At 60.2% G+C, this 57,671-nt stretch carries 44 protein-coding genes and 2 pseudogenes (1 of these 46 running past the window's edge); 30 read left to right on the top strand and 16 right to left on the bottom strand.

What is annotated here, in order from left to right; all coding sequences use genetic code 11:
* Window positions 1–571: the 3' portion of an alpha/beta hydrolase gene (locus HMPREF2779_RS01555; RefSeq protein ID WP_049326927.1), read on the top strand. The gene continues 248 nt to the left of window position 1, outside the view; only the last 571 of its 819 coding nucleotides appear in the window; its start codon lies off the left edge, out of view; the stop codon is at window positions 569–571.
* Window positions 572–759: 188 nt separating this feature from the next.
* Here the strand turns inward: HMPREF2779_RS01555 and HMPREF2779_RS01550 are convergent, their stop codons facing one another.
* A complete protein-coding gene (locus HMPREF2779_RS01550) occupies window positions 760–2,046 on the bottom strand; it encodes an AI-2E family transporter (protein ID WP_105360649.1) in 1,287 nt (428 codons plus the stop codon).
* A gap of 294 nt (window positions 2,047–2,340) precedes the next feature.
* On the opposite strand from HMPREF2779_RS01550, the gene HMPREF2779_RS01545 reads away from it, so the two are divergent.
* The 5 genes from HMPREF2779_RS01545 to HMPREF2779_RS01525 all read left to right on the top strand — a co-directional run bounded on the left by HMPREF2779_RS01545 (window position 2,341) and on the right by HMPREF2779_RS01525 (window position 8,970).
* Window positions 2,341–3,339 (top strand): co-chaperone YbbN, encoded by a 999-nt coding sequence (locus HMPREF2779_RS01545; RefSeq protein WP_105360648.1) that lies wholly within the window; start codon window positions 2,341–2,343, stop codon window positions 3,337–3,339.
* A gap of 317 nt (window positions 3,340–3,656) precedes the next feature.
* A complete protein-coding gene (locus HMPREF2779_RS01540; RefSeq protein WP_105360647.1) occupies window positions 3,657–4,610 on the top strand; it encodes an ABC transporter ATP-binding protein in 954 nt (317 codons plus the stop codon).
* On the top strand, window positions 4,586–6,262 hold the full coding sequence (locus HMPREF2779_RS01535) for a transporter (RefSeq protein ID WP_105360646.1): 1,677 nt from the start codon (window positions 4,586–4,588) through the stop codon (window positions 6,260–6,262). Before HMPREF2779_RS01540 ends, HMPREF2779_RS01535 begins: the two co-directional genes overlap by 25 nt.
* 311 nt (window positions 6,263–6,573) lie before the next feature.
* On the top strand, window positions 6,574–6,873 hold the full coding sequence (locus HMPREF2779_RS01530) for a DUF3039 domain-containing protein (protein ID WP_005506434.1): 300 nt from the start codon (window positions 6,574–6,576) through the stop codon (window positions 6,871–6,873).
* Window positions 6,874–7,182: 309 nt separating this feature from the next.
* Entirely contained in the window at window positions 7,183–8,970 is a 1,788-nt protein-coding gene (locus tag HMPREF2779_RS01525; protein ID WP_105360645.1) for a DEAD/DEAH box helicase, read from the top strand.
* Between the two features lie 154 nt (window positions 8,971–9,124).
* On the opposite strand, the gene HMPREF2779_RS01520 is transcribed toward HMPREF2779_RS01525, so the two are convergent.
* Entirely contained in the window at window positions 9,125–9,751 is a 627-nt protein-coding gene (locus HMPREF2779_RS01520; protein ID WP_070687072.1) for an isochorismatase family protein, read from the bottom strand.
* 74 nt (window positions 9,752–9,825) lie between these two features.
* The gene (locus HMPREF2779_RS01515) at window positions 9,826–11,124 is read right to left on the bottom strand and encodes a nicotinate phosphoribosyltransferase (RefSeq protein ID WP_105360644.1); all 1,299 of its coding nucleotides are present in this window, start codon (window positions 11,122–11,124) and stop codon (window positions 9,826–9,828) included.
* Window positions 11,125–11,385: 261 nt separating this feature from the next.
* Between HMPREF2779_RS01515 and clpS the strand changes: the two genes are divergently transcribed.
* The 14 genes from clpS to HMPREF2779_RS01445 all read left to right on the top strand — a co-directional run bounded on the left by clpS (window position 11,386) and on the right by HMPREF2779_RS01445 (window position 31,827).
* Window positions 11,386–11,706, top strand: coding sequence for an ATP-dependent Clp protease adapter ClpS (gene clpS, locus HMPREF2779_RS01510; protein WP_070687068.1), 321 nt, complete (start codon window positions 11,386–11,388; stop codon window positions 11,704–11,706).
* Window positions 11,706–12,332 carry a DUF2017 domain-containing protein gene (locus tag HMPREF2779_RS01505; protein WP_105360643.1) on the top strand — a complete coding sequence of 209 codons (627 nt, stop codon included), beginning with the start codon at window positions 11,706–11,708 and terminating at the stop codon, window positions 12,330–12,332. Before clpS ends, HMPREF2779_RS01505 begins: the two co-directional genes overlap by 1 nt.
* A 154-nt stretch (window positions 12,333–12,486) precedes the next feature.
* Window positions 12,487–13,539 (top strand): glutamate racemase, encoded by a 1,053-nt coding sequence (gene murI, locus HMPREF2779_RS01500; RefSeq protein WP_102034075.1) that lies wholly within the window; start codon window positions 12,487–12,489, stop codon window positions 13,537–13,539.
* On the top strand, window positions 13,530–14,423 hold the full coding sequence (locus HMPREF2779_RS01495; protein ID WP_005507828.1) for an MBL fold metallo-hydrolase: 894 nt from the start codon (window positions 13,530–13,532) through the stop codon (window positions 14,421–14,423). Before murI ends, HMPREF2779_RS01495 begins: the two co-directional genes overlap by 10 nt.
* A 121-nt stretch (window positions 14,424–14,544) precedes the next feature.
* Entirely contained in the window at window positions 14,545–15,276 is a 732-nt protein-coding gene (gene rph, locus HMPREF2779_RS01490) for a ribonuclease PH (protein WP_005506419.1), read from the top strand.
* Between the two features lie 38 nt (window positions 15,277–15,314).
* On the top strand, window positions 15,315–15,971 hold the full coding sequence (locus HMPREF2779_RS01485) for a non-canonical purine NTP pyrophosphatase (protein ID WP_070687059.1): 657 nt from the start codon (window positions 15,315–15,317) through the stop codon (window positions 15,969–15,971).
* A 349-nt stretch (window positions 15,972–16,320) separates the two neighbouring features.
* Entirely contained in the window at window positions 16,321–17,550 is a 1,230-nt protein-coding gene (locus HMPREF2779_RS01480) for an RDD family protein (protein ID WP_070687057.1), read from the top strand.
* A 223-nt stretch (window positions 17,551–17,773) separates the two neighbouring features.
* Window positions 17,774–19,876: a DNA gyrase/topoisomerase IV subunit B gene (locus HMPREF2779_RS01475; RefSeq protein WP_070543255.1), complete on the top strand. Its 2,103-nt coding sequence runs from the start codon at window positions 17,774–17,776 to the stop codon at window positions 19,874–19,876.
* Between the two features lie 525 nt (window positions 19,877–20,401).
* A complete protein-coding gene (locus HMPREF2779_RS01470; RefSeq protein ID WP_070678120.1) occupies window positions 20,402–21,973 on the top strand; it encodes a cytochrome ubiquinol oxidase subunit I in 1,572 nt (523 codons plus the stop codon).
* Window positions 21,974–21,994: 21 nt separating this feature from the next.
* The gene (cydB, locus tag HMPREF2779_RS01465) at window positions 21,995–23,065 is read left to right on the top strand and encodes a cytochrome d ubiquinol oxidase subunit II (protein ID WP_049357651.1); all 1,071 of its coding nucleotides are present in this window, start codon (window positions 21,995–21,997) and stop codon (window positions 23,063–23,065) included.
* Window positions 23,066–23,296: 231 nt separating this feature from the next.
* A complete protein-coding gene (locus HMPREF2779_RS01460; protein WP_083303622.1) occupies window positions 23,297–24,250 on the top strand; it encodes a multidrug transporter in 954 nt (317 codons plus the stop codon).
* Window positions 24,251–24,315: 65 nt separating this feature from the next.
* The gene (locus HMPREF2779_RS01455; RefSeq protein WP_070687055.1) at window positions 24,316–25,443 is read left to right on the top strand and encodes an efflux RND transporter periplasmic adaptor subunit; all 1,128 of its coding nucleotides are present in this window, start codon (window positions 24,316–24,318) and stop codon (window positions 25,441–25,443) included.
* Between the two features lie 113 nt (window positions 25,444–25,556).
* Window positions 25,557–27,674, top strand: a complete 2,118-nt coding sequence (locus HMPREF2779_RS01450) for an ABC transporter ATP-binding protein/permease (protein WP_233992189.1) — start codon at window positions 25,557–25,559, stop codon at window positions 27,672–27,674.
* A gap of 178 nt (window positions 27,675–27,852) precedes the next feature.
* The gene (locus tag HMPREF2779_RS01445) at window positions 27,853–31,827 is read left to right on the top strand and encodes a thiol reductant ABC exporter subunit CydD/CydC (protein WP_233992187.1); all 3,975 of its coding nucleotides are present in this window, start codon (window positions 27,853–27,855) and stop codon (window positions 31,825–31,827) included.
* 193 nt (window positions 31,828–32,020) lie between these two features.
* Here the strand turns inward: HMPREF2779_RS01445 and HMPREF2779_RS01440 are convergent, their stop codons facing one another.
* Window positions 32,021–34,546, bottom strand: a complete 2,526-nt coding sequence (locus HMPREF2779_RS01440; RefSeq protein WP_105360641.1) for a DNA gyrase/topoisomerase IV subunit A — start codon at window positions 34,544–34,546, stop codon at window positions 32,021–32,023.
* Between the two features lie 286 nt (window positions 34,547–34,832).
* Here HMPREF2779_RS01440 and HMPREF2779_RS01435 point away from each other — a divergent pair, with 286 nt between their 5' ends.
* A complete protein-coding gene (locus HMPREF2779_RS01435; RefSeq protein ID WP_005506389.1) occupies window positions 34,833–35,426 on the top strand; it encodes a DUF5998 family protein in 594 nt (197 codons plus the stop codon).
* Between the two features lie 115 nt (window positions 35,427–35,541).
* Window positions 35,542–36,807, top strand: a complete 1,266-nt coding sequence (locus tag HMPREF2779_RS01430; protein WP_070687047.1) for an alkaline phosphatase family protein — start codon at window positions 35,542–35,544, stop codon at window positions 36,805–36,807.
* A 377-nt stretch (window positions 36,808–37,184) separates the two neighbouring features.
* Here the strand turns inward: HMPREF2779_RS01430 and merA are convergent, their stop codons facing one another.
* From merA to sepH, 3 genes and pseudogenes are all read right to left on the bottom strand, one after another.
* On the bottom strand, window positions 37,185–38,825 hold the full coding sequence (merA, locus tag HMPREF2779_RS01420) for a mercury(II) reductase (protein WP_105360640.1): 1,641 nt from the start codon (window positions 38,823–38,825) through the stop codon (window positions 37,185–37,187).
* A 28-nt stretch (window positions 38,826–38,853) separates the two neighbouring features.
* A pseudogene (locus tag HMPREF2779_RS01415) lies at window positions 38,854–38,946 on the bottom strand (Hg(II)-responsive transcriptional regulator); the annotation flags it as partial.
* Window positions 38,945–40,123 (bottom strand): septation protein SepH, encoded by a 1,179-nt coding sequence (gene sepH, locus HMPREF2779_RS09280; RefSeq protein WP_199774544.1) that lies wholly within the window; start codon window positions 40,121–40,123, stop codon window positions 38,945–38,947. The pseudogene HMPREF2779_RS01415 and the gene sepH, both read right to left, overlap by 2 nt.
* Window positions 40,124–40,449: 326 nt before the next feature.
* On the opposite strand from sepH, the gene HMPREF2779_RS01405 reads away from it, so the two are divergent.
* The 5 genes from HMPREF2779_RS01405 (at window position 40,450) to HMPREF2779_RS01385 (ending at window position 43,648) form a co-directional block, all read left to right on the top strand.
* Window positions 40,450–40,749: a DUF4193 domain-containing protein gene (locus tag HMPREF2779_RS01405; protein ID WP_005506382.1), complete on the top strand. Its 300-nt coding sequence runs from the start codon at window positions 40,450–40,452 to the stop codon at window positions 40,747–40,749.
* A gap of 260 nt (window positions 40,750–41,009) precedes the next feature.
* Window positions 41,010–41,456 carry a dUTP diphosphatase gene (dut, locus tag HMPREF2779_RS01400; RefSeq protein ID WP_199774543.1) on the top strand — a complete coding sequence of 149 codons (447 nt, stop codon included), beginning with the start codon at window positions 41,010–41,012 and terminating at the stop codon, window positions 41,454–41,456.
* A 77-nt stretch (window positions 41,457–41,533) separates the two neighbouring features.
* Window positions 41,534–42,331, top strand: coding sequence for a DUF3710 domain-containing protein (locus HMPREF2779_RS01395; RefSeq protein ID WP_105360637.1), 798 nt, complete (start codon window positions 41,534–41,536; stop codon window positions 42,329–42,331).
* Entirely contained in the window at window positions 42,331–42,870 is a 540-nt protein-coding gene (locus HMPREF2779_RS01390; RefSeq protein ID WP_049362060.1) for a hypothetical protein, read from the top strand. The genes HMPREF2779_RS01395 and HMPREF2779_RS01390 overlap by 1 nt, the downstream gene beginning before the upstream one ends.
* Window positions 42,860–43,648 carry a DUF3159 domain-containing protein gene (locus tag HMPREF2779_RS01385; RefSeq protein WP_105360636.1) on the top strand — a complete coding sequence of 263 codons (789 nt, stop codon included), beginning with the start codon at window positions 42,860–42,862 and terminating at the stop codon, window positions 43,646–43,648. Before HMPREF2779_RS01390 ends, HMPREF2779_RS01385 begins: the two co-directional genes overlap by 11 nt.
* A 118-nt stretch (window positions 43,649–43,766) precedes the next feature.
* Here the strand turns inward: HMPREF2779_RS01385 and HMPREF2779_RS01380 are convergent, their stop codons facing one another.
* Together HMPREF2779_RS01380 and HMPREF2779_RS01375 are read right to left on the bottom strand one after the other, a co-directional pair.
* Complete coding sequence (locus tag HMPREF2779_RS01380; RefSeq protein WP_005506372.1) at window positions 43,767–44,420, bottom strand: potassium channel family protein; 654 nt, start codon at window positions 44,418–44,420, stop codon at window positions 43,767–43,769.
* On the bottom strand, window positions 44,421–45,287 hold the full coding sequence (locus HMPREF2779_RS01375; RefSeq protein ID WP_070484239.1) for a potassium channel family protein: 867 nt from the start codon (window positions 45,285–45,287) through the stop codon (window positions 44,421–44,423).
* Window positions 45,288–45,480: 193 nt separating this feature from the next.
* On the opposite strand from HMPREF2779_RS01375, the gene HMPREF2779_RS01370 reads away from it, so the two are divergent.
* From HMPREF2779_RS01370 to dxs, 3 genes are all read left to right on the top strand, one after another.
* Window positions 45,481–47,616, top strand: coding sequence for an APC family permease (locus HMPREF2779_RS01370; protein WP_105360635.1), 2,136 nt, complete (start codon window positions 45,481–45,483; stop codon window positions 47,614–47,616).
* Window positions 47,617–47,817: 201 nt separating this feature from the next.
* Window positions 47,818–49,482 carry a class I SAM-dependent RNA methyltransferase gene (locus HMPREF2779_RS01365; RefSeq protein WP_105360634.1) on the top strand — a complete coding sequence of 555 codons (1,665 nt, stop codon included), beginning with the start codon at window positions 47,818–47,820 and terminating at the stop codon, window positions 49,480–49,482.
* A gap of 225 nt (window positions 49,483–49,707) precedes the next feature.
* Window positions 49,708–51,780: a 1-deoxy-D-xylulose-5-phosphate synthase gene (gene dxs / locus HMPREF2779_RS01360; RefSeq protein ID WP_105360633.1), complete on the top strand. Its 2,073-nt coding sequence runs from the start codon at window positions 49,708–49,710 to the stop codon at window positions 51,778–51,780.
* A 152-nt stretch (window positions 51,781–51,932) separates the two neighbouring features.
* On the opposite strand, the gene HMPREF2779_RS01355 is transcribed toward dxs, so the two are convergent.
* The 7 genes and pseudogenes from HMPREF2779_RS01355 to HMPREF2779_RS01325 all read right to left on the bottom strand — a co-directional run bounded on the left by HMPREF2779_RS01355 (window position 51,933) and on the right by HMPREF2779_RS01325 (window position 57,468).
* Window positions 51,933–52,463, bottom strand: coding sequence for a Rieske (2Fe-2S) protein (locus HMPREF2779_RS01355; protein ID WP_105360632.1), 531 nt, complete (start codon window positions 52,461–52,463; stop codon window positions 51,933–51,935).
* A 212-nt stretch (window positions 52,464–52,675) separates the two neighbouring features.
* Entirely contained in the window at window positions 52,676–53,941 is a 1,266-nt protein-coding gene (locus tag HMPREF2779_RS01350; protein ID WP_105360631.1) for an HRDC domain-containing protein, read from the bottom strand.
* Between the two features lie 225 nt (window positions 53,942–54,166).
* Window positions 54,167–54,646, bottom strand: coding sequence for a peptide-methionine (R)-S-oxide reductase MsrB (gene msrB, locus HMPREF2779_RS01345; RefSeq protein WP_105360630.1), 480 nt, complete (start codon window positions 54,644–54,646; stop codon window positions 54,167–54,169).
* An 87-nt stretch (window positions 54,647–54,733) separates the two neighbouring features.
* Window positions 54,734–55,234, bottom strand: coding sequence for a Cys-tRNA(Pro) deacylase (gene ybaK, locus HMPREF2779_RS01340; RefSeq protein ID WP_105360629.1), 501 nt, complete (start codon window positions 55,232–55,234; stop codon window positions 54,734–54,736).
* Window positions 55,235–55,356: 122 nt separating this feature from the next.
* A complete protein-coding gene (locus HMPREF2779_RS01335; protein WP_158676572.1) occupies window positions 55,357–55,569 on the bottom strand; it encodes a hypothetical protein in 213 nt (70 codons plus the stop codon).
* Window positions 55,570–55,873: 304 nt separating this feature from the next.
* Window positions 55,874–56,883, bottom strand: a pseudogene (locus tag HMPREF2779_RS01330) (YeiH family protein).
* Between the two features lie 99 nt (window positions 56,884–56,982).
* The gene (locus tag HMPREF2779_RS01325) at window positions 56,983–57,468 is read right to left on the bottom strand and encodes a DUF6318 family protein (RefSeq protein WP_233992184.1); all 486 of its coding nucleotides are present in this window, start codon (window positions 57,466–57,468) and stop codon (window positions 56,983–56,985) included.
* Between the last annotated feature and the right edge of the window lie 203 nt (window positions 57,469–57,671).

The following is a 57,671-nucleotide window of genomic DNA, read 5'->3' as shown; positions in this document are numbered from 1 at the left end:
CGTGTACAAGAAGGCGTCCTTCCGCCTGCCGGCACTGTCGAACATTGCGGTGCTGCGTTTCAACACCCGCGGCACCTCCTCGATTCGCGGCACCAGCGAAGGCGTCTTTGACGGCGGCTTTGCCGAGAAGAAGGACTTCGACGCAATCCTGAAGTTCGTACGCGAGCGCGCCCTGCCGAACCCCTGGCTGGTCGGCTGGTCCTTCGGTACTGAGCTGGTGCTCAAGTACGCGCCCGAATACGCGAACGAGTTCACCGGCGCTATTCTGCTCTCCCCGCCGCTGCACCGCGTGCACCCGGCTGAGCTGGACGAGTGGAACAAGATCTCGAACCCGTTGTACGCGCTGGTGCCCGAGCATGACGACTACCTGCAGCCTCCGGCGGCGCGTGAGCGTTTCGCGGCTGTACCGCGCACTCGGGTGATTCCCTTTGAGGGGTGCAAGCACCTGTGGGTGGGCGAGAAGTCCGTGCAGCAGGTCCTCAACACCGTGGTCAGCATCGTAACCGGTGCACCCACCGAACTGCCTACCGAATACAGCGGCCCGGTGGCAGAAGAAATCACTGAGTTTTAAGGTTCGGCATAAAAACACGGCATAAAAATAACAAGGCGGCGGCTTTGGACAGAACATCCAAAGCCGCCGCCTTCGTATCTATACGCGATGCGTACCCCGGGGGAAGAGTAGCGAGCGCGTAGAGAAACCTAGAGCTGTTTACAGCTGGAGGTGACTACAGTTGGGCGGTGACTACAGTTGGGCGGTGACTACAGTTGGTCCTGGCGAGGAATGAACACCTCACGCACCAGAATCAGCATGGAAGCCGCCACCGGAATAGCAATCAGCGCACCCAGCACGCCCCAGAGCGCGCCACCGGCAGCCACAGAAATAATCGCAACACCGGCAGGAACCGACACAGCGCGAGCCATAATACGCGGAGAAATCAGGTACGCCTCCACCTGCAAGTACAGGAAGTACGCCACCGCAAACCACAGCGCCAGACTCCAACCCTGAGTCAGCAGAATCAGCGAGGTCAAAATCAGCGAAATCACGCCACCAACCAGCGGAATGAACGCCAGAATCATGACGACCAAAGCCATCAACTGCGGGAAGCTAAAGCCCAAAAAAGCCATAATCAAGAACGCCACAAACGCGTTCAGCACAGCAACCAGAGCCTGACCCATCACGTAGTTACCCACCGACTCGGTAATCTTGTCGGTAATGTACTTGACGCGCACACGCTTGGACGCCGGCGCCAGGCGCACACCCCACGCCTTGATGGTGTCCATCGAGGTGAGGAAGTATAGAGACAGGAACAGCACAATAATCACGCCGGTCACGCTCTGCGCCAAAGTAGACCCAGCAGAAACCAAGCTCGACATGAAGCTATTGACCTGTGAAGAGGAGAACGTTGACTCCAAGAACTTAGGGACGTTCTCATTCACCCAGGTGCTGATGTTAAAACGCTGATCAAGCTCGTGGTACCAATCAGAATCAATTGTGTTCTGATAGATACCCGGCGCGTACTGCACAAACTTAGATGCCTGCTCGCTAATAATTGGGCCAATGGTCATGACCAGACCGGTCACAGCGCCAGCAAAACCAGCAAGCACAGCAATCACGCCGATACCGCGCTTAATGCCCCAAGACTCCAGGCGGCGCACAATCGGGTCTAGACCCAGAGCAATGAAAATAGCACCGGTCACCCAACCCACCAGGGCACCCACATTGTTGAAAATGTAGTAGGCGAAGAGCGCCAGACCCACGCCCACGGTCATGAGGAAACCAAAAGCGACCGGGTTGTGCATCATGGATGCCTTGCCGTTGCCGACCACCTTCGGTGCGGGAGGCGCATCCTCAGAAGCGGCGGGAACCACCGGAATGGTATCCGTAGGAGGCATAGAAGCGCGGCGGCGGTTGGAACGCACCTGGCTAATGCTTTCGGTCAGCTCGCTGAAGGTCTCCGTTAGCTGATCGGTGAGGGATTCCTTCTTGCGCGTCTCGGGGGACGATGTCGTCTCTGCGGGAGCTTCTGAGGCTTTCTTCTCGCTCATGCTCTTCCTTTCCGAATCATTCCGGGTATTTTTTCTCTACTGTGCCATTCTACCGGCTGGTTTACTTTGTTACGGCGTCCACGGTGAATCCCAAGGACAGGGGAGTGCATGTGGGAGAGATATTTGCGGGACGGATCGGGCAATAGCCCAAACGCTATCCCCGGCATGAGCTCAGAGCGTAGGCGACAGAGAACGGGCGCTCGTAACGGTGCGTTGTGGGGATAATAGAGGAAGGAACGCGTGAAGGATTTAGCCCGCACGCAACAATAGGTACAGAACGTAAAGGAGCCCAGGATGAGCATTATTTTTGATCCGGCAGACCGCGGCGCATCCCAGAACGCGGCACAGGGTAACGTCGCGCAGGGTGGTGCAGCGCAGAACGGGGTAGCGCCGGAGATTCCCGCCTCCGTACGCAACGCCATGGAACTGAACCCCAACGCGGCACAGTCTGCTGGCGAACAGGGCGGCGAGCAGACCCCCTCCGCCCCCACCTGGCGTTACGAGGTCAACACCCCCGAAGAGTTCCAGAAGTTCGTGCAGCTCTCCAGCCAGGGTGCCGTGATTTTTGCGCTCTACGCGCCGCACTCGCCCTCCTCCCTGCAGATGCTCGAAGGCGTGCAGAAGCTCGTTGACTCCGCCGCAGGTAGCATGATTTGCGCCGCCGTGGACGTCACCAAGCTCCCCGAAGCTGCCCAGGCATTCGGCGTGAGCGGCGTGCCCGCGGGTGTTGCTGTTCTGGCGGGCCGCCCGGCACCGATTTACACCGGACCGGTCAGCGCAGAAGACCTCGGCGATGTGCTCTCCCAGGTTCTGCAACTCGCGGCACAGTACCAGCTACCCGGTGGCTTCGACCCGGTCGTTCCCGAAGACGAAAAGCCCCTGCCGCCCCTGCACGCAGAAGCCGTCGCCGCCCTAGACCGCGGCGACCTGGAGGGTGCCCGCGCCGCATACTGCAAGGCAATCGCCGAGAACCCCGGCGATAAGGAAGCGAAGCTCGGCCTGGAACAGGTTGAACTGCTCTCGCGCGTGAAGGACCTGGACATGGCAACCGAGCGTGTGGCGGCCGCGGCAGACCCCATGAACATTGACGCCGCGTTCAACGTAGCCGACCTGGACCTGGTCGGTGGTCACGTGGAGGACTCCTACAACCGTCTGCTGCGCCTGTTCAGTGCGGTAGGCCCCGACGATAAGGTGCGTGTGCGCGAGCGCCTCGTGCAGCTCTTCGACGTGGTGGGTGCATCTGACCCGCGCACTGTGAAGGCGCGTGCGGCACTGACCATGGCGCTGTTCTAAAAATAGCTGTCATCCGGGAAACCTCTTGAGCCGGTCTAGCTAGCTCTGGCTAATCTAGGCGGCTGAAACTTTGAATACGGACGGGCTATCGTCTACCCCTGCACTCGGGCTGCGGGGTAGGCGGTAGCCCGTTCTGTTTTTGCAGTTTTTGGCGGTTTTGAGGGTGGGGAGAACGGCCAGCCCAATCTGACAGATAGCGCGCTAGGACGCTATATGTAGAGCCCCGGAATGTCCATATACTGCATGACGGATGCGTAATATGCGGGTTTTATAGCCAAAGCCGGTGGACCTTCCTACGAGAGTGATAGGGTGAAAATATGAACACTAGTCACTTCTCCCAGGACCCGAATCCGCAAGAACCAGGTTCACCGCAGAACCCGGTACACGAGACCGCAGTAGAGACAGCACCCGCCGCAGCGGTACCCCAGGCTATAGCCCCGGAAGCTGTCGTACCCGCATCGGTAGCACCGCAGCTACCCGTCACCCCGCAGACCGCATCGGCGGCTGGCGCTCGCCCCGCCATTGAAATCCGCGGTCTCACCAAGGCATTCGGTCAGAAGGTCGCCGTCGACCGCATCAACCTCGACATCCCCTCCGGATCCTTCTACGGACTGGTGGGCCGCAACGGCGCCGGTAAAACCACCACCATCTCCATGGTCACCGGCATGCTCATGCCCAGCGAAGGCACCGCATACGTGCGCGGCATCGACATGTGGACCGACCCGCTCAAGGCGAAAGCACACCTGGGTGTGCTGCCCGACGGCGTGCACCTCTTCGACAAGCTCACCGGTGAGCAGCTCATCACCTACTCCGGCTACCTGCACGGAATCGATAAGGAAACCGTCGCCTCCCGCGTTAAGGATCTGCTCGCGGCCATGGACCTGACCGATGCTGCGGGTCGTGCCGTTGCTGACTACTCCGCCGGTATGACCAAGAAGATTGCGCTCGCCGCCGCGCTCGTCCACGCACCCTCCGTGCTGATTCTTGATGAGCCCTTTGAGGCGGTCGACCCGGTTTCCGCCGCTAATATTCAGGACATTCTGCGTGGCTTCGTTGCCTCCGGCGGAACTGTCATTATCTCCTCGCACGTGATGGACCTTGTCCAGCGCCTGTGCGACCACGTAGCCGTCATGGACTCCGGCCGTATTCTCGCCGCCGGAACGGTCGATGAAGTACGCGCCGGCATGAGCCTTGAAGAACGATTCGTGCAGCTGGTCGGCGGCCGCACCTCCTCGGAAGGATTGTCATGGTTAGGCACCTCGTCTCACTAAAGTGGCAGTATGTGCTCGCCGCCTTCCGCCGTAGCATATGGGCGCTCATCGGCCTGATTTTTGCGGCACTCTATGCGGGCGGTATGCTCTTCGGCCTCGGCTCCACATACGTGATTGCTAATTCGAAGGTCCCCGAATACGGTCAGCTCGGAACCCTCCTTGTGGGCACCGTTGTGGCGCTCGCCTGGGCTATCGTCCCCATCTTTTTTAGCGGACTCGACGGCACCCTGGATGAGAGCCGATTCGTGCTCTTCCCCATCAAGCCCTCCACCCTGCAGAAGGGCCAGTTCCTCGGCGGGTTCGTGGGTATCCCCGGCATCGCGAGCATCATTGCGGTGCTACTGGGTGTTATCGCGTTTATATCGCAGCCGCTCGCGCTGGTCGTGTACCTCATCTGCTGCGTGCTCGGCCTTGCGAACCTCATGGTGTGGGCGCGTCTCGCCAACCGCCTGGGCATGGTGCTGAACGATAACCCGCGCATCGCCAATACCCTGATGATCGTTGCCGCAATGCTACTGATGAGTGCCGGCTTCGTCTTCGGTGGAACGATGATTTACCTGACCAATCATTGGGAAGAAGTGCTGCCCTACCTGCCGTGGCTGGGCGTGACCCCCTTCGGTTCCGCGTTTGCTGTGCCCTACTTTATGGCGACCGGCAATATGGGTGCCGCCCTTGGCTGCCTGGCTCTGACCCTCGTCTACCTGGTTGGCGGCTGGTGGCTGTGGGGTAAGAACCTCGCACGCTCCATGGCGAATGTGGGTGGTGGCGCCCACCACGCGAGCGCAGCTGAAGTCGCCGCAGGTGACCTGGGCTTGTTCGCTCGCTTCCCCGCAACTCCTCGCGGTGCCGTAGCGGCACGAACCCTGCACTCATTCCTGAAAGACAACCGTCTGCAGATGCTGACCGCAAGCACCGCCATGATTTACCTGATGCTGACAGTGGCGATGCCGCTGTTCCTGAGCTCGGTAGGCTCCTTCGAAAGTCGGGTCAATTTCAACGGTGTTAACGCGGCTGAAGCCAACCAGATTATCAATAGCGGCGTCATGCAGCTTTTCGGGTTCTGGATGTACTTCTGCACCATTTTCACCGGCTACTACATGTGCTACCTCGTCTCCTACGACAACACCGCATTCAGCCTGCACGTGCTCTCCCCGCTGCGCGGTATTGACGACCGCATCGGCAGGCTTTGGGGCTACAGCATCCTGACGGTTCCGGTCGTGGTGGTGATGGTGTTCGTCGCCTGCGTAGCAAATGGACACCTGGAACTCGTCCCCATCGTGCTGATGCACCAGCTGGGCGTGTTCGCTGCGGCTGCAGGTATTGGATGCGTACTGGATACCTTCATTAGTCCGCCCGTGGCACCTCCCGGGGCTAACCCGTTCAAGAACCCGAAGAACACTGACGGCTTCGCTAAGCAGCTGCTGCTGATGCTCTCTATAGTTTTGGTGATGCTCAGTGCCCTGCCCGGCGGTATCTCTGTTGTCGTGTACATTTTCCGCACGCAGGATGTGCTGACCCTCGTCTACGGCGGCTTGATTCAGCTGCTGATTGGTGCCGCACTGCTCGTGGGTGGCGTGGCGTGGGGCGGCCACCGCTACGATAAGGTCAGCTCCAAGATGCTGGAGCGTGTGGCACGCTTCCAGGCGAACTAACAAGAGTCGAAGCTCCAGCACATCAGGAATAAAAGAGAAGGGTTCCGTGTTAGGTACTAAGCCTGGCACGGAACCCCCTTTTCTGTGCCGCACGAATTTCTAGCCCTGAACTTTCTAGCCCCGAACTTCTAGCGGAAAGAAGCTCACCGCAATACTTAAGAGCCTATGGTTGAGCCGTGGCCAGCCTCCATATTGACCGCACGGGGGCTCAGCACCTCCCAACTGCTACTAAAATAGAGAAGGCGCCAATCACCCAACCGTGCAGCGGCACCCCTCACCCTATGTATCCCACCTCATCATCAAGGAGAAACATGAGCTCGATCGAAGGCATCGAAGACCCCTTTGGCCCAGGAACCGCAGGCGGCACCGCCCTGCTCGAACGCGAAGAAACCCAGCTTTCTGAGCCCGGCGACCACGAGCGCTTCTCCCACTACGTACGCAAGGAAAAGATCCTCGAATCGGCGTTGACCGGTGAACCCGTGCGCGCCCTCTGCGGCAAAATGTGGGTACCCGGCCGCGACCCGCAGAAGTTCCCCGTCTGCCCCCAGTGCAAAGAAATCTACGAAGGCCTGGCACCGGGCAACGACGGTGACAACGGCTCCGGCGAATAACACGCGCCAGGCGACACGCCTCAGATAACACATCTCAGACAATACGCCTGAATAAATACGAATAAATAACACGCCGCCGCAGCAAGACTCAAGGGCCCAACACCGCTCATGAGACTTTGCTGACGAGCACCAAATTCTTGCACCACAGCCCGGCCCAACCCGCGGATGTGGTGCTAGAATTTAACCTCGCTGTGCCCGGACCGCCAGAGCATCAGGAACACTAGAGCGCCACCTCCTAACGGGGGAGAAGCGCCCCCGTGCTGAGTCGGCGTGAGGAATCAGTAGAGGTAGACGAGGAAGAAGGAGAGAATGAGCGCACCCGCAGAGGAACCCACACTATTCGACAGTATGGTGAAGCCGAAGCTCTCCCCGGCATACCCCGACCGCGCCCCCTGGGGTACTTCCGTCAGCCTGCGCGCCTGGCAGGCAGAAGCCATGCAGAAGTACTTCGAAACCAACCCCCGCGACTTCATGGCTGTGGCAACCCCCGGCGCGGGTAAAACCACGTTTGCGCTGACCCTCGCCAAGGAACTATTTAACCGCGGCACGGTCCGTCAGCTCATCGTTGTGGCGCCCACCGACCACCTGAAAAAGCAGTGGGCAGACGCCGCCGCGAAGGTCGGTATTCCTATTGATCCGAACTTCAAGAACGCGGATGTGACCATCAGCCGCCACTACAAGGGTGTGGCGCTGACCTACGCGCAGGTGGCGAATAAGCCGCAGCTGCACGCCCGCAACACCGAGGAAACGAAAACCCTCGTGATTTTTGACGAGATTCACCACACCGGTGATTCGCTGTCCTGGGGTGACGGCCTGCGTGAAGCGTTCGACGACGCGACCCGCCGCGTGGCACTGACCGGTACCCCGTTCCGTTCGGACACCTCCCCGATTCCGTTCGTCACCTACGAGGTCGACAATGACGGTATCCGCCGTTCCAAGGCAGATTACTCCTACGGTTACGGCCCCGCACTGAAGGACCACGTGGTGCGCCCGGTCATCTTCATGGCGTACTCGGGCCAGATGCGTTGGCGTACCTCCGCCGGTGAGGAAATGGCGGCAAACCTCGGCGAAGGCTTCACCAAGGACATCACCTCCCAGGCGTGGCGAACCGCCCTCGACCCCAACGGCGAATGGATCCCGACCGTGCTCGCGGCAGCCGATAAGCGCCTGACCGAGGTGCGCCGCACCGTGCCCGACGCCGGTGCGCTCGTCATCGCCACCGACCACGCGGACGCCAAAGCCTACGCCGAACAGCTGCAGAAAATCACCGGCGAATACCCCGCCGTGATCCTCTCTGACGACCGTGAAGCCTCCGCGAAAATCGACGAATTCCGTGAAGGCATGCAGCGCTGGATGGTCGCCGTGCGCATGGTATCCGAAGGCGTGGACGTGCCCCGCCTCGCCGTGGGCGTGTACGCCACCAGCACCAGCACCCCGCTGTTCTTCGCCCAAGCAATTGGCCGTTTCGTGCGTGCCCGCAAGCGCGGCGAAACCGCCTCCGTGTTCCTGCCGTCGGTGCCGCAGCTGATGATGCTCGCCAACGACATGGAAGTAGAACGTGACCACGCCCTCGACCGCGGCGCACCCCAGGAAATCGACCCCATGGTTGAAGGCCTGGACGACCACCTGCTCGAAGAAGCAAACCGCGAGGAGCGCGCCTCCGAGCAGCTGGCACGCGGCAAGTTCGAGGCGCTCGGCTCCGAGGCGTCCTTCCACGGTGTGCTGTTCGACGGCGCCGAGTTCGCCTCCGGCAACCTTGCTGTGGGTAGTGAGGAGGAGCAGGACTTCCTGGGTATTCCGGGTCTGCTGGATGCCGAACAGGTCGGTACGCTGTTGCGAGCGCATCAGCGTGAGCATGCGGCGCGTCGCCCGGCGATTGCGGCGCCTTCAGTGGTGGATCACCGCCAGTTGAAGGATTTGCGCAATAAGCTGGCGAAGAACGTGGCGGCGTGGTCGATTCGTTCGGGTCAGCCGCACGGCGTGATTCACAATGAGCTGCGTAAGATTTGTGGCGGCCCGGCGGTTGCGCAGGCTTCTGCTGAGCAGATTCAGGCGCGTATCGATAAGCTGTCGGACTGGTTCGTGGGCCGACGCTAGAAGGTGGATAGAACGTAAAGAGAAGCCTCGCGGGTGTGTATGCGCTCGCGGGGCTTTTGTGTGCCCGTAATATTTGTTCGCGTAGACGCGATAGGGTGGGCATCCCGAGTACTCTCGGGGTGCCCGCCCTATCGTTGTGCGAGTTGCGTTGAGGCTAGAGGACCTCTACGACCTCTACGCCGTCGGCTTCCAGTGCCTCAGTGGTTTCGTCAAGCTTGTCCTCGTGTACGGGCGCGGTCAGGTCAACCAGAACGCGAGTCTCGTAGCCTGCATCGACCGCATCGCGAGCGGTTGCCGACACGCAATAATCGGTGGCGATACCGACAACATCGACGAACTCGATGCCGCGCTCATCCAGCCACTCCGACAGGGGAGTCTGCGGGCCGTCCTCGGATGCATCCGCACCGGGCTCGTGCTCGCCGGTTGCGACCTCATCCTCGGGGGCGAGAAGACCCTCAAAACCCGAGTAGGCTGCCTCGAAGCGGCCCTTGCGGAAGTACGCCTCAATGTAGTCGGTGTCCAGGTTCTCGTGAATCTGCGCGCCTTCGCTCTTGGCGACGCAGTGCACCGGCCAGGAGTCAACGTAGTCGGGGGTGTCAGAGAAGTGCGAGCCCGGATCGATATGCCAGTCCTGGGTGGCGACAATCGCGTCGTAGCGGTGGTGGTTGTTCTCCACGTATTCGCTAATCAGTGCGGCAACGTCCGCACCGCGCTCGGTGGCGAGGGCGCCGCCGGCGCAGAAATCGTTCTGCACGTCAACAATAATGAGTGCCTTAGACATATCTGTCCTTTACAAGTAGGAATGAGTTTTCACTCTGATTCGCCAGGTGAAAAACAGTATCTCAGAAGGGTGGTTTAGATGAATTCGGTCGGAATGATCGGCTCACCCTCCGAGAGGCGGTGGGCAGCTTCGGGAAGCTCAGCCAGGGATGCTACGTGGCGGGCGGTTGCGCGGCGCACACCTTCCTCGCTGGTGAAGCCGGGGAGCAGCTCGCCGTTGCGGACGAAGTCCACCATGAGCGGGCGGGTGTCCTCGAGCAGGCTCGGGTCCTCGTGGGTGCCCAGAACCTCGGAGGTCGCTATGCCCATGCCGTTGAGGCGGCGGGCCGCACGCTTGGCGCCACCGATGGACGCCTTGCCAGCCGACGCCTTAGCGACCGGCTGCATTTCACCGGCGGAGTTCTCACGCTCAACAACCTTGTACACCATGGAGGAGGTCGGCGCGCCGGAGCCGGTGACCAGCTTGGTGCCCACGCCGTAGGAGTCCACGGGTGCTGCCGCCAGGGATGCGATAGCGTACTCGTCCAGGTCGCTGGTGACGGTGATCTTGGTGTGGGTGTTGCCGAGTGAGTCGAGCAGTTCACGAACGCGTGCCGCGGTGGCGACCAGGTCGCCGGAGTCCAAGCGCACGCCGCCGAGCTCTTCGCCCGCGAGTTCCACGCCGAGGCGGACCGCCTCGTCCACGTTGTAGGTATCGACGAGCAGTGTGGTGCGGGCACCGAGGGAACGCAGCTGCGCCTCGAACGCTTCACGTTCGCTGTCGTGCAGCAGGGTGAACGCGTGGGCGCTGGTGCCGATGGTGTGCAGGCCGTAGCGCAGGCCAGCCTCCAGATTGGAGGTGCCCGCGAAGCCGGCGATCACGGCGGCGCGTGCAGCGGAGACGGCGGCGCGTTCGTGGGCGCGGCGCGAACCCATTTCGAGGCAGGGGCGGTTGCCTGCGGCTGCGCTCATGCGGGAGGCGGCGCTCGCCACGGCGGAGTCAAAGTTCAGGATGGACAGCAGGTAGGTTTCGAGGACGCACGCTTCGGCGAAGGTGCCTTCGACCTGCATGACGGGGGAGTGGGGGAAGAACGCTTCGCCTTCTGCGTAGCCGCGGATGTTGCCGCTGAAGGTGAAGGATTCGAGGTAGGAGAGGGTTTCTTTGTTGACGATGTTGCGGGAGGAGAGGAAAGAGAGTTCTTCGTCGGTGAAGCGGAAGTTTGCGAGGCCTTCGAGGAATCGGCCGGTGCCTGCGAGGACGCCGTAGCGGCGGCCTGCGGGCAGGCGGCGGGTGAAGACTTCGAAGGTGCACTTACGGTTGGCTGCGCCGGAGGCGAGTGCCGCCTGGAGCATGGTCAGTTCGTAGTGGTCGGTGAGAAGGGAAGTAGTAGCCATGTGTTTATTGTAGTGGGGGATTAGGGTATTTTTCCTCTTGAATCGGCGTGTCAAGCACTACATAAAGTATTCTTGACTCTAAGTGCTGTAGTGTGACAAATTACCAGCACTCTGCGCGGGAGCAACGCAGGACGAGCATCGGGGTAGTGCAGGGTAAACACCGCAGTAGCGCAGGACGAACACAGGAGCAATACAGAGGCAACACAGGGGCAACACATACCCGCCCGTATAATCAAAGGGAACCGGCCGCAAAGGAAACCAATGAACACTACCGCCGTGACCCTCTCCACCGGAACCCTCGAGAATACCGACCTCGACACCACCCTGGAGAACATCCTCGCCACAGACACCCCCTGGAAAGTCATTGTCTGGAACGACCCCGTCAACCTCATGACCTACGTGTCCTACGTCTTCCGCAGCCACTTTGGCTACTCCCGCGCCCGCGCAGAAGAGCTCATGCTGCAGGTACACAACAACGGCAAGGCAATCGTCTTCACCGGCTCGCGCGAAGACGCCGAAAAACACACCCAGGCAATGCACGCCTGGGGTCTGCTTGCAACCTTCGAGAAAGTAGAAAACTAATGGCGCGACCCTTCCGCCGCACCCCCGGAGGCTACACCGCCTCCTTCGAACCCGCCGAACGCAACCTGATTCGCGAACTCGCCGAAGACGTGCGCGTACTACTGCGCCCGGCAGATACCACCGCCGACGGCGGCACCGTCGACCCACTGGAGGCGCTGGTTGGCATCACCGAAAACCCCACCATCCCCGCCGATAGCGCCGTAGCACGCCTGCTCCCCGCCGCAAGCAGCGACGACGAGACCGCCACCGAATACCGCCGCTACACCGAACGCGACCTGCGCGAAACTAAGCGCGCGAACCTCGCCATGCTCGCCTTCGACATTGAGTCCAGCGACCTGCGCCTGAACGAAGAGCACGCCCGCGCCTGGGCTGCTGCGCTCGGCGATATTCGCCTGGTGCTCGCCGACCGCCTCTACATCGTGGACGAAGACACCGCAGAAGATATTGCGGCGTTCACCGACCCTTCCGAGATCGAGACCCAAGAAGAGTACATGGCTGTGGTGTACAACTTTGTCTCCTGGGTTCAGGACTCTCTCATGCTCGCCATGCTCGACGGGCTGGACGACGAAGAAACGACCGGCGGAGTATTTGGCGGGACAAATGGCGGGGCAAACGAGCAAGAATAGAACGAATTTTTCAAATTCCCCCTCAAACTATCGTCATATACAACCACATAATGGTGGTTCTCGACTCATCTAACCGCTCAACGGACTAAAAGGGTAACCTTAGCGAGTTAGCATAGAACGTGGTACCCGACCGATAACGAAGTGTAGGTGACACATGAGTGACAGCATCGACGCAACAAATCCCTACCGTGCCCGCACCCCCTGGGGTAGCCCCGCGCCCGTAGGCCCCACCGCCGCGGCACCCATCGGCGTCTTCGACTCCGGCGTTGGCGGACTCACCGTGGCACGCGCCATCATGGACCAGCTGCCTCACGAACGCATCATCTACGTCGGCGACACCGCCCACGGCCCCTACGGCCCCCTCAAAATCGCAGAAGTACGCGCCAATGCCCTGCGCATCATGGACGAACTCGTCGACTCCGGCGTGAAAATGCTCGTCATCGCCTGCAACACCGCCTCCGCAGCGGTGCTCCGCGACGCCCGCGAACGCTACACCCGCCAGTACGGCATCCCCGTCATCGAGGTGATTCAGCCCGCCGCCCGCCGTGCGCTCGCCGCAACCCGCAACCGCAAGATCGGCGTGATTGCGACGGAGGCGACCGTCACCTCCCGCGCCTACGAGGACACTTTTGCGATCACCCCGAACCTTGAGGTGCACTCGGTGGCGTGCCCGCGCTTCGTGGAGTTCGTGGAGAAGGGCATTACCTCCGGTCCCGAGCTGCTGGAGACCGCCCGCGAGTACCTGCAGCCGCTCAAGGACGCTGGCGTGGACACCCTCGTGCTCGGCTGTACCCACTATCCGCTGCTGGCCGGCGTGATTTCCTACATTATGGGTGAGGACGTTACCCTGGTTTCCTCCGCGGATGAGACCGCGAAGGACGTGTACCGCGAACTGCTCAACCACGCCATTGAAAGCCCGGTCCCCGAGGAAAACCCGCACCACGAATTCCTCGCCACCGGCGAAACTGAGACGTTCTCGCAGCTGGCACGCCGCTTCCTCGGCCCCGAGGTCACCAACGTGCGCCACACCAGCTCCGTGGCGGAACGCTACCCGACCGGCTCGCTGGCGGCACTCACCCCCGAAATGCTTGCGGCACACCGCAGCATCACCCTCGACGAATCGGCAGATCCTGCAGAGGCAGCACACACTGTCGCGGGCACCGAATTTTCCGGCACCACCCCTAAGGACGACACCTCATGCGTCTAACCGTTATCGGTTGCACGGGCTCCTTTCCCGGCCCCGTCTCACCGGCTAGTTGCTACATGCTCACCGCCACGGACTTCGCGGGTCGAACCTGGCGCATCATCATGGACATGGGCAACGGCTCCCTCGGCATGCTCCAGCGCCATATCGATCTGAGCGATATCGACGCGATTCTGATTTCGCACCTGCACCCGGACCACTGCATCGACCTGTCCGGTCTGCACGTGGCGGTCAAGTGGGATCCGCGCGGCTGGCCCAAGGGCCGCATTCCGCTGTACGGTCCCGCCGCGATTAACGAGTACCTTTCGGCGACTCATGGCCTGGACCCGGATCCGGGCATGAGCACCGAGTTTGAGTACCACACCTGGACTGAGGGTGAGCCCGTGCAGATTGGTCCTTTCCGCGTGGAGCCGTTCCGCGTGGTTCACCCCTCGAAGGACCCGTACGCGCTGCGCATCACCTGCAACGACCGCGAGGGCCACACCGTGTTCTCGTACTCGGGCGATACCGACCTGTGCGAGGGCCTGGTCAAGGCTGCGCGCGGCGCTGACCTGTTCCTCTGCGAGGCAGCCTACCAGGAGGGTCGCGACGACGCTCTGCGCGGTATTCACCTGACCGGCAAGCGCGCCGGCGAGGCCGCCACGGAGGCTGGCGTGCGTAACCTGCTACTGACCCACCTGCCCGTGTGGAACGACCCGGACATCGCCCGCGCGGAGGCGCGCAGTGCTTTCTCCGGCCCGGTCGGCATTGCCGAAATGGCGGCAAGTTACCGCATCTACCCGCGCCCGACGGAGGCTCACCCGGTCACGTCCACCCTGAACGTGGTGGAGGTGCTCGATCCGCCGCTGAACACCGCGATTGCGCTGCCTAAGCCAGAGCTGGACTAGGCCAAACCCGAGCTGGGCTAAAACAAGCTGGGCTAGTACAAACTGTGCTCAGCCCCGCTCACTTGTCGACATAGATTCAACAGACAGACATAAATCCTGCAGACAGATTCAAGGAGAACCCATGACTGCAACCCGCGAAGACGGCCGCGCCCTCAACGAACTGCGCCCCATCACCATTACCCGCGGCTGGTCCCGCAACGCTGAGGGTTCCGCCCTCATCGAGTTCGGCAACACCCGCGTGCTGTGCACCGCATCCTTCACCGAGGGCGTGCCGCGCTGGCTCAAGGGCGAAGGTAAGGGCTGGGTGACCGCCGAGTACGCGATGCTGCCGCGCGCCACCAACACCCGTTCTTCTCGCGAGTCGCTGAAGGGTCGCGTGGGCGGCCGCACCCACGAGATTTCTCGCCTGATTGGTCGCTCCCTGCGTGCGGTCATCAACATGGACGAGCTGGGCGAGAACACCATTGTGCTCGACTGTGACGTTCTGCAGGCTGACGGCGGCACCCGCACCGCTTCTATTACCGGTGCGTACGTGGCGCTGGCTGATGCTATTTCTTGGGCGAAGGAGCAGAAGATTCTGCCCGCTAAGGCGAACCCGCTGATTGATTCGGTGTCCGCAATTTCGGTGGGCATTATTGACGGCACCCCCATGCTGGATCTGCCCTACACCGAGGACGTGCGCGCCGAGACCGACATGAACGTGGTCGTCACCGGCAGCGGCAAGTTCGTTGAGGTTCAGGGCACCGCCGAGGGCGCGCCTTTCGACCGGGACGAGCTCAACAGCCTGCTCGACCTGGCGCTGGAAGGCACCGCCGAGCTGGCTCAGATTCAGCGTGAAGCACTGGCACACTAACCCGTCCCAGTAACTAGTTCCGTCGACAAGGAGAAACTATGGCAGACGCAAAGATTGTTCTGGCAAGCCACAATAAGGGCAAGCTCAAGGAACTGCGTGAAATTCTGCGCGGACGCATTGACGGCCTGGACGTTGACACCCAGGTGGTTGACGCCTCCAGCGTGAATGCTCCCGATGTTCCCGAGACCGGCGTGACCTTCGCTGAGAACTCCCTGCTGAAGGCGCGCGCTGTTGCCGAGGCAACCGGCCTGATCGCTATTGCTGACGATTCCGGCCTGTCGGTGGATGTGCTCAACGGCGCTCCCGGTATTTTCTCGGCGCGCTGGGCGGGTAGCCACGGCGATGATACCGCGAACCTGAACCTGCTGCTGGCTCAGCTGAGCGATATTTCTGCCGAGCACCGCGGCGCGAAGTTCTGCTGCGCGGCGTCGGTTGCCTCCCCGAACGGTTTTGAGGCGGTCGAGTACGGCGAGCTGCCCGGCGAGCTGCTGACCGCACCGGCGGGGGAGGGCGGCTTCGGTTACGACCCGATTCTGCGCCCCGTGGAGCTGAACGGTGAGAACGCCCTGTATGAGGGGCAGTACGCTGGCAAGTCTTGCGCTGAGATTCCCGCCGAGATTAAGAACTCGATTAGCCACCGTGCGCGTGCTTTTGAGGCGCTGATTCCTCAGATTGCTGCTGCGCTGACCTCCTAAAATCGCTGTCTAAAACCGTCGCTGAGGCGCCAGAGCGTACTCACTGTACCTGTCTCGTAGCGCCGGTCTCACTGCACCGGTCTCACTGTGCCGCTCTGTTGGGTGGAAACGCGGGGTTGGGTACGATTTTTTCGTGCATCCCCCTAAAATCCCCCACAGGGATACCAATTAAAGGCACAATAGGTAAAGAAGCTTTTACCTCAAGGTTAGTGACACCAAAGAAACTCGTCTGCTGAAGGTACCTTCGGCAGACGAGTTTTGCTATTGAAGAGCCTTTCAGCGGGGCGTCTGCTCGACGCTTGCTGTCACCGACCGCGGTAGAAAAACCTGCAGCGAAAGAGACACACCGATGCTCATCCTTCTTCTGCTGATGGCACTCGCCCTTGCCGCCGGATGCTGGGCGTACTCCTACGTGTGGCGCGGACTGAACCGCCGCGTCATTGCCGCCGTGAAGGTAGTCGATCCGATGATTACGCTTGGCCCGTACGTCATGGCGGCGTGGGTGGCGTTCATGGCTCTGATCGCCACGAATATCTGGGCGACCGGAACCCTGCACACTGTGCTGACGATTATTTTCTGCGTGGTTGCCGCAGGGTGCCTCGGCTGGGCTGGATTCTGGCTGCTCATGCACTGCCTGGGCGGGCAGACCCCGGGCAAACGCCCGATGTGGTGGCGCGAGGCGGTTGCCGCGAAGTTCGCATGGCGTAACCTCTCCCGCATGCCCGCCTACCTGGGTGCTCGCACCAGCATCCTGCCGGTGCAGAACCCGCACCTGACCAAGCCGTATTCGGGGTCGTGGACTCGACCGCTCGGTGCGACCATGCCCGGGTACAGCTCCAACGGCGAGTTTATTGAGGGCTTTGACGAGTTCGGTCGCAAGATGCCGCGCCTCTACCCGGTGGGCCCCGAACCGACCATTTTTGAGATGGCGCGCTGGGGTAAGTCGGTAAGCTCCGATCAGCTGCTGACGACCTTCCTGCCGACCGCTCCGTTCGAGCGTCTGCGTCTGCCCGGCACCATGACGGGCCCCTTTACCTTTGCGGGGGAGGTGCCGCACGGTGCGGTGACGAAGTGGCCTCGTCGCAGCGGCGCGAACCGCGCCTTCGGCTCCTACGCCCGTCTGGGTGAAATCACCGAACGCAAGGTGGAGTTGCTGGTCGACCACCGCATCATTGCGGCGTTGCAGACCACCCGCGAAAGCTACGAACGCCGACACAGCTGGATGCTCGCCTTCACCGATATCGCAGACGGCGACTTCACGATGGACGCCGATACGAACGGCAACCTGCGCATCACCTTCGGCATGGTCACCGAGGGCTACGAGACTCCGTGGGTTTTCACCACCACCCTGAAAGATAGCCCGCGCCTGCGCCGCAAGGTACGCCACGCCATGAGGGAACGCCGCGTACTCAAGCAGAGCAGCGGCGAGCTGATGGACTGGTACTTTGTGCCGAAGCTCAGCGAATTCCCGCACGGCCCGGTTACGAATGAGCTTCCCGAAGAGTTCTATTTCAAGTCCAATATCATGGTCACGAACCGTCACGAGAGTTCCTCGCGCGCCTCGGGTGAGGCACACTAGGGGAAGGAACGTGGGAGCAGAGCAGCGCATTAGCGGTGACTGTCTTAATCACTCTTTTCCCCAAGCCACGCTAGAATAGAGTTCCGAACGTTGAACGCTCTGCGGGGCACGACACGCGTCGTGCCCCGCTGTCGTTCTGCCCCCGTAGCACTTGAGCCGGACTCGCACTCCGCCCGGTGGCACGCGTTCACCACCGCAGACATATTCACCCGAAAGGATTCCCGTGGCGTCTTCGAACTACACTGCCCGTCACCTCTCCGTGCTGGAAGGTCTGGAAGCTGTACGCAAACGCCCGGGCATGTACATTGGCTCCACCGACTCTCGCGGCCTGATGCACTGCCTCTGGGAGATTATCGACAACTCGGTGGATGAGGCGCTCGCCGGTTTCGGCCAGTCCATCCAGGTCATTCTGTACCGTGACGGTTCGGTTGAGGTGCGCGATGATGGCCGCGGTATCCCCACCGACATTGAGCCGCGCACCGGCCTGTCCGGTGTCGAGGTCGTATTCACCAAGCTACACGCCGGCGGTAAGTTTGGCGGCGGCTCCTATAACGCGTCCGGTGGTTTGCACGGTGTGGGCGCTTCCGTGGTGAACGCGCTGTCTTCCCGTCTGGACGTGCAGGTGGACCGTGGCTCGAAGACCTACCAGATGTCCTTCCGCCACGGCATTCCCGGATTCTTCGAGTCCGGCCGCACCCCCAAGCCCGAAGATCCGTTCACTCCCGCAACCGAGGGCACTGACGCCCTGCAGATTGTGGGTCGCGCTAAGCGTGGCGTGACCGGCACCCGTGTGCGCTATTGGGCTGACCCGCAGATTTTCACCCCCGACGCTAAGTTCAGCTACGAGGACTTGGCTGCTCGTGCGCGCCAGACCGCGTTCCTCATTCCGGGTCTGCGTATTTGCATCCGTGATGAGCGCCGACTGCCCGGCACCCCCGGCGAGCTGGAACCCCACGAGGAAGTTTTCCAGTACGACGGCGGCATTAGCGAGTTCGTCGAGTTTCTGGCGCACGATGAGCGTATTACCGACACCTGGCGTTTTAGCGGCAGCGGATCTTTCACCGAGACCGTGCCGGTGCTGGGTGAGGACGGCCGCTCGCAGCTGACCGACGTGGAGCGCGATTGCGAAGTGGACGTTGCGCTGCGCTGGGGCATTGGTTACGAGACGACGGTCCGCAGCTTCGTGAACATTATTGCCACCCCCAAGGGCGGTACTCACACGACCGGTTTTGAGCAGGGCCTGCTGCGCGTGATGCGCAAGCACCTTGCCGATAATGCCCGCAAGTACAAGGTGGGTAACGACAAGATTGAGAAGGACGACGTGCTCGCCGGCTTGACCGCCGTGCTGACCGTGCGTCTTGCCGAGCCGCAGTTTGAGGGTCAGACCAAGGAGATTCTGGGTACCCCGGCGGTTCGCCAGATCGTGTCGAAGGTCGTGGGCGATGCGCTGAAGGCTCGCCTGGAGTCGACCGCCCGTGCGGAGAAGGCTCAGGCGACCGCTCTGTGTGAGAAGGTCGTCTCTGAGATGAAGACCCGCGTCTCGGCGCGCATCCATAAGGAAACTCAGCGCCGTAAGACCGCGCTGGAGTCTTCGTCCATGCCCACCAAGCTGGTGGATTGCCGTTCGACCAATGTTGAGCATTCTGAGCTGTTCATTGTGGAGGGTGACTCGGCGCTGGGCACGGCGCGTCTGGCGCGTTCTTCCTCGTATCAGGCTCTGCTGCCGATTCGCGGTAAGATCCTGAACACTCAGCGTGCTTCGGTGACTGATGTGCTCGCGAATGCTGAGTGCGCGGCGCTGATTCAGGTGATCGGTGCGGGTTCGGGTCGTACCTTTGACCTGGACTCTGCTCGCTACGGCAAGGTCATTATGATGACCGATGCGGACGTGGACGGCGCCCACATCCGTACCCTGCTGCTGACCCTGTTCTACCGTTACATGCGTCCGCTGATTGAGGCGGGTCGCGTGTACGCTGCGGTTCCGCCTCTGCATCGTGTGGAGGTGGTGCGCCGCGGCAAGCCGAACGAGATGGTGTACACCTACTCGGAGAAGCAGCTGCACGAGCTTCTGGATTCTCTGCGGGAGCAGGGGGTGTCCTATAAGGAACCCATTCAGCGTTATAAGGGTCTGGGTGAGATGGACGCTGACCAGCTGGCTGAGACGACGATGGATCCGCGTCATCGCATGTTGCGCCGTATTCGCATTGAGGATGCGGAGGCTGCCGAGCGTGCGTTCTCCTTGTTGATGGGTTCTGAGGTGGCTCCGCGTAAGGAATTCATTATTGCGGGTGCTCATCAGCTGGATGCCGAGAGCATTGATATGTAGAGCATCGATATGTAGCGTGCGGTACCTTGCGGGGCATTGCGGTGCCTTGCGGGGCAGTGGTGGCTGGCGTGTCACAATCCATGAATTTTGTGTGAGAATAGTCACGCAATTCTCGGAGATTCCGCGTAAATTCCGCATGAAACAGGCAAATTTAAGCTTTGAGCACTACTTGAAGCACCTGTCACAATCACGAAATCTGTCACCAAAATTTTGCAGAAAATATTAAAAACTGCAATATTTCACCAAGGTTCCGAAACTGCTTCTCAACCCCGCAAGGCACCATCGTGTCTCATTCCTCTCACCACCCTTGCGTCGAGGGATAACGTCCAAGGTACCTTTAGCGAAACGTCAAACAATAAACGTCCATACTATGCACAGCCTACTCACAGCTTCTTAGGAAAACCCTGTACCTTAGAAGCATGAGAGACACTGTGTCAGTAACTCTCGTATGCCCTCCATCGATGGTGGACTACCCGAAATCTGGCACAAACGCACATTAAGTACACACATAGTAAGGACCTATCAATGGATCCCCTTGATTTTGGTAGGTGGCAGTTCGGTATTACCACCGTCTACCACTTCTTCATGGTTCCGCTGACTCTGGGTCTGGGCCTTGTGGTGACCTACCTGTACATTTGCTACGTTCGTACCAAGAAGGACGAATACAAGCGCATGACGAAGTTCTGGGGCAAGCTGTACCTCATTAACTTCGCTATGGGTGTGGCCACCGGTCTGGTTCAGGAATTCCAGTTCGGCATGGCGTGGAGTGAATACTCCCGCTTCGTCGGCGACGTCTTCGGCGCTCCGCTGGCAATGGAAGGCCTCTTCGCCTTCTTCGTTGAGTCGACCTTCCTTGGTCTGTGGATCTTCGGTTGGGACCGCCTCAAGCCCGCAGTCCACGCCTTCTGTCTGTTCATGGCAGTTCTCGGCTCCTGGATTTCTGCATTCTTCATTCTGGTTGCAAACTCCTGGATGCAGCACCCCGTCGGTGCAGAAATGATTGACGGTCGTCCCCGCATGACCGACATTGGCGCAGTGCTGATGAACCCCCTCGCATGGGTGACCTTCTCTCACGTCATCACCGCATCCATCCAGGTTGCCGGTGGCTTCCTGGTCGGTATTGCCTGGTACAAGCTGTGGCGTCGCCGCAAGGACGGCATCGACAAGGTCGTTGACGGCAAGGTCGTCGTTGGTGAGTCCGACAAGGGCGCACGAGACAAGAAGGACTTCCAGGTTTGGATCAAGTCCCTGCGCCTGGGCGCAGTCGTTGGTCTCCTCGCGTTCGCAGGTGTTGGTGCATCCGGCCACCTGCAGGCACAGATGATGATCCACGAGCAGCCCATGAAGATGGCTGCCGCAGAAGCTGCGTGCCACGACGGTACCGCCTTCTCTGTTCTGACCATCGGCGAGCTCGGCGCTCAGAGCTGCGACAAGATCACCCCCATCATCGAGGTCCCCGGCGTGCTGTCCTTCCTGGCACACGACAACTTCGATACCCCGGTGAAGGGTATTCAGACCCTGCTGCCCGAGTACGAAGCTAAGTTCGGCACCAACCTGCCCAACAACCCGCTCTACGGCGAGCGTGCAGGTCAGAAGATTGACTACCTGCCCTCCCTCGAGGTCTCCTACTGGGGCTTCCGCGGCATGATTGGTCTGGGTGCAGTCGTACTGCCCCTCTACCTCTACGCACTGTGGGTAACCCGTAAGAAGGGCGTTGGCACCGTTCCCGAGTCCAAGCTGCTCAAGAACGTTGCTGTCTGGTCCATCATGGCTCCCTTCTTCGCAATCGCACTGGGCTGGATCTTCACCGAAATGGGCCGCCAGCCCTTCGTTGTGGCTCCGAACCTTCAGGGTGATCCCTCGATCCACCTGTTCACCGCAGCAGCTATCTCCCCGGGTGTTTCCGGTGAAGAAATCCTCTTCTCCCTGCTTACCCTGGGCCTGCTCTACGGCGTGCTGATGGTGGTTGAGGTTTACCTGCTCATCAAGTACGTCAAGGCCGGTGTTGTGGCAGCAATGCCCGAGCTGGTTCAGTCGCCCCACGAGGACGAGTCCAACGACAAGTCCAAGCGCGATGTGCTGGAGTTCGCCTACTAGGCGGGTAAGGATTGATTCACCATGAACTTTGATTTCAATATCTTTGCCGGTCAGCCTGGCCTGCCCACCCTCTGGTTTGTCGCCATTGGCGTCTTCCTCATCATGTACATGATTCTCGACGGTTTCGATCTGGGTGTCGGTATGCTGATGGGTTCCAAGTTCACCAAGAACGAGAAGGAACGCCGTCTGCTGCTGAACATCATCGGCCCCGTCTGGGACGGTAACGAGGTGTGGATTGTGTCCGGCGGTGCTGCTATCTTCGCAGCATTCCCCATCTGGTACGCAGCCCTCTTCTCGGCTCTGTATATCCCCCTGACCCTCGCGCTGGTCTTCCTGATTCTGCGCGTGGTCGCCATTGAATACCGCGGTAAGAAGAACGATGAGAAGTGGATCCGTAACTGGAACATCGCTCTGTCTGTTTCTTCCTTCTTCATCGCGTTGCTCGTCGGCGCTCTGCTCGGTCTGACCTCCATGGGTCTGCCCATCAACGAGAACGGCGACCGCGTCGGCGGCGCCTTCGCATGGGTCTCCCTGCCGGTTCTGCTCGGCGGTCTGGGCTTCGTTGGCTTCGCCCTGGTTCAGGGTCTTGCCTTCATCGCCCTGAAGACCGACGGTGATATCCGCGACCGTGCCCGCAACACCCTGGTACGCTGGGCTCCCGTCCTGCTGCTGCCGATCGTTGCATGGGTTCTGACTCTGGACTTCACCACCGGTAACGGCATCTCCTGGCTGTGCACCATCCTGGCTGTGGTTGCTGTTCTGATTGCTTGGATCTCCGCAAAGGGTGGCCGTGAGGGTCGCGCTTTCGCTGGTCTGTCCGTGTTCCTCGCATTCGGCGCTCTGGCAATCTTCACCGCAATGTACCCGAACGTTCTGCCCTCCACTCTGGACCCGGCATACTCGCTCACCATTGCGAACGCCTCCAGCTCCGAGTACACCCTGGGCGTTATGACCTTCGTGACCTGCCTTGGTCTGCCGGTCGTGTTCGTCTACCAGGCATGGACCTACTGGGTCTTCCGTAAGCGTCTGCACGTGGATCACATCCCCGAGGCTCACGACGCTACCGAACTGGCTGAACTGCCGACCAAGTAGCATGTAGCTGATTGAAGAATCCCCCTAATTTCTCTTCTGAGAAGTTCGGGGGATTTTTCTATGCCCCCAGAGGACTATTCCTACAGAGGATATTCCCGCAGAGGCTGCAGCTCTCGGCAGATGAGTGGGCGCGCAAAAATTTTTGGTGCACACCCCCCCGAAATTCGAGCGCGGCAAGGAGCAAAAAGTGTAATGTGGTGAGCAACTCACTCTTATGAAAGGTGTTCAACGATGAAGTCCCTCAACCGTAGCTCCACTGCATCCGCTCCTCGCACCGGAACTACCCCTCGCACCGGCACGCGCCGCCGCCTGCTCGCCACGGGTGCCCTGCTGGCCATCGGCGTGCTCCCGCTGAGCGCATGCTCGCTCTTCAACCCGCCGCTGGAACGCGACGAAAGCGTCCACGCCGTCTTCGACGCGGAGCAGGACATTGTGAAGATGCCCCTGGACGATTACCTCTACTACGAGCGCACCAACTACGAGTACATGGCATTGCAGATTGCCATGAAGCAGTGCTTCGCCGAACACGGGCAGAACTACACCATCCAGGCTCCCTATTCTGAAAGCGCACCCCGCGGTGATTTGGGACGAAAGTACGGTCCCTGGAACGTCGAGTACGCCCAGAAGTACGGTTTTCAGAAGCGAGACCCCAACAACGCAGCCGCCCCCATCTCCTATAACTCGGGGGAGAGCATGAGCCCCGAGGACAAGCTTCGCACCGAATGCTACCCCAAGGCCCGCGAGACCCTGGAGGCCGCGGTGCCCGAAGGCAAGAGGCCCGAGAATGAAGGGCAGTCCACATCCAGTCGTATCTCTACTGAGGCGGGTAACGCCGTTTACGGTAGCAAACTGCACCGCGAGCTCGAAGAGAAGTGGAAGCAGTGCGTCTCAGACCGCGGCCTCACCCCTCGCTCGGCAGGCTCCGTCGCCGAGGAAACCCCGCTGGCTGAGCAGCTGAGCAAGAACAACGGATTCAACGAGCCCGCCTCCGAAGAAGAGATTCGCATCGCCACCATCCAGGCCGAATGTAACCAGCAGGTCGGCATGAGCAAGCAGCTCTACGACCTGGAAGCTCAGTACCAGATGCCGCTCATCCGCAAGTACCAGTCACAGCTTGAGCAGGACCGCAAGGCAGAACGTGAGCGTGACGAGAAGTTCAAGCAGTACGTTATGGAGCACCAGTAAACCGGGACGCTGAAAGACAGCGCTAAGAAATAGGCAACGCTGACACAGTTTAGAAAGACACCGCCATGACCACTCACTCACAGAACCAAAACAGCGGTCACCGCTTTAGCGAGCGCATCGCCCGACCCCGCGTGCTCCTGCTGCTGGCAATCCTCGCCATCGGCTCGCTCATGCTGTCCTTCTACCTTGGCACCCGCTACGCCGCAACAGGCCCCGACCCGACCGTGCAAGCGAAAACCGTGATCCCGGTCTGGGCGAAGGTCGAAGAACGCACCGTCAGCGAGGGACTCGCCATTGCAGGAACCACCAAGGCGGGAGAGACCGCCCCGATTAGCGCGCGCACCAACGGTGAGCCGGTGCTCGTCTACCAGAACCAGAAGCCCGGTAACGTGCTCAAAGCCGGTGACTTCATCGGCATTATTGGTGCCGACCCCGTCTTCGTGCTGGAAGGGCCGCTGCCGCTGTACCGCGACCTCAACCTGGGCGATAACGGCGACGACGTGCTCGCCTTCCAGAAGGCACTGAACTCCGCCGGGTACGCCACCGCTCAGAGCGGCACCGTCACCGAAGACACCCTCGACGCCGTCACGCGCCTGCACCGCGCGCACCTGACCGGCGTGCCCAGCGAGGGGGTCACCAGCATTGCCCGAAGCAACTACGCGATTCTGCCCGCCGGTAGCCACACCGTCACCGCAGTTGCGGCAGTCGGCCAGCTCATCAGCGACGGCAACCCCATCGCGAGTGTAGAAACCAGCGAACCCTACGTGGAATCCAGCGTTGAACTCGCCGTCGCGAACAAGCTCAAGGTCGGTGATCGCATTAGCCTGCGTACCTCCACCGGCAGCGTGGAGGGCACCATCACCAGCATTGGTGAGCTGCAGAACGACCCCTCCAAGGGTGCGGCAAAGAGCGTGCGATTCAGCGCCGACGACCCGAGCAAGCTCACTCCGGGGCAGAGCGCATCCATCACCAGTAAGGGCAACACCTCAACCACCCTCGCCGTGCCGACTACCGCGGTACGCCAGGACTCCCAGGGCACCTACGTGCTCGTTGAAAAGGGCGGAAGCTCCACCTCGACCAGCAAGGACGCGCCCGCCACCGAACGAGTCAACGTTGAGGTCCTGCGCACCGCCGGCGGATACGCCGCAATCAACGCAAACCTCAGCACGGGACAGAAGGTGCTTGTCTCATGAGCCGCCGTAAGAGAACCCCAGACACAAGCCCAGGACGTGCGCCTACAATTGCGCCCAACGTAGCGTCCGCCGCTACACCTGCCGCCGGGCTCGGTACCGCGCCCGCTATCGAAATGCACGGCATTACCCGTGTTTTCGAGGGGAGCGAACGAGCAGTCCTCGACCACCTCGACCTGGTGGTCGAACGCGGCGAATTCCTCGCCATTATTGGTCCGTCGGGCTCCGGTAAATCCACCCTGCTCAACGCCATTGGTCTGCTCGACACTCCCACCAGCGGAACCTACAGCCTCTTCGGCAAAAACACGGAAGGACTCAGCGACAGAGAACGCGACGAAATGCGCCGAGATCACCTCGGCTTCATCTTCCAATCCTCAAACATGCTGCTGGACGAAACCAGCACGACCAACGCCTCCATGGGTCTGCGCGTGCAGGGCGTACCCTACAGCGAGCGCCTGCAACGCACCGAAGAAACCCTAGAATTTCTGGGGTTGAGCGACCGCGCCAGCATCCGCACCCGCTACCTCTCCGGCGGCGAGAAGCAGCGCTGCGCCATTGCTCGTGCCCTCGCCACGCGCCCGCCGCTGATTCTTGCCGACGAGCCCACCGGCAACCTGGACAGCCACAATAGCGCCAAGGTCATTGAGATTTTGCAGCGCATTAACGCGACCGGCTGTACCGTGCTGGTTATTACCCACGACCCGGAGGTTGCCGCCGCCGCCCGCCGTGTGATTCGCATTGAGGATGGACGGCTACACGAGCAGAGCCGCGCCGATTCCGCTACGGCACCGGTCGCTGAGGCTGTGCCGGTTGCAGGGGACACCCCGACGGAAGTCCCGGCAAGTGCCCCGGTAGATGCTCCCGCTAGCCTCGCACCGGGGGAGAAGCCCGCTACGCATCGCCGCGGAAGCTTCCTCACCGACGACAGCATCGAGGCAATCTCGGCGCTCACCTCACGACCGCTACGCACCCTGCTGCTGGGTCTGTCCTTCGCACTGGGCGTGGGCGGACTCATCAGCGCCTCCGGCATGAGCGAATCCGCCAGCTACCAGGTGAACCAGCGCCTGCTCGGATCCGAACAATCCACGCTCTACATCAGCGACAGGGACAATGACCAGAACATGCTCGGAACCTACCGGCAGGGCGAATCCGCGCAGAATGTTGCCGACCGCATTAGCGCACTGGACTACGTGAAGAACACCGGATTCGTCAGCAGCGTGGCACCCGCCGACGTGCGAATCACCCGATTCAGCCCCTACGAGGACGAACCCAAAACGGCGATTGGCCTCAGCTCCACCTCAAAGACCCGGCTCGAGCAAATCGGTGCCCGCATGAACCCCGAAACCCTGCGTGCGCTCGAACAGATGAACTCGACCCTCACCCAGCAGAACGTTGCCGACCGTGAACGCTCCGAGCAGCTCTCCGGCGCTATTGTCTCGGTCTCCGCTGCCCGTGCCCTCGGCATTATTCCCGAAGATAAGGCTGCAGATAACGCCACAACCGAGCCCCGCCCCGGCGAGCTACCCGCCGTCGAGTACGGCATTAAGCTCGGCGGACTGCCGCAGGTGGCACCCGGTGTGAGCATCTGGGTGGATGGTCAGCTGATGCCGGTCATCGGCCTCTTCGACCCCGGCAATAGCGGCTACGAATTTAGGAACACGGTCATTGTCTCGCCGGGCACACTTCAGCGCACCGGACGCGGCCAGGTGACCTACATTGCCGAAACCGAACGGGGCTACGGCAAGGCGGTCGCCAAGGCTATTCCGCTAACCCTCAAGCCCGCTGAACCCAGCCAGATCAACGTGGAAACCCCCTCCGACCTGCAGAGCCTGCGCGCGTCTATCGCCTCGGATCTGGGTCTGTACGTGGGTGTGCTCTCCGGTATTCTGCTGGTGCTCGCCTCCCTCTCGGCGGCAACCGCAATGTATCTGTCCGTGCAATCGCGCACCGCAGAGATCGCGCTGCGCCGCGCCATCGGATCGAGTAAATGGCTGATCGCCCGCATCTTCCTCATGGAAGGCGTCATGCTCGGCGTGCTCGGCGGCTCCATCGGCGCCTGCTCCGGCATGATTGCGACGATTATTCTTTCGCTCGTGCAGGGCTGGCAGGCGGTTCTCTCACCCGGATTCGTGGTGCTCGGCGTGGGCGTTGGCGCCCTTACCGGTCTGGTATCTTCGGCGTACCCGGCGTGGGTGGCGTCCCGCAAGAGCCCCGCCGATGCGATGCGCGGTTAGAACTAGTGCTGGGTGAGGACCAGCCAATTATCCGAAACTTGACTGGTCAAATAGGTATTGGATAGCCCACCCCTTAAACTGATGGGAGGTAAAAACAGCAGAAGACTAAGGACAACACGTGAGTCGAACGCACACACCGCGTCATGCTGACAAACATCAGAACACTGAGGCACCAGAGATGACCGAGGGAAAGCGCAACGACCGCGCTGACCGCCGCCCACCCCTGGGCCCTGACGCCCGTAAAACCCTCAGCACGTTCGGTGTCATCACCGCCGTGCACACCCTCGCGACGGTGCTTTTCAGCGCCGCCCTGGCTGTGATTATTGCCCGCGCGGCACACGCCGGTTTCGCCGCTGTTGCCGCCGAGCACGCGCGCCTCAAAGAGACCAGCGCCCCGGACGTGTACCGCGCCTACATTGAGTTCTCGGGCTCCGCGCAGGCACAGCTGGAGGCACACGGCGGCTGGTTGCTCGGCCTCGGCGAGCTCTTCGGTGACACAGACACCATTACCCCCGGCCTGATTGCGGTCGCCGTGGCTGCCCTGCTCGTCCGCTCGGGTACTGACTACCTGCTGGCTGTGAGCGCGCAGCGTGCCGCCTCCGGAGCGAAGTCTCAGATTCGTTCCGCCCTGCTCAAGCGTGTGCTCGCCACCGGTGGCGCAGACACCCCCGAAGGTACCGGCGCGACCGCTGTGCTGCTGTCCCGTGGCCTGAACGCTCTGGATGACTACTACACCAAGACCCTGACCGCGTTCGTGTCCACCGCGATTGTGCCGTTCATCCTCTGGGTTGTTGTGGCGGCCCTAGACTGGATGAGCGCCATGGTGCTTGCATGCACCCTGCCGCTTATTCCGGTGTTCATGATCCTGATTGGTAAGAACACCCGCGACGAAACCGCAGAAGCTCAGGCTGAACTGCACCGCCTCTCCGACCATATTCTGGAGCTGGTGCGCGGCCTGCCCGTCATTATCGGTCTGGGCCGTGAACGTGCACAGACCCGCTCCATGAACGCCCTCGGCCAGCGTTACCGTGAACGCACCATGCAGACTTTGCGTAGCGCCTTCATGTCTTCGCTTGCGCTGGAGCTCATCACCACCATTTCGGTGGCGTTGATCGCTGTGCTGATTGGTGTGCGCCTGGTCAACGGCACCCTGGGCCTGGACACCGCAATTCTCGTGCTGCTGCTGGCTCCCGAATGCTACCAGCCGCTGCGTGATGTGGGTGCCGCCTACCACCAGTCGGAGGACGGCGTTGCCGCCCTGCGTAGCGCCCAGAAGATTATTGATGCGCCCCTGCCCGCCGCCGCTGCGGACTCGAATGCGCAGGATTCGTCTGCACAGGATTCGGCAGCTCAGAAGGCTCAGCCTTCCACCATCGCTGTTGAGGACCTGTCGGTGAGCTACCCGGCGCGTCCTGCCGTGCTGACTAACCTGTCCCTGAACCTGGACCGTCGCGTTGGCACCGGCAACGGTGAGCGCGGTGCGGTTATCGGCGTGATGGGTGAGTCCGGTTGCGGTAAGTCCACCCTGCTGAACGTGTTCTCCGGTGCCGTGCGCGAGGGTCTGGTGCCCACCGGCTCGGAGGAGCCCGTACACCTGACCGGTAGCGTGACCGGTCTGGGAACCACCCTAGTTATTCCGCAGTCGCCGGTCTTCACCGCGCCGACCGTGCAGACCGAAATGGCTCTCTACGCACTCAGCGCTACCGAGGCTGAGCGTGAGCGTGCAGCCGCTCTGCTCGGTGAAGCGATGGACTCCAAGAAGCTGTCCGTCACCGATGCCGAGTCCGCGCTGCTGGTTGGCCCGCTGGCTCAGCTGGGCATGCAGAAGCTGACCGCCCTTGAACCCGGTGCCCTCAGTGCTGGTCAGGCGCGCCGCCTCGCCGTGGCACGCACCCTGGCTCGTGCCGAGGCTATCTACCGTGCCGGCGGTGAACAGACCATGCTGACGGTCCTGGTGGATGAGCCGACCGCGCACCTGGACGCCTACTCGGCATACCTGGTGACCCGCGCCCTGCACCGCCTGGCGGAGCTTGGCGCAACCGTGCTGATTGTGACCCACGAGCAGGAGCTCGCCGCTGGCTGCGATACCCTCGTTCGTGCCGTGCAGACCGCCCAGGGCTACACCTGGACTGCCGAGGCGAACACCGCCCGCGTTGCGGTTCCCGCGCAAGCCCCCGCGCACCTGCTCAAGGACAGGGAAGAGTACGAGGCTGAAAGCACCGCCCCGGCGGGCGCCTCCGCAGCTGCCGAGGCCGAGGAAGCCGAGCCTGCCGGCCTGTTCGCAAGCCTGCGCACCCTGAAGGAACTGACCGGTATCGGTGTTCGCGCCGCAACCGGCCCGGTGATCATGGCTGCGATTACTTCCCTGATGGCTGCGGCACTGACCGCGCTGTCCGGCTGGCTGATTGTTCGCGCCGCCGAGGGCCCGGCAATGATGTACCTGATGGTCGCCATTGTGGGTGTGCGTTTCTTCGGCCTGGGTCGTGCCTGCGCCCGCTACGCTGAGCGTCTGATGACCCATTCGAAGGTTCTTGCCGCCGCAAATATTCTGCGTCTGCGCGCCTGGGTTGGCGCATGGCAGAGCGTGAGCAGCGTTCGTGCCCTGCTGCGTGGTGACGCGCTGCTCGAACGCCTCGTGGGCGGTATTGATGAGCTGCGGGACGGCGTGCCGCGCGTTATTATTCCGCCGGCTGCGCACCTGCTGGTCATGATCGCGGCGCTGATTACGACCGCGTGCATTCTGCCGCAGGCTCTGATTCCGGTTCTGCTTGCCGTGCTGGTTAGCACTTTTGTGGCTCCGTGGATTGTGCTTCGCGCCGATGCCCGTGCGGAGGCGCTGGCTCGCCGCTCCACCGCGCAGATGCTGCGCCTGGGTGCCGGCATGCTCTCGGCGGCTGAGGACCTGCGCGCTAACGGCGTGGCAACCACCGCTGAGAAGGCTAACGGCGCTCTGGACGCCGAGAACCTGTCCGCCCTGCAGAAGGGCTCGACCGCTCAGGGCGTGGGCCGTACCCTCGTGACCCTGAGCTGGTTCGGTGCGGCTCTGGCGAGCGCAGTCATTGCGTACCCGCTGGCTGTTGACGGCACCGTGCGTGCCCCCGAAGCGGCGATTGTGGTGCTGCTGTGCACCGGCATGCTGGAAAGCTCCCTGGGCCATGTTGAGGCGGTCCGCTCCTGGCCCGCGTTCAGCCGCCTGCTCGCTACGATTGCCCCGAGCGTGCGCGACGTATCCCTGGAGGGTGTTGTTGCCACCTCGACCCTGAAGCGTTCCGTGCCGACCGAGGCTGAGGTGGACACCCACGTTCTGCCGCGTCGTGTTGAGCGTCTGCGTGCCCGCGCGGAGGCAGAGATGGAGGAGCTGCTGGAGGCTGACCGTCAGCGTGCCCAGCGTTTTGCCCGCCCCGAATCTGCGGCTGGTTCTAAGAGCGATACCCCGCGCCCGCCGAAGCCCGGCGAACCCACCCTGGTCAGCTGCGGTACCCCGCAGGAGCTTGGCGTGAAGGTCACCGACCCCGCCCTGAGCCTCCAGGACGCTGCCGCCCGCTGGCCCGGCATGGATCACCCGGTCTTCACCGACCTGAACATGAACGCCCGTGCGGGCTCCTGGACTGCGGTGACTGGCCCCTCCGGTTCCGGTAAGTCTACGGTGCTTGCAACCGTTCTGGGCTTCTTGCCGCTGGAGTCCGGCCGTGTGCTGGCTTCCGGTGAGGTCCTGGAGGATGAGCAGCTACGTGGCTACGCGGCGTGGTGCCCGCAGGCGGCTCACATTTTCGAGTCGACCCTTGAGGGTAACCTGATGCTGGCTCGTGACCGTTCGGATCGCCCGAGCGAGGAAGAGCTGATTGAGGTTCTGCGCCGTGTGGGTCTGGGCGAGTGGTTTGACGCTCTGCCTCAGGGCCTGCGCACCCCGGTGGGTGCTGGCGGCTCCTTCCTGTCGGGTGGTCAGCGTCAGCGTCTGGCGGTGGCTCGTGCCCTGCTGGTGAACTCGCCGGTGCTGCTGCTGGATGAGCCGACCGCGCACCTGGACGCTGAGTCTGCCCGCGCGCTGATGGCTGACTTGGATGCGGCGACCCGCTCCAGCTCCGTGGCTACGGTTCTGGTGTCGCACCGTCCTGAGGATATTGCCCGCTGCGATGAGGTGGTTCGCCTCTAAACGCCGCTGAGCGTAGCCACCACGGGCGAGATTGAACGCAAGAAACTGCGAGGAATGCCCCGGTACTTCGTGAAAGTACCGGGGCATTTCTGTGTGCAAAATTTTCTGGGCACATTGCTCTGCATGTTATATCTGCGCGGATTCCCCCAGGCTTCGTTAGCAACCTGAGGCCGAAAGGCCGTGAACGGCGCGCCTAGAAGAGCTTTTCACCCTCCGGGCTAACCGCCAGCGCAGCAGAAACAGCCGCATAGTTCGGTCCCACAATGCCGATGCTCTGAGTGAGCATCACACCGGAACCGTCACGGGCCCCGTGCTCGGTCGGCAGTGAACGAGCCACACCGCCGGAGGACGCCGCCTTCGCCGGGCCCACGCCCACCCACGCCAGAGCCAGCTGGCTCTCACCTGTGAGGAAGCGGTGCGCACGCACACCACCGGTCGCGCGGCCCTTCTGCGGGTACTCGCTCAGGGCGGTGACCTTGGCGCTCGCCAGGCCGTCCTTGCCGTTGGTGACGGTCACGACCTCCGCCGCGTCGCCGGGCGCGGTCACACCCAGGGCGATGAGGCGGTCACCGTCGGCAAGCTTGATGCCTGCGATACCGCCGCCGGTGCGTCCCTGCGGGCGGACCTTTGCCGCGTCGAAGGTCAGTAGCTTCGCGTCGCGGGTGACGAAGGTGAGCACCGCATCGTCGGTGGGGCAGGGGGCGGCGGCTACGATTTCGTCGCCGTCCTTGAGTTTCATGATGTCCCACTCGGTCTGGTTCAGCGGGTAATCCGGGTTCAGGCGCTTGATTACGCCGCCCGCGGTTGCCAGTGCCAGCACCGTGTTCAGCGGTACGAGGGCGACCAGCTTCTCACCCTTGGCGAGCTGAACCAGCTCGGCGGCCTTCACCGCCGACGCCATGGAGGGGGTACCGCCGTTCTCGTCTAGCACCGCAATGTCCATGACGGACAGACGCACCATGCGTCCTGCGGAGGTCACGGCACCGATCTCGCCGCGCGCGGTGGTCGGCACAATCGAGGTGAACACGTCGTGCTTGAAACGCTTGCCGGGATCCACGAGCGCCTCGCGGATGGGCTTGCCGGGGGTGCGTCCCATCATGCCGGATGCCGAAAGCAGCACCCAGCAGGGATCGTCCGCGATTTCGAGGGTGAGGCCCAGGCTCTTCTTCGCCTTGGACTGCGCGGTGACGGCCTCAATGGCGACCTGCATCTCGTCCTTGGTTTTGAGCTGGGTGCGGCGGTCGGTGCCGTAGCGTTCGGCGACCTCGGCGAGCTCCTCGGAGACCAGTTCGCGCAGCGCCGCATCGGAGCCAAGGATACGCTGCAATTCCGCGATTTCCTGCTGCAGGGTGTCGCGTTCTGCTTCCAACTCCAGGCGGGAGTACTTGGTGAGCTGGCGCAGGCGCAGCTCCAGAATGTGGTTCGCCTGCGTGTCGGTCAGGTCGAAGACGACCTTCAGCTTTTCGCGTGCCTGAGCGGTCTCATCAGACTCACGAATGATCTGGATGACCTCGTCAATGTCGAGGATCGCCACAAGCAGGCCCTCCACCAGGTGCAGGCGGTCGGTGCGCTTGCCCAAGCGGAATTCGGTGCGGCGGCGGACCACGTTCAGGCGGTGGTCAATGTACACGCGCATCAGGTCGAGCAGACCGAGGGTCTGCGGCTGACCGTCCACGAGCGCCACGTTGTTAATGCCGAAGGAATCCTCAAGCGGAGTGTGCTTGTAGAGGGCAGCGAGCACCGCCTCCGGGTTGAAGCCGTTCTTGATTTCGATGACGAGGCGCAGACCGTTGGTGCGGTCGGTCAGGTCGACCACGTCGGAGATGCCGGTGAGTTTCTTGGAGTTGACGCCGTCCTTGATCTTTTCGATGACTTTTTCGGGGCCGACCATGTACGGCAGTTCGGTGACAACGATGCCCTGCTTGCGGGGGCTGACCTGCTCGATGGAGACCTTCGCGCGGGTCTTGAAAGTGCCGCGGCCGGTTTCGTAAGCGTCACGGATACCTCCCAGACCCACGATGGTGCCGCCGGTAGGCAGGTCGGGGCCGGGGATGAACTTCATGATGTCTTTGAGGGTCGCCTCGGGGTGGGCGATGAGGTGGCGGGTACCGGCGATGACCTCGCGCAGGTTGTGCGGCGCCATGTTGGTCGCCATGCCGACCGCGATGCCGGTGGTGCCGTTGACGAGCAGGTTCGGGAACGCTGCGGGCAGCACGGAGGGCTGCATGAACTGGTTGTCGTAGTTCGGCACGAAGTCAACCACGTCTTCTTCGAGGTCCGCGGTGAGTGCCTGCGCAGCGGGTGCCATGCGTGCTTCGGTGTATCGGGCGGCTGCCGGGCCGTCGTCGAGGGAGCCGAAGTTACCGTGACCGTCAACGAGGGGCAGGCGCAGCGCGAAGGGCTGGGCGAGGCGCACCATCGCGTCGTAGATGGCGGCGTCGCCGTGCGGGTGGAGCTTACCCATGACCTCGCCGGTCACGCGGGCGCTCTTGACGTGGCCCTTGTCGGGGCGCAGACCCATCTGCTGCATCATGTAGAGGATGCGGCGCTGCACGGGCTTGAGGCCGTCGCGGGCGTCGGGGAGGGCGCGCGAATAAATCACCGAGTAGGAGTATTCCAGGAAGCTGGTTTCCATCTCGGCGGATACGTCGATGTCGACGATATTCTCTACCACATCCACCGGGTAGTCGCTGACGGCGGATTTGGATCGGCGAGCCATATATCTCCTCGTGTCGGTGTGTTTTCGCTCCTCCTATTTTAGCGGGTGGGAGTGGAGGAGACGGGCTGGCTGGTCAGCGTCATCTGTGGGGTGCGCCAAGCCGGTTACAGGGCAGTAACCGAAGCGTACCGGGGGAGCGCACGCCGTCATATGAGCCTGTATTAGCGTGGTCAAGTAGCACAGCCCGGCTGGAACCCTCTAAGGTAGATGGTAGTAATACCTAACCGCCTTCATCGTGTGCGCCGACCGACGTCGCCTCATGAGGGCACCGCACGAAAGAGGTACGATGTACGCCACCACCCCTGAACGCGAGCAACTGGTCGCAGATATTAAGCATGCCGGTTTCTACCCCGACCTCGTGCTGGAAGTGGTGGATGACGCGCTGGCGGGCATGAACCCGGACGCGCACTTCGTACAGCATGAAACCCACTTCTCACGCGATGATTTTCACCGCCACATCACCGTGATGGTGCTCTGCGGCGAGCACGTCATCTTTGCGCACCTGGACGACCAGCACCTTGAAGGTGACGCGCAGGGCACCGTGGCGCACGTGAGCGTGGAGGCGGTGCACCTGAGCGCCCTGAACGCGGTCACCATCAGCTACGGTTTCAGCCAGCCGCAGGCGTACAACGCCGGTAGCACCGCCCCGACTGAGATTTCCTTCCAGATTGCGTGGACCGGTTCGCTGCACATGGAGCTGGCTCCTGCCGGCTGCCAGGATCCGCAGTGCAATGCCGACCACGGCTTCACCGGCGATGCGCGCCGCGAGGATATTGCGGTGCGTGTTTCTGCGACTGCTGACGGCCCGGAGTCGGTTCAGCGTGCACAGCATTTTGCGCGGGCTCTGCACCGTGCCCGCATGTACGCAACCCGCCGATAAACACCACCGATAAGCACCGGTGGTAGCGCTCGCCGCACAATAACAGCCCGCGCAGTATAAATCCCGCGTGGTGCCCCGTACTTTCACACACCCGCCACACCCCTGAGAGGACCTTATGACGGTACAGACCACCCTGCACGATGTTCTGGGCGCGCCGTTGCCTCCCGCGCCCGCCTACGGCAGCAATAGCATCGCCGATGTGCTGGAGTCCGCCTCCTCTCTGGTGGCTCAGCGAAGCCTGGCGCGCCCCGCGCACGCCCTGGATTCCGACCCGGCGTTCAACTCTGTTGCCGACCCGCTGAACCTTGCCGGCCGCCTCGCGGAGCAGGATGTTGATCCGGCGTCGTTCCGTCACGCCTGCGTGATCATGGTGGACGGCCTGGGCGAGCAGCTGCTCAACAGCTACGGCGGCTACGCGCCCGCCCTGCGTAAGACCCTGAACCTGGGCCCGCTGGACGCCGCGTTCCCCACCACGACCGCCGCCTCCCTGACCTCGCTGGGCACCGGCACGGCACCCGGCGCGCACGGCATTGCAGGCTACGAGGTGCGCAACCCGGCTGGTAATGGGGGAGCGGGCTCGGTCATGAACCACCTGTCCGGCTGGGATCAGACGGTGGACCCGCACGCCTGGCAGCCGCTGCCGACCGTGCTGGAACGCCACCATACGAACCGCCGCGTGCTCACCATTTCGTTGGGTAAGTACCGCGGTACCGGCCTGACGGAGGCGGCGCTGCGCGGCGGCGACTTCGTGGATGCCGTCGGCTATAACGCCCGCGTCACCTACGCCTTGGAGGCGCTCTCCAGCCGCACCCCGACCACCGTGTACCTGTACTGGGGCGAGATTGACGCGGCGGGCCACCGCTACGGCGTGGGCAGCGACGAATGGCTGCAGCAGCTGGAGGAACTGAACTCGGCGCTGAAGCGTCTGGCGGAGCGCGCCCCCGCGTGGGCGGCACTCTTCGTGACCGCCGATCACGGCATGGTGAACGTGCCCGAGCACCAGCGCATCGACTACTCGGGCGTGGAGGAGCTGACCCGCAATATCGCCATGACCGCCGGTGAACCGCGCGCCGTGCACCTGTACCTGGAAGACACCTCGGAGGCGGCACGTACCGCCACCGCTCAGCGTTGGGCGCAGTACTGGGGCGAGCGCGCCTGGGTGATTGACTCTCGTGAGCTGATGCGTGCCGGCTACTTCGGCCCGGTCATCACGGATGCGGCGCGCGGCCGCATTGGCGACCTGATGGTGTGCGCTCGCGATGATTGGGCGCTGTACGATATGCGCCACTATCAGGAACGTGCCCTGCACATGGTTGGTCAGCACGGTTCGCTGACGGACGCTGAGCGTCTGGTGCCGTTGCGCATGCTCAAGACTTTCTAAAGCGCTGGAGGATAAACGAAAACCGCTGGTTATTCGGGTGAATAACCAGCGGTTTTCGTATGTCGGGTATTCGGATTTTATGGTGGAAAAGGGCTTATAAATCACCCTTCTCCAAATTCTTATGGTCCGACTGCTTCAACTTTAAACATCATATCGGTTTCATTTTCTTGTGGCGGTTCTATTGTTTTAATGTCTGGTAGGGATAATAAGTCTGACATATTATTCATCCTTTATTACTCTGCGGTGTTAAGGTATCAATTATAGATTTGATGTCGAAATCATCAGTGTTAAATTATTTTTGTGACCACAAATGCACTTAGAAAATCCCTTAAAGCATTAGCTGGTTCACTTGAATAGGGAGTTGTAAAAAAGTTCCCTTAGCCTGCACAACAAGATAATTTCGAAATATCTTTATCGAACGTAAGTGCAACTAATTTTAGCCCTTCAGCCATTGTTAAATATGGTGCTAGGGTTTCTGTTAAATCTTCTATCGTTAAGCCAAATTTAACAGCTAATGATGCTGCATAGATGACATCTCCTGCATTTTCAGATACAATATGAACCCCTAATACTTTTAGTGTTTCTGCATCTGCTACTAGTTTAAATACACCGGTTGTTTCACGGTTTACAATTGCTCTTGGAACAGCATCTAAAGGTAATACAGATGTCTTCACATCATACCCTTTCTCTTTTGCTTGTTCTTCTGTTAAACCAACCGTTGCAACCGTCGGATTCGTAAACGTAACAGCAGGAACTACCGATAAATCTATTTTTTTGTTTAATCCACCAATAGCATTATCAGCAATAATTCCACCTTCATAGGCTGCTACATATACAAATTGTGGTCCTAAAGTCACATCTCCTGCTGCATAAATCTTTTCATTACTTGTTTGACCAAAATCATTGATCAGGATTTCATTATTTTTTCCAGTTTCAACACCTGCTGCACTTAAATTTAAAGAATCCGTATTTGGTTTTCTTCCAGTGGCAACAAGTAACTGATCTGATTCAATGACTTCTCTACTGCCATTTACTGTTACGTAAACCCTTTTTATCTCTCCACTTTGTTCAACACGCTCAAAAGTTGCCCCTTTGACAAGGTTTATACCCTGTTCAATTAACGCTTTTTCAACTGACTCTGAAATCTCAGGATCATACTCCTTTAAAAGTCGCTCACTTCTTTGCATAAGCGTTATTTCTGAACCTAAATGATGAAATAGTTGTCCAAGCTCCATTCCAATGTATCCTGAACCAATTACAGTTAATCGTTTTGGTATTTTCTTTAACTCAAGAAGTGTTGTACTAGTTAAATAGTCCATTTTTTCAAGTCCTGAAATTTGGGGCAACGAAGGCGATGCACCTGTTGCAATTAAAAAGCGTTTTGCAGATAACTTTGTCCCATTGACCTCAACCGTACTAGCATCAACGAATTTTGCTTCACCTTTAATTAAATCAAAATTATATTCATCAATTAAATCCATATATTTTTGATTCCGAAGTTCGCTCACCAATTTATCCTTTTGCGTGATTAAACTAGCTAAATCCACTTCTCCAGCGGATGTTTGTAAACCTATAAACGGATTGTCTTTTGATAAATGATTGATTTCCCCTGCCCTAAGAAGAGTTTTTGACGGAACACAGCCAATATTCACACAGGTTCCCCCAACCGTTCCACGCTCAATCATTCCAACTTTTGCACCGTATTCTATAGCTTTAATTGCCGAAGAAAAGGCAGCAGCACCAGAACCAATAATAAGAAGGTCATAATTGTCTTCATTAATTAACGCCACGTTTTCTAGTGATGATACTTCTTCAATTTCTCCGGCTTGGTAATTTGCTTCATCAATCGCCTTTATTGCACTTTCAACCTCAATATCATCGGGCAGTTCAAATACTGCTTCACCACGACGATAACTAGACTCAATATTTTTAGCACCTATCTTTTCAAGTGCTGATTCTACGTGTTTTTCACAACCCGTACAAGTCATTCCTGAAATGTTTACCTTAAATTTATTCATAAAAAAGCTCCTTTCGTTAATTAATCTCTCATGTTAATGTTTCTATTATTGGACACGAATGTAATTTCTTTTCATCTGGACATCGTTGTTTTAAGTCGTCTAACATAGTTTCAAATCGCTTACTTGCGGCCGCCGAAGATGATGTCGTCCCAGGCGGGAACGCTCACGCGCTGCTTCTTCGAGGAAGACTTGGGCTTCTCGGCCGCGGAGGCGGGCTCAGGCTGTGCTTCAGCTGCGGGCGCCTCAGCAGCGGGTGCGTCCTCGACGGGTGCCGGCAGGGCGAAGGACTCGACCGGAACGGAATCAACGGGTGCTTCCGAATCCACAGCCAGCGGGTCGGTGGTTTCGACGGTGGTTTCTGCGGTGGGCTCGGGTGCAGCAGGAGCCGCAGGTTCTACCGGCGCAGACACACCAGACACACCAGACACACCAGATGCAACAGGTGCCGCGGGTGCAGCCGGTGCTACAGGCTCAGCGGGCTGAGCGGACTCGCGGTGCACGAACACCTCAGGCTCCTCAACCTGCGCCGGGCGCACCGAGCGGGCGCGCTCCAGAAGCTCCTTGAGCTTACGCTCATCAGCGCTCTCAGAGGAAGTAAGGGGTGCCGGTGCGGGCTCGGGTGCCTTCGGCAGACGGGCGGGAGGAACCTCCACGGGAGCCTTCTTCGCGGCGGCGGCAACAGCGTCCTCACTATTGCCCATCAGGAAGTACGCCGCCTCATTCGAAGCGTATAGGCCCTGGTTCGCCGGGTTGTACACCCAACGTGCGGGGAAGACGACCTGTGCGGGCAGGTTCTGACGCACCGAATCCTTCAGCGCAATATCAACCTCAACGCGCCACTGGCCATTCTCCTGCTGGCGGGTGGTCCAGTCCTGGGTTGCGTCCTCAAAACCGTAACGCTCGGAGACTTCCTCAATGCGGGCGCTCAGGGTCACGGGAATCTGTGCGGTACCCGAAGCGGAGCTACGGCGACCAATCTTCACGCTCTGAGCGGCACGAATAATGTGGGCACGCTCAGCAACAATCGGCCACTCGTAGCGGCGCACGCGCTCCGGCTCCCAACCGGACTCTTCAGCGATTTCCTCAACGGAGGCACCCTGACGGAAACGGGTCTGAATATCGCGCGGACCGAAGGTGCCCTTAGCACCCAGACCGCGGGCGGGCTGAATACGGCGAGCCTTGGTGATGCTCGTGCGCAGGTTCGCGTCAATCGGCAGCAAGAAGCGGGTGCCGTCAGCAGACTCAAGCACCAGATTTTCGCCGTCATCGTGAACGCCAATCAGACGCAGTTCAAGCATGAGAACCTCCATAGGTGAACCGGACGCGTTCGTGAATGTGTTGCACGGAACGCAAACTACCTACCAGGGTACCGTGAAAGCGCGGTAAATCAGTAGCGGAGGCGGGATTTTCACCAAAAAAAGATGTACTTTTCGCACCGAAAAAGCTAGAATGTGACGCCTAAACAGTCCAAAGCCTACCCAGGATTAGACAAATAGGGTGCCAATGGTGAACAATACCTGGCATGCCGTCGGGGTTAAATACACACCAGCGGCACCTAGAGCACTCATTAAACCAGCGTGGCCTAGTCCAACACACAGCCACAGAACCAACGGAGCGTGAAAGTTTGGCAACTGATTACGATGCACCTCGCAAGCAGGACGAAGAACAGAACGAAGAGTCCTACGAGGAGCTGAACGCCCGCCGTTCCGAGATGCAGTCCGGTGCGGTGGACGAAGACGAAAACAGCGCAGCAGAAAGCTTCGAGCTGCCCGGTGCTGACCTCTCCAACGAGGAGCTGAACGTTGTTGTTCTGCCCGCTCAGGACGACGAGTTCACCTGCGCATCCTGCTTCCTGGTGCGTCACCGCTCGCAGATCGCACGCGAAGAGGGCGGCCTGTCCTACTGCATCGAGTGCGAGGGCTAAAACTTTAGGGAAGGGCTAACACCCACCCGACATACACCTCATGACGGGGCGAGTGCCGAGTGCACCCGCCCCGTTGAGTATGTGAAAGCCGCGCACGCAAGAACAGTGCCGCGTCGCACCCCACACGGCACGCTGTGGCACACCATGGCACGCTGCCGCACGTGCTGAACGCGAACATGCAACGAAAACACCCCGCAGTAGAGCCTCAACACAGCGCGAGGTGATGGCACAGACACCCGCGAAAGGTTAGAGTATTGACCATGATGACCCCCGTAAACGTCCACATTAAGCTGCTCGACCCCGAGCTGCCCGCACCCGCCTACGCAAAGCCCGGCGATGCCGGCGCTGACCTGCGCTCCCGCATCGACTTCGAACTGGAACCGGGCGAACGCGCCCTCGTCCCTACCGGCGTGGCAATTGCCCTGCCCGAAGGTTACGTTGGTCTAGTGCACCCGCGCTCCGGCCTGGCGATCAAGAACGGTATCACCATTGTGAACGCACCCGGCACCGTTGATTCCGGCTACCGCGGCGAGCTGATGGTCACCCTGCTCAACACTGACAAGACCAAGTCCTTTCACGTGCAGCGCGGCGACCGCATTGCCCAGTTGGTCATTCAGAAGTACGAGCACGCAACCTTTACCGTGGTGGATGAACTGGAACAGACCGAACGCGGCTCCAGCGGCTTCGGCTCTAGCGGAATCCACTAGTCTGCTCTCACCGCGATTGTCGCACGAGAGAAGAGAAGAAACCCCCGCACCCTGCGTGCGGTGAAAGTAGGAATACCATGTTCGGATTTGGTAAGAAGAAGCGCGCCGCCGAGGTTGAAGAGGCAAAGACCGAAGAGGCAGTCGAGGCGACCGAAGAAACCACTGAAGCTGAGGAAATCGAGGCTGAGGGTGCCGAAGCTGACGCACCCGAGGTCATCAAGTACGACCGCATCAACGGTCCGCACGACATTGAAGAAGTCACCGCCGAAGACCTCGAAGACTACGTCGACCTGGGTGCACTGCGCATCAAGCTGCTCGACGGCATGAACCTGCGCCTCGAAACTGACGACGCAACCGGCGCGGTGATCGCCGCAACCATCACCCGCGACGGCGCAACCCTGCAGGTGCAGGCATTCGCCGCACCGCGCACCACCGGCATTTGGGACGACATCCGTCACGACCTGACCGAGTCCGTCGCATCCCAGGGCGGCATCGTCGAAATCTACGCCGGCGTATTCGGTGCCGAGATGCTGACCCGCCTGCCCGCCGTCACCCCGGACGGTCAGCCCGGTGAGCGTATCGCCCGTTTCGTGGGTGTGGACGGCCCCCGCTGGTTCCTGCGCGGCGTCATCTCCGGTGCGGCTGTGCTCGGTGACGATAAGGCTGCCGCCTCCGTGGAGGAAGTCTTCCGCACCGTCGTGGTGGACCGTGGCGACGACCCGCGCCCGCCGCGCGAGCTGCTGCCCATGACTCTGCCCGCCGACCTGGTCGTTGCGGCTGAGGAAGAGCCCGCCGTGGAGGAAGAAACCGAGAACGAGCACAGCAAGCTGCGCCCGATGCCTCGCCGCGGCCCTGAGATTACCGAGATTGGCTAATGCCTGAGTTCTCGAACTACTCGAGTGCGCTCGCGGTTCCTGAGGAGCAGATTCTTGCTCCCGGGTACCCCGAGCGCTTTCGCGTACGCCTTGCCGGACGCGTGGAGCAGGTATGGCTGCCTGCGCTGCAGGATAAGCCGATGTACCGTGCCGAGCTGGTGGTGGCTAAGTCTAAGCCCCTGCAGTGGTCGAGCCCGCTGGCGCTGATTGGTATGCCGATCGTGGAGCCGCCCGGTGAGGACTTCGAGGAGGAATCCGAGGACCCCGAGAAGCAGCACCATCTGAACACGGCGTCTTTGGCGACCGTGGCGGTGCAGGAGCCTCACGAGGTGTCTTTCCCGCCGTATGCGCCGTTCAACCCGGGGGATAGGGTGCTGCTGAAATGGCAGGGGCAGCGGATGGTGCCCGGTGTGCTTGCCGGTGCGTTGTTGCGCTGTTCCGGTGTGGTGTCGGTGAGGGCTCATCAGCCGGTGATTTATAACCCGCGCTATGAAATCGTGCCGCAATTCTTTGCTGAGAAGGGAAAACATGAGCGCTGAGCAGTCTTCGACCCAGCCCGATCCGAACACTAACCCCGCAACTAGCCCGGTTGCTGACCCGGCGCAGGAGGAGAATCAGCTGGCGCAGAGCCTGAGCGCCTCCATGGGTGCGAATATGCGCCGCACTGCCAACGGTGATGTGGATATTCTGCACGCTATCGGCGGCTGGCGCGGCCTGGTTGAATCCTCCCTGCCCGCTGTGGCGTTCCTAGTGTTGTTCACCGTGACGAAGGAACTGAACCTGTCCCTGATTGCGGCGTTGGCTGCGGCGGGCGTGTTCACGCTGATTCGTCTGGTGCAGGGCTCTAAGCTGGTGAGTGCGCTGACCGGTCTGGTGGGCGTGGCGATTTGTGCGTTTGCCGCGTACCGTACCGGTAATGCGAGCGACTACTTTGTGGTGGGCTTCTGGACGAACGGCGTGTACATCCTGGCGTATCTGCTGTCGATGCTGGTGCGTTGGCCGCTGATGGGTCTGATTTTTGCGGTCATTCGCGGTGAGGCGCTGAGCTGGCGCCAGAACCCGGTGCGCCTGCGCCAGTACATGCTGGCGACCTGGATTATTACCGTGCTGATGATGCTGCGCCTTGCCGTGCAGGTGCCCCTGTATTTTGCGAATAATGTGGAGGCGCTGGGCGCGACCCGCCTGATTATGGGTCTGCCGCTGTACGCTTTGGGCGTGTGGCTGGCGTGGCGTGTGTCGGCTCCCGAGGAGGCACCGGTGAGCGAGGACCCCGAGGCTGACGAAACTGCCGAAGTTGACGGTTCAGAAAGCCGCTAACCCCACAACTTCATACGTAGAAGAACTTCATAGAAGTATGCGAATGCCTCGGTACTCTATGGGTGACCGGGGCTTTCGCCTCCTCAAAAACTTACGTATAAACGCTATGCGAACAGTGCTATGCAAATAGTGCGCGGATCTGATCCTCACCAGCAATGGTCGTGATGAAGAACAGCTCGTCGCCGCCCTCAATCGCCACGTCCGCGCTGGGCGGGATCGGGGCGCCGTCACGCAGAATTGCGGTGAGCACCGTATCAACGGGCCACTGCACGTGATCCACGCGGTAACCGATGACGGGGTGGTCATCCGGCACGGTGTACTCGGCGAGGGTCGCGCCGCCAGCTTGCAGAGTCAGCAGGCGCACCACGTCGCCGACTTCCACGGCTTCCTCGACGAGGGCGGTCATCAGACGCGGGGTAGACACCGCAACGTCCACGCCCCAGGAATCGTCAAAGAGCCACTCATTACGCGGGTTGTTCACGCGCGCCACGGTGCGCGGCACACCAAACTCACTGCGCACCAGCAGGGAGACCATTAGGTTTGCCTTATCGTCACCGGTTGCGGCAACGACCACGTCCGCCTTGTTCGGGTGCACCTGGCGCAGTACGGACAGTTCGCAGGCGTCACCAATATGCCAGCGCACGCCGGGCAGATCGGCGCGCTTCTTGACTTCGGGCTTGGAGTCGATGATGGTCACGTCGTGGCCGTTCATCATGAGCTCTTTAGCGATGGAGGCGCCCACGGAACCGGCACCAACAATGAGGACCTTCACTTACTTCTCACCTTTCGAGGAGTCACGATGGCGGCCGATGAGTTCGAGGGGGTCGGGCAGCTCCGGGGGAGTGTCACCGAGGTGAAATTCATGCTCGATAACGGGGCCGTCGTTGTGCTTCTGCTCGGCGGGTTTCTTCGGGGCGTGGGGGTGCTTGCGGTGGCCCGAGGCGGGGGCGTAGTTCGCCTCCACTTCTTCGTCTTCAACGCGCGGCGGGCGGGAGAGAATACGGGTTACGTCCGCAACGTCGTCGGTGCGCATCATGACGTGCACACTATCGCCCTGCTGGTAGGCGGAATCCGGGCGGGGGAGCATGCCCTCACCAAAGCGGGTGATGTAGGCGATGCGCACCCCGGCGGCACGTTCGATACTGGTCAGGGCGTGACCCGCCCAGCCGTCGTCGAGCGGAATTTCGGTGAGCATGAGGCGGCCCGAGGGTTCACGGAAATCACCCTTGAGCGCCTGCTCGGGTAGCAGGCGGCGCAGCACCTGGTCGGTGGACCAACGCACCGAAGCGACCGTGGGAATGCCCATGCGCTGAAAGAATTCGGCGCGGTTCGGGTCGTACACACGCGCCACAACGTTCTTCACCTTGAACATTTCGCGTGCCACACGGGCGGCAATAATATTCGAGTTATCGCCCGAAGAGACGGCGGCAAAAGCGTACGCCTCGGTAATACCGGCACGCTTGAGAGTGTCCTCATCGAAACCGACACCGGTCACCAGACGTCCCTCAAAGCCCTTACGCAGCGGCTGGAAAGCACGTTCGTCCTGGTCAATGACGGCGACCGTATGCCCCGAAGCTTCCAGAGTGCGCGCCAACATGACGCCCACGCGTCCGGCACCCATAATGACGAAGTGAGGCATACATCCCTCCGAGTGTTGATGTTTTACGGTGATAAAGCGTTACCGCCTACCTCTACCAGTGTAATGGGCGGGTGAGCCTCCACGCCGATGCTCCGTGATATTCCGCTCGCAATGCCCACTATTCGGCTGAATAAAATTGAGCTTTGAAGCCGCGACCGATAGCCTTAACAGCGTGAGGAATCGTTGGGATAGGATGCGCATCGCCCTGACCGGTCAGCCGGTCAGCACGCGAAATCTTTCGGCAGTCGCGCTGCCGAAGCGCTATGCCCTGCCTCTTTTCGGTGCCGACGGCATTTCTTCGGTCGCCTACGCCGCCGACCAGATGATCCTGACCCTTGCCGCTGCGGGTGCGTCTGCGCTCGCTTTTTCACCCTGGATTGGTTTGGGCGTGGCGATGGTCGGTCTGTTGGTGATTGGCACGTACCGGTACAACATTAACCAGATTGCTTCCGAGGGCGATATTCAGCTGGTGTACCGCAAACTGGGTGCGCTGCCCTCGATCGTGATGGGTGCATCCTCGCTGATGGACTATATGCTCACGGTGGCGGTGTCTATGTCTTCGGCATCCTCGTTTTTGGTGGCGCTGTACCCGCAGATTCAGGATTGGCGCACCCTCATTGCGGTGCTACTCATTGTTGCCCTGACGCTGTTTGCGTTGCGTGGAGTGCAGCTGCTGGGAAAGATCGCGTACTGGCCGCTGTACGTTTTCTTGGCGCTGTTGGGGGTCACCCTCATTGTGGGTTGGGTTCGTGCCTCCACGGGTACTCTGCCGCTGGCTGAATCAGCGACCTATGTGATTGCCCCCGAATACCACGATCATGCTCTGGAAGGCCTGGCGCTGGTGCTACTTCTGGCACGTTCGTTCTCTGCTGGCTTGGTGGCGTTCTCGGGTGTTTCTACGATCTCTAATTCGGTAAAGTATTTCCGCCGCCCGAAGAAATATAATGCGGCGGTCACCATGATGCTGATGGGCCTGATTACCTCGGTCCTGCTGGTGAGCCTGCTCGGTTTTGCGGCGGCAACCCGCGTGCACATGGTGCACGATACGACCCGTTTCTTGTTCATTGACGGGCACACGCCGGGGGAGTATTTCCACCAGAAGCCGGCGCTGTATCAGGTGGCTTTGGCGATTTATCAGGGTGTGCCGTTCTTCGCGCAGCTGCTGGTGTTTGCGACGGTAGGCGTGCTGATTATTGCCTCACTGACGGCGTTTACGGGCTTCCCGGTGATTGCCTCGTCGCTGGCTGATTACCAGTACCTGCCGGTATTCTTCCGCAGCGTGGATTCACGCGGCCTGTACGCGAACGGTGTGCTGGCGCTGTCGGCATTCTCAATTTTCCTCACCTGCATTTTCGGTTCGGACGTGTACTCGCTGATTCAGCTGTACATTGTGGGCATGTGCCTGTCCATGATGCTGGTGCAACTGGCGGTGGTGCGTTACCGTATGCGCCTGCTGCGTATTACCCTCGCGCAGATGCCGCGCCGCGCCCTGCTACGCGATATTGCGGTATCTACGGTGGGTGTGGTCGTGACCACCGCGGTGCTGGTCACCATCGTGGTGACGAAGTTCGCTGCCGGCGCGTGGCTCTCCCTTGGAATGATTGCCCTGATGGTTGGAGGTATGGTTGTGACTCGCCGCCACTACGATGCGGTGGATGCCGCCCTGGACATCCCCCTGAACGCCGAATCCGTCGCGGATGTGGCGGCCCTGCCTTCGCGTGTGCACGCCATCGTGTACGTGGAGCGTGTGCGCCGCCCGGCGGTTCGTGCCCTCTCGTATGCGCGTGCCGGCCGCCCCTCCACGATTGAGGCGCTGACGGTCAACAACGACCGCGCCGCCCTGGAGATTGTGAAGAAACGCTGGTACGCCCTGGGCATTCCGGTGCCGCTGTCGGTGATTGATTCGCCGTACCGTGACACGGTGGAGGCTGTCGTCTCGTATATTCGCCGCCGCCGCAAGAAGTCACCGCGCGATATTTTGGTGGTGTACCTCCCGGAGTTTGTGGTGAAGCACTGGTGGCAGCGTATTCTGCACCGCCGCACGGTGCGCCGCCTCAAGCAGGCGCTTTTGCACGAGCCTGGCGTCATGACCGCGACCGTGCCCTGGGCGATGCACGAGGATGAGGTGTATGATGAGATTTTTGATCAGCGTTTACAAAGCGAAGAATCAACGGTAGAAGCAGAAGGCCCAACGGAAGCTGTCGCCCCGAAGATTACTCGTTCTGCAGGTGGCGGCCGTGAACTGACTCAGAGCAATCGCCACGCGGTGTACCGCGGCCGCCTGCACGAGGCGGACGCTGTGGCGCGCGAGAAGAAACGCCAGCCATAATAATCGCCCGGTACCTAGAAATAATTGCCCAGCGCCGAGCCCTGTCAATTGCCCCGCAACTTTACTTGAGCACCCCGCATAGCGCCTGGACTTTGCCTTTTGCAACCTATTTGGTGCCCCCTGTGGGGCGTCGGAACCGGAGTGAAGGCACAATCCGGTGTAAAATAGTTCACATTAAGTGATTCTTTAGGAGACAATGCTGTGACCCACACTGCTACCACGCCTGCCGCCTCCAACAACGTAGACGGATACAGCGTCGGGCAGACCCTCACCGTCACCTGTGAGGCACCCGCGCATGGCGGCGCTTTCGTAGCGCGCACCGAACAGGGCGTCATCTTCGTGCGTCACGGCATTGTCGGCGAACAGGCAGAAGTACGCATCACCGCCATCGGCCCCAAGCGCCGCTTCTACTTCGCAGATGTAATCTCCGTACCCGTACCCTCCCTGGTACGCCGCCCCCACCCCTGGATCCAGGCGGATGCGCTCGCCACCGAAGAGGAACGCGCCGCAGCAACCGGCGTACCCGAACTACTTGGCGGCATGGAATACGGCCACATCAGCCTGGCTGAGCAGCGACGCTACAAGACCGATATTGTCCGCACCCAAATCAACCGACTGGGCGGTCTGCCCCTCGAATCGCCCCTGCTGACCAACCTCATCGTTGAAGAGCTGCCCCTGCGCGATAACAACGAGGGCCTGTTCTGGCGTACCCGCGTGCGCTACAACGTGACCAAGATCCGCACCCAGCCCAGCGACCAGCAGAACAGCAACGAGCCCGGCAGCCAGAAGAACATTGGCAAGAAGAGCCCCGCCGTCACCTGGCGCGTCGGCATGCACCCCTACCGCGCCTCCCAGCCCGTACCGGTCGTAGACTTTCCCCTCGCCGCACTCGAACTGCGCAACCTAGAGCTTGAGCGGCTGAACCTGCGCGGCGTAAGTGAAGTCGAGGCAACCGTCTCCTCCCGCGGCAGGATCCTCCTGCAGTTCATCGTTGACCCGCGCTTCTCCATCGAAGAAGTCTCCAAGGACATCGAACAGCAGGCAGCCGACGCCTGGGGACTGCTCGCCAAGCGCAAGATCTCCCTCTTCTTCACCCCGCAGTCCACCTCCAACGGCAAACCCAAGCGCCGCCGCCCCGGCTCCGCCCACAGCCCCTACCGCCGCGTACCCGAAGGCGACCAGCTGCTCGGCGCGGGTCTGCGCTCCGTCACCGAAGAAGTCACCTTCGGATCCCGTCGATTCAGCTACCAGGTGTCCGCCGGCGGCTTCTGGCAGATTCACCGCGCCGCCCCCTCCACCATGGTCGGAACCATGCTCACCATGCTCCGCCCGCAGGAAGGCGAATGCACCCTCGACCTGTACGCCGGCGCGGGCCTGTTCACCGCCGCGCTCGCGGACGCCGTGGGCGCGACGGGTACCGTCGTCAGCATTGAGGGTTCCCCGGTGACCCATAAGGATGCGCGCTCGAACTTCGCGCCGGATGGTTGCTCCCGCACCGAGAACTCTGCGGACACCCGCATTGAGGTGATTCGCGGTGATGTGGCACGCCACCTGGTAGATCTGAAGACCGCCCTTGAATTTGGTGAAATCCCCGCTATTGATGCGGTGGTCCTTGACCCGTCCCGTGAGGGCGCGAACCGAACCACCCTGGAACGCCTGGATGCGCTGGACCCCAAGCGCATTCTGTACGTGGCGTGCGACCCGGCATCCCTGGGTCGTGACACCGGTATTTTGCGTGAGCTGGGTTGGGACATGGTGCAGCTCCGGGCGTTTGATATGTACCCGAATACGCATCACGTGGAGTCGGTGGCGCTTTTTGAGCGTGCCCCGGCGAAGCCTCGTCCGCGCCGCCGCCGCGCCAAGTAGCGCGCAGCTAGTAGCCGTAACAAAGAAGCAAATAATCGCAGTGTTGGGCAGGTTAGGCTGTTCACCAGCCTGCCCACTAGGAGTTATTTCAGGCCGTTTTCGCTCAACCCGGTGCGTCTTGCTCTGTGGGCGCATAAATCTGCTTTTTGGCACCGTAAACGGTAGAATCATTGAAGAACCAACGCACGGAATGAGCCGTGCCCCAACCTTGAGGAGTGTGGGTGTATGTCCGCTGAAAACGCATTGCCGCAGGAGGAGACCCCGAATAGCGCCGCCGGTGGCGCACCCACCGCCGACTACAGCATTGGCAATGGTGCCACTGCCAAGTTGCTCCCGGGTATTCAGTCCCCGGCGGACCTGCAGAACCTCAGCTACGAGCAGCTGGAGGAGCTCTCTAAAGAGATTCGCCAGTTCATCGTGACGAACGTGTCGGCGACCGGCGGTCACCTGGGCCCGAACCTGGGCGTTGTGGAGCTGACCCTCGGCATTCACCGTGTCTTCGAATCTCCCAAGGACAACATTCTTTTCGACACCGGCCACCAGTCCTATGTGCATAAGCTGGTGACTGGTCGTCACGCGTTTAAGACTCTGCGTCAGAAGGGCGGCCTGTCGGGTTACCCGGATCGTGGCGAGTCTGAGCACGACATTATTGCGTCTTCGCACGCCTCCAGCTCGATTTCGTGGGCTGACGGTATTTCTCGCGCGCACAAGCTCAACGGTGAAGATGATCGCTACACCGTGGTCCTCATTGGTGACGGCGCGCTGACCGGCGGTATGGCGTGGGAGGCTGTGAACAATATTGCTGCCGACCGCACCCGCAAGGTCGTGATTGTGGTCAACGATAACGGCCGCTCCTACGCGCCGACCATTGGCGGTTTCGCGAACCAGCTGTCTGAGCTGAAGCACGGTGTGCAACAGCAGGTGGATCGCGTGCGCCTCGATCACCGCTACGACAACGCCCTGGATGCGGTGCGCATCGGTCTGCAGCGTGGCGGCCCCGTCGGTCAGATGGTGTACCGCGGCCTGCACGGCATGAAGGCGGGCATTAAGGACGTCGTCGTACCCAAGGGCATTTTTGAAGACCTGGGTATGAAGTACGTGGGTCCCATTGACGGCCACGACCAGCAGGCTGTGGAGAACGCACTGACCGCGGCGAAGAACTACGCCGGCCCGGTGATTGTGCACGCCATTACCGAGAAGGGTCACGGCTACGCGCCCGCCCGCGCGAATGAGGACGACCAGTTCCACGCGGTGGGCCAGATTGACCCGCTGACCGGTGAGGATGTTTCGACCAGCACCTCCGAGTCGTGGACCGGTGTCTTTGGTAGCGAAATCGCAGATATTGCGGATGAGCAGGAGAACGTCGTCGGTATTACCGGTGCGATGCTCATTCCCGTGGGTCTGCGCGAATTCCAGAAGCGCCACCCCGAGCGCGTTATTGACGTAGGTATCGCTGAGCAGCACGCCGTGGCGATGAGCGCCGGCCTGGCGTACGGCGGCATGCACCCGGTGGTTGCCCTCTACGCAACCTTCCTGAACCGCGGTTTTGACCAGCTGCTTATGGACGTTGCCCTGCACAAGGCGGGCGTGACCGTGGTGCTGGACCGCTCCGGCATTACCGGCCCGGACGGCGCAAGTCACCACGGCATGTGGGACTTGGCGATGCTGCAGTTCATTCCGGGTCTGCACCTGGCGGCTCCGCGTGATGGCGCGACCCTGCGCGAAGAGTTGCGTGAGGCTGTAGCTATCAACGATGCACCGACCGTGATTCGCTACCCGAAGGGCTCCGTGGGCGAGGATATTCCCGCCCTGGAGCGTTGCAGCGACGGCGTGGACGTGTTGGCACGCACCGGTGAACCCCACCCGGAGACCGGTCAGCGTGACGTATTGTTCGTTGCCGTGGGCTCTATGGCTCGTGTGGCTCTGGAAGCCTCCAAGGTGCTTGCCGCCGAGGGTATCCAGTCCACCGTGGTTGACCCGCGCTGGGTGATGCCGGTGCCGTCTTCGGTTATTGAGTTGGCTCGTGATCACCGCATTGTGGTGACCATTGAGGACGGCGTGCGTTCCGGTGGTGTGGGTTCGCGCATCCGCCAGGAAATGCGTGCGGCTGGCGTGGATACCGCGCTGAGCGAGCTGGGTCTTCCGGCGGAGTTCATTCCGCACGCTTCCCGCGAGCAGATTCTGGAGGAGGTCGGCCTGACTGCCGAAACCATTATCGCGGACCTGCGTGCGCAACTGGCTGGCGATAAAGTTCCGTTCGCTCGTGAAGAGGGTCAGAAGCCGCGCCACACCCGCTAAGCGGTCGTACCTGAGTGCCCGCCTGAGCTTCTCTTAGTAGCGCGTCGCAATAGCAGGCATCAGTAGCAGCGGGCACCATAAGACAGCACAAAGCCCCGCCCATTAGTCGTGATGGGCGGGGCTTTGCTGTACGTAGGTTCTGAGCCGCCGGTTTAGGAATCGTTGGAGGTGTGGGTGACGAAAATTTTGCCGCCCTTCTCCTGCACCGGGTAGCTGGCAAGGGGTGACTCCGCGGGGCCGTGCACGACCGAGCCGTCAGATACAGCGAACTCGGAGCCGTGGCAGGGGCACACGATGCGGTTGGAATCCTGCACCTGCACCTGGCAGCCCTGGTGGGTGCAGACGGTGCTGAACGCCTTGTACTCGCCCGAAGACGGCTGGGACACAATAACGGTCGTGGAGCCGTGAGTCAGGCGTGCCGCCTTGCCCACGCCCACTGCGGAGGCGGAACCTACCTCAACGGTGCCTTCGGGTGCGGTAACGTTGGAGTCACCTTCAGCGCAGGAGGCGAGCAGCGCACCGGATGCGACGGCACCGGTGATGAGGGTTGCGCGGCGGGAAAAGACGTGTGCAGAAGAATCCGTCTCTGCGGTAGCTGCTGCGGCATCGACGGCATTAGATTCGACTGCGGCGGGGGAGGCACACGCCTTCTGAGAGCGGCAGCATCCGTTGGGTGCGGGCATAGTGGTTCCTTTCGTGTACTCTCTCCACCCTATGCCGGTTTGGGACAAAAATCGAATGAGAGCAGGCTAAGCTTGGTTCGCGTTTGCACCTCATGCAAACTCCCCGAGACAAAAACCCGAGACAAACTACCGAGGCACACAAAATGCCGGTCGGGCGGTCGCATCAGCAACGCACCCAACCGGCACACACATCTATTCAACGTTAGAGAAATCTACCCCAGGTGGCGGGCAAAAATCGGCGCAATCACGGGGGCAACCAGACCCGTCTGCCACGAACGCGCACCGTACTCGGTGAGCGCATCCCGCAGGGTCTGCTCGTCAAAACGAGCCGGCGGCTCCCAGCAGAGGCGGCGAACATAATCGGTCGTGATCAGGTTCTGCGCCGGAATATTCAGCTCCTCAGAGAGCTCATCAATTGCCTGACGGACCTCGGTGAACAGCGCCAAGTTCTTGGGGCGCTTGGACTCCCACGCCTTCAACGGCGGCGGGGCAGTAGACGGCAAAGTGAACGGTACGGCGTTCTCACCGCGTGCTGCCGCGGCAATAGCACGCACCCAGCGCGGGCCCTCACGACGCAAACCACGCGTCTGAAAACCAGGAATCGACATGATAGCGGGCACGTTACGCGGCATGGTGCGTGCCGCCTCCACAATCGCAGAATCGGGCAGCAGACGCTTCGTGTCAACGTCCTTCTTACGCGCCAGCGAGTCACGCTCAAGCCACAGGTTACGCAGCGCCGTCAGTTGCTTGACCGAACGCAACATCGTGCGGCCCTTCGTCTTACGCCAACGCTCCGGCTGATCCGCAGGATCCTTCACCGGGGTCTTGCACAGGTACTCGAACTCCTCCAAGGCGTACTGCAACTTACCCTGCTGGCGGAGCAAATCCTCCAACGCGTCACGCAAATCAATGAGCACGTCAACGTCCAGCAGCGCATAGTTCAGCCACGACTCCGGCAGGGGACGGCGCGACCAATCTTCCTTCGAGTGCTTCTTCGCCAGCTTATAGCCGAGCAGCTCCTCAACGGTCGCACCCAGGTTCACGCGCTCCAGACCGGCAAGACGTGCACCAAGCTCCGTATCAAACAGACGGTTCGGACGCATACCGAGCATATCCAGGCTCGGGAAGTCCTGAATTGCGGCGTGAATAACCCACTCAGCATCCGCCAGAGCATCGTTAATAATGCGCAAATCCTTAAACGCCTCAGGGTCAATCAGGTACAGCTGATCTTCACGCTTGAGCTGCACCAAAAAAGCACGCGAACCGTAGCGGATGCCCTGGGCACGCTCTGTATCAACAGCCACCGGGCCGGACGCCGCCGCCAACTGCTCAGCGGCACGACGCAACCCGCTTTCCGTGTTGATAAGGGTCGGAATCGGTGCGGAAGGGGTCTCCAGAGGAACAACGTCCGGAACTTCGATACCGTTAAGGGTCAGCTGAGGGGTGCCTGCGGCATTCTGTTCAGCTGCGGTACTCATGCACTCAATCCTTTTCCTCTGTCTGATTCGACGCGCCCATACGATGCGCCAGATGCCCGGGTAAGCGTATGCCCGAGCAAACACGAGCCCGGGCGGGGTGGCGTGCCCGCGAAGGCACTACGCCATTCTACCCGCCCGAGCTTAAAGCCTCGAATTTAGAGAGACTCACAATAAGGGGTTCACCGGCGTGCCCGCTGGGAGCACCGCCGGGGTTTATTCGGCGGCTTACGCCTTGTCAGCTGATGCCTCGTCAACCGGAGTATCACCAGGCTGTGCTTCACTAGGCTGTGCTTCATCGGCCGGGGTCAGCGTCAGACACACCGAATTAATGCAATACCGCAAATCCGTGGGAGTCGGGTAGCCCTCACCCTCAAACACGTGACCCAGGTGCGAATCACAGGCGGCGCAACGCACCTCCACACGGCGCATACCGAACGTCGTGTCCTCCAGGTAACGCACACGGTCCTCAGCCAGCGGCGCGAAAAACGACGGCCAACCACAATGCGAATCGAACTTCTGATCGGAACGGAACAGCTCCGTACCGCAGGCACGGCAAGAATACACACCCTCCGTGTGGGTGTTCCAGTACTCGCCCGTGAACGCGCGCTCGGTGCCGCCCTCACGCAGAACAGCGTACTCTTCAGGCTTGAGAACCTCACGCCAGTTCTTGGCGATAGCACCCATGCCGGGTAGCGAATTGCCCATCATGACTCCTTCAGTTTGCTCTCATGCCCAGACTCTTACGGCATATGTAACGCCGCGGCCGGGCGGATTATTCCCGCTGAGTGCGGACTAAGCGCGGATGTCCGCGTACTTGCCGTTGGTGAGCTTCAGCAGGTCGTCCGGGGCGAGCTCAACGTCCAGGCCGCGCTTACCGCCAGAGACCATGATTGTGTCAAAAAGCTGCGCAGACTCATCGAGCAGGGTGGGGGAGGGGGTCTTCTGACCCAGCGGAGAAATACCGCCCACCACGTAGCCGGTGCGGCGCTCAGCGACCTTCGGGTCGCACATGGAGGCGCTCTTCCAGCCCAGTGCCGCCGCGGCAGCCTTAATGTTCAGCTTGCCAGACACGGGTACGATCGCGACCGCGAAATCCTTCTCGTGCACAATCAGCAGGGTCTTGAACACCTGCTCTTCGGAGACGCCGAGGTTCTTCGCGGCCTCTTCACCAAAGGAGGTGACGCCCTCAACGTGCTCGTATTCACGCATCTGGAAGGGGGTGTTCGTCTCGGTCAGCAGTGCTACGGCGGCGGTTGCTGCGCCGCTCTTCTTACCTTTAGTTTTCTTAGCCATACAACCATTTTACGGAAGTCACCATGCGCCGATACCTATACGCCGAGAAGCCACATGTGTTTCGAAAAGCCACAACAATGGTGGCTTCTCGAAACACATGTGGCTTCTCAATGGTTATGGGGTTATTTCAGTAGCCGTTTTTCCTTCAGCTGCTCTTGAGAAAGCGAGCCAACGACAGTCCAAAATCCATCTGAATATTTGAGAATGTAAGCGCCGTTATCGTCCCCTTCGGCCGTATTTTTGTCTTCGGTGTATGACCCGTCGGGTTCAACGTACATTGCGAATTCCCAAATGTGTTTCAGCATGAGAGTGTATTCTTTAGTTTTTTTCATCATAGATAAACTGGCCATCGAGCTGATATTTGTCGAGACCAGTAATAATCCATCCGCCGCACTTATAAAGACGCTCGATGTATCCGTAGAACTTTCCTTTGTCAGCTCCCGGCTTCACATATGCTTTGGCGTGTTTAAATATCAAAAAATTAGTGAAATGGATAGGGGATATCCCTTTTTGTTTTGCTTTAAATCAGATTTTTGGATGGAATGGTAGATGATAAGACAAAATATCTTTGAACATAAGACAAACGCCAAAAATGACGCTTGTCTACGTTCTGAGGTGGCCTTTAGGCTCCCTTTTTTCTTAGTAAATACCGATGAGTAATTGCATGCCAAGACTAGTCAGGATGATAGCAATCCAGCAAAGGGCTCCAAGAAAAATGGATTTTCCACTGGATTTGATCATAGCAATGAGGTTGGTTTTGAGACCAATAGCACTCATAGCCATGATGATGAGGAATATGGAGAGTTGTTTGAGAGGTGAAAAGAAGCTATTGCTGACACCGAAAGATGTGAGAAGAGTAGTTAGCAGAGAAGCTAGGATAAAGTAGAGAATGAAAACGGGGAAGATTTTTTTAAGCTTCACTTCTTGGTTGTTGCCTTGTTGACGGCTTTGCCAATAGGAGAGGAAGAGAACGATAGGGATAATAGCTAGAGTACGTGTTAGCTTGACAATAGTTGCAGGCTCAAGAGTGTTTGCATTGTAAAGACTATCCCAGGCACTAGCAGTAGCTGTCACAGAGGAAGTATCGTTGACCGCAGTACCGCAAAGAGAGCAAAACCTTCGTTGGAAAGATGGAGCCAAGAACCTAGAGTTGGAAAGATAAGAGCTGCCAAGACATTGAAGAAAAAGATAACAGAAATGGCTTGGGCCACTTCTTTTTCCTTGGCGTGAATAACAGGAGCAGTCGCTGCAATGGCAGAACCGCCACAGATAGAAGAACCTACACCGACCAAGGTAGCAAGCTTTGTATCCAGATTAAAAAAGCGTTGGAAAAAGAAAGCAATAATTAAAGCGATAGAAATGGTCGAAATGATGACAGGAAGGGAAGATTTTCCAACTGCGAAAACTTGTGAGATACTGAGTCCAAACCCAAGCAAAATAACAGCATACTGAAGCAATTTTTTGGAGCTGTAAGTCAAACCGGCATCCAGTTGTGTATAGGAAGTGAGAAAGGGATGGAGAATCATTCCGATAAAAATGGCGAAAACAGGTGCTCCCACAACAGGCAGAAATCCTCCTAAAACCCAAGAGATGATAGAAATGATCAGACAGACTGACAGTCCTGCCCAATTTTTTGATAGAAATGACATAAAAACCTCCGAAAATAAGTACTTCTTATTATGATCTTTTCTGTCAGAAAAGTAAATTAGAAAGTAGGAATACAGACCCAGCCCGGGGAGCGCACCACCTCAGCCTCCGCGCTGATAAAGGCGTTCGATATCCTTGAGGAACTTAATATCCTTCTCGTAGGTATCCAGCATATAGGGCCATACATACTGCATATCACCGGTCTGAATACCGTAGTTACGGGCTCTGACCCAATCGGTCATCATCTCACGAAGACCAGCAAAGGTTTCAGGGTACTGTTGCGGCTTAGCCTTCGGAAGAGGGACGTTCTGAGCTATACCGTATGCATCAGCTTTGCGGTACTCGCCGTCGGGTGCTTTAGAATTACCTGAATACCCGCGAGTTACTCTCGGAGTAGCGGAAGCAGAAGCGGCATCCGATGCCGCCGCAGAAGCCGAAACGGTCTCACTCGGCGCAGCGGAAGTCGTGGCTGCCGCCTCATTATTTGCCTGCTGGCCACACGCCGCAAGCAGGGCACCAAAGCCCACAAGCACGCCGCTGCTCAACAGTGCGCGGCGGTAAGAATAACGGAAGTCATGGAAATACATTCCTCGTATCGGTGTGAAGTGTGAATAGGTGGCTGGCTAGAAACCGGAAGACTAACCAGCCGAAGGGGAAGAACCCCCGATAGCTGAGAAGCCACATGCGTTTCGAAAAGCCACAAACAAAGTGGCTTCTCGGCGAACATGTGGCTTCTCAGCGTAAGACCCGCGGCGGGCTTTACATGTCGGGCCAGTCGCGGTGCAGCGAA

Origin of the sequence: Rothia sp. HMSC069C03 (assembly GCF_001811075.1) — a bacterium.
Lineage (GTDB): Bacteria > Actinomycetota > Actinomycetes > Actinomycetales > Micrococcaceae > Rothia > Rothia mucilaginosa.
This window is presented reverse-complemented; position numbering and strand designations above follow the sequence as displayed.

Excerpts from the sequence above, each read along its gene's own strand:
- HMPREF2779_RS01550 (WP_105360649.1), bottom strand. The coding sequence starts at position 2,046 with ATGAGCGAGAAGAAAGCCTCAGAAGCTCCCGCAGAGACGACATCGTCC.
- HMPREF2779_RS01545 (WP_105360648.1), top strand. The coding sequence starts at position 2,341 with ATGAGCATTATTTTTGATCCGGCAGACCGCGGCGCATCCCAGAACGCG.
- HMPREF2779_RS01540 (WP_105360647.1), top strand. The coding sequence starts at position 3,657 with ATGAACACTAGTCACTTCTCCCAGGACCCGAATCCGCAAGAACCAGGT.
- HMPREF2779_RS01535 (WP_105360646.1), top strand. The coding sequence starts at position 4,586 with ATGGTTAGGCACCTCGTCTCACTAAAGTGGCAGTATGTGCTCGCCGCC.
- HMPREF2779_RS01530 (WP_005506434.1), top strand. The coding sequence starts at position 6,574 with ATGAGCTCGATCGAAGGCATCGAAGACCCCTTTGGCCCAGGAACCGCA.
- HMPREF2779_RS01525 (WP_105360645.1), top strand. The coding sequence starts at position 7,183 with ATGAGCGCACCCGCAGAGGAACCCACACTATTCGACAGTATGGTGAAG.
- HMPREF2779_RS01520 (WP_070687072.1), bottom strand. The coding sequence starts at position 9,751 with ATGTCTAAGGCACTCATTATTGTTGACGTGCAGAACGATTTCTGCGCC.
- HMPREF2779_RS01515 (WP_105360644.1), bottom strand. The coding sequence starts at position 11,124 with ATGGCTACTACTTCCCTTCTCACCGACCACTACGAACTGACCATGCTC.
- clpS (WP_070687068.1), top strand. The coding sequence starts at position 11,386 with ATGAACACTACCGCCGTGACCCTCTCCACCGGAACCCTCGAGAATACC.
- HMPREF2779_RS01505 (WP_105360643.1), top strand. The coding sequence starts at position 11,706 with ATGGCGCGACCCTTCCGCCGCACCCCCGGAGGCTACACCGCCTCCTTC.
- murI (WP_102034075.1), top strand. The coding sequence starts at position 12,487 with ATGAGTGACAGCATCGACGCAACAAATCCCTACCGTGCCCGCACCCCC.
- HMPREF2779_RS01495 (WP_005507828.1), top strand. The coding sequence starts at position 13,530 with ATGCGTCTAACCGTTATCGGTTGCACGGGCTCCTTTCCCGGCCCCGTC.
- rph (WP_005506419.1), top strand. The coding sequence starts at position 14,545 with ATGACTGCAACCCGCGAAGACGGCCGCGCCCTCAACGAACTGCGCCCC.
- HMPREF2779_RS01485 (WP_070687059.1), top strand. The coding sequence starts at position 15,315 with ATGGCAGACGCAAAGATTGTTCTGGCAAGCCACAATAAGGGCAAGCTC.
- HMPREF2779_RS01480 (WP_070687057.1), top strand. The coding sequence starts at position 16,321 with ATGCTCATCCTTCTTCTGCTGATGGCACTCGCCCTTGCCGCCGGATGC.
- HMPREF2779_RS01470 (WP_070678120.1), top strand. The coding sequence starts at position 20,402 with ATGGATCCCCTTGATTTTGGTAGGTGGCAGTTCGGTATTACCACCGTC.
- cydB (WP_049357651.1), top strand. The coding sequence starts at position 21,995 with ATGAACTTTGATTTCAATATCTTTGCCGGTCAGCCTGGCCTGCCCACC.
- HMPREF2779_RS01460 (WP_083303622.1), top strand. The coding sequence starts at position 23,297 with ATGAAGTCCCTCAACCGTAGCTCCACTGCATCCGCTCCTCGCACCGGA.
- HMPREF2779_RS01455 (WP_070687055.1), top strand. The coding sequence starts at position 24,316 with ATGACCACTCACTCACAGAACCAAAACAGCGGTCACCGCTTTAGCGAG.
- HMPREF2779_RS01450 (WP_233992189.1), top strand. The coding sequence starts at position 25,557 with ATGCACGGCATTACCCGTGTTTTCGAGGGGAGCGAACGAGCAGTCCTC.
- HMPREF2779_RS01445 (WP_233992187.1), top strand. The coding sequence starts at position 27,853 with ATGACCGAGGGAAAGCGCAACGACCGCGCTGACCGCCGCCCACCCCTG.
- HMPREF2779_RS01440 (WP_105360641.1), bottom strand. The coding sequence starts at position 34,546 with ATGGCTCGCCGATCCAAATCCGCCGTCAGCGACTACCCGGTGGATGTG.
- HMPREF2779_RS01435 (WP_005506389.1), top strand. The coding sequence starts at position 34,833 with ATGTACGCCACCACCCCTGAACGCGAGCAACTGGTCGCAGATATTAAG.
- HMPREF2779_RS01430 (WP_070687047.1), top strand. The coding sequence starts at position 35,542 with ATGACGGTACAGACCACCCTGCACGATGTTCTGGGCGCGCCGTTGCCT.
- merA (WP_105360640.1), bottom strand. The coding sequence starts at position 38,825 with ATGAATAAATTTAAGGTAAACATTTCAGGAATGACTTGTACGGGTTGT.
- sepH (WP_199774544.1), bottom strand. The coding sequence starts at position 40,123 with ATGCTTGAACTGCGTCTGATTGGCGTTCACGATGACGGCGAAAATCTG.
- dut (WP_199774543.1), top strand. The coding sequence starts at position 41,010 with ATGATGACCCCCGTAAACGTCCACATTAAGCTGCTCGACCCCGAGCTG.
- HMPREF2779_RS01395 (WP_105360637.1), top strand. The coding sequence starts at position 41,534 with ATGTTCGGATTTGGTAAGAAGAAGCGCGCCGCCGAGGTTGAAGAGGCA.
- HMPREF2779_RS01390 (WP_049362060.1), top strand. The coding sequence starts at position 42,331 with ATGCCTGAGTTCTCGAACTACTCGAGTGCGCTCGCGGTTCCTGAGGAG.
- HMPREF2779_RS01385 (WP_105360636.1), top strand. The coding sequence starts at position 42,860 with ATGAGCGCTGAGCAGTCTTCGACCCAGCCCGATCCGAACACTAACCCC.
- HMPREF2779_RS01375 (WP_070484239.1), bottom strand. The coding sequence starts at position 45,287 with ATGCCTCACTTCGTCATTATGGGTGCCGGACGCGTGGGCGTCATGTTG.
- HMPREF2779_RS01370 (WP_105360635.1), top strand. The coding sequence starts at position 45,481 with ATGCGCATCGCCCTGACCGGTCAGCCGGTCAGCACGCGAAATCTTTCG.
- dxs (WP_105360633.1), top strand. The coding sequence starts at position 49,708 with ATGTCCGCTGAAAACGCATTGCCGCAGGAGGAGACCCCGAATAGCGCC.
- HMPREF2779_RS01355 (WP_105360632.1), bottom strand. The coding sequence starts at position 52,463 with ATGCCCGCACCCAACGGATGCTGCCGCTCTCAGAAGGCGTGTGCCTCC.
- HMPREF2779_RS01350 (WP_105360631.1), bottom strand. The coding sequence starts at position 53,941 with ATGAGTACCGCAGCTGAACAGAATGCCGCAGGCACCCCTCAGCTGACC.
- msrB (WP_105360630.1), bottom strand. The coding sequence starts at position 54,646 with ATGGGCAATTCGCTACCCGGCATGGGTGCTATCGCCAAGAACTGGCGT.
- ybaK (WP_105360629.1), bottom strand. The coding sequence starts at position 55,234 with ATGGCTAAGAAAACTAAAGGTAAGAAGAGCGGCGCAGCAACCGCCGCC.
- HMPREF2779_RS01335 (WP_158676572.1), bottom strand. The coding sequence starts at position 55,569 with ATGATGAAAAAAACTAAAGAATACACTCTCATGCTGAAACACATTTGG.
- HMPREF2779_RS01325 (WP_233992184.1), bottom strand. The coding sequence starts at position 57,468 with ATGTATTTCCATGACTTCCGTTATTCTTACCGCCGCGCACTGTTGAGC.